At 72.7% G+C, this 57,671-nt stretch carries 45 protein-coding genes and 1 riboswitch (1 of these 46 running past the window's edge); of the genes, 25 read left to right on the forward strand and 20 right to left on the reverse strand.

Annotation, left to right across the window (positions count from 1 at the left end; all coding sequences use genetic code 11):
- Window positions 1-206: 206 nt before the first annotated feature.
- The gene (locus tag ABZ851_RS07955; RefSeq protein WP_361123831.1) at window positions 207-1,310 is read right to left on the reverse strand and encodes a citrate synthase 2; all 1,104 of its coding nucleotides are present in this window, start codon (window positions 1,308-1,310) and stop codon (window positions 207-209) included.
- Window positions 1,311-1,785: 475 nt separating this feature from the next.
- On the opposite strand from ABZ851_RS07955, the gene pdxH reads away from it, so the two are divergent.
- Window positions 1,786-2,409 (forward strand): pyridoxamine 5'-phosphate oxidase, encoded by a 624-nt coding sequence (pdxH, locus tag ABZ851_RS07960; protein WP_361124895.1) that lies wholly within the window; start codon window positions 1,786-1,788, stop codon window positions 2,407-2,409.
- 435 nt (window positions 2,410-2,844) lie between these two features.
- Window positions 2,845-4,368, forward strand: coding sequence for a PAS domain-containing protein (locus ABZ851_RS07965; RefSeq protein ID WP_361123834.1), 1,524 nt, complete (start codon window positions 2,845-2,847; stop codon window positions 4,366-4,368).
- Window positions 4,369-4,394: 26 nt separating this feature from the next.
- On the opposite strand, the gene ABZ851_RS07970 is transcribed toward ABZ851_RS07965, so the two are convergent.
- Window positions 4,395-5,162 carry an SIS domain-containing protein gene (locus tag ABZ851_RS07970; RefSeq protein ID WP_361123837.1) on the reverse strand — a complete coding sequence of 256 codons (768 nt, stop codon included), beginning with the start codon at window positions 5,160-5,162 and terminating at the stop codon, window positions 4,395-4,397.
- Window positions 5,163-5,386: 224 nt separating this feature from the next.
- Here ABZ851_RS07970 and ABZ851_RS07975 point away from each other — a divergent pair, with 224 nt between their 5' ends.
- Entirely contained in the window at window positions 5,387-6,079 is a 693-nt protein-coding gene (locus tag ABZ851_RS07975) for a metal-dependent transcriptional regulator (RefSeq protein ID WP_088799467.1), read from the forward strand.
- 496 nt (window positions 6,080-6,575) lie between these two features.
- Complete coding sequence (locus tag ABZ851_RS07980; RefSeq protein ID WP_336051342.1) at window positions 6,576-7,451, forward strand: alpha/beta hydrolase; 876 nt, start codon at window positions 6,576-6,578, stop codon at window positions 7,449-7,451.
- 241 nt (window positions 7,452-7,692) lie between these two features.
- Here the strand turns inward: ABZ851_RS07980 and ABZ851_RS07985 are convergent, their stop codons facing one another.
- The 3 genes from ABZ851_RS07985 to ABZ851_RS07995 form a co-directional block, all read right to left on the reverse strand.
- Window positions 7,693-9,336 carry a transporter gene (locus tag ABZ851_RS07985; protein ID WP_361123842.1) on the reverse strand — a complete coding sequence of 548 codons (1,644 nt, stop codon included), beginning with the start codon at window positions 9,334-9,336 and terminating at the stop codon, window positions 7,693-7,695.
- Entirely contained in the window at window positions 9,333-10,112 is a 780-nt protein-coding gene (locus ABZ851_RS07990) for an ABC transporter ATP-binding protein (RefSeq protein WP_361124897.1), read from the reverse strand. Before ABZ851_RS07990 ends, ABZ851_RS07985 begins: the two co-directional genes overlap by 4 nt.
- Before the next feature lie 329 nt (window positions 10,113-10,441).
- On the reverse strand, window positions 10,442-11,125 hold the full coding sequence (locus ABZ851_RS07995) for a bifunctional DNA primase/polymerase (protein ID WP_336051340.1): 684 nt from the start codon (window positions 11,123-11,125) through the stop codon (window positions 10,442-10,444).
- A gap of 450 nt (window positions 11,126-11,575) precedes the next feature.
- On the opposite strand from ABZ851_RS07995, the gene ABZ851_RS08000 reads away from it, so the two are divergent.
- Both ABZ851_RS08000 and ABZ851_RS08005 read left to right on the forward strand, forming a co-directional pair.
- Window positions 11,576-12,973, forward strand: a complete 1,398-nt coding sequence (locus tag ABZ851_RS08000; protein WP_361123846.1) for a transcriptional regulator — start codon at window positions 11,576-11,578, stop codon at window positions 12,971-12,973.
- Between the two features lie 348 nt (window positions 12,974-13,321).
- The gene (locus ABZ851_RS08005) at window positions 13,322-15,160 is read left to right on the forward strand and encodes a hypothetical protein (protein ID WP_361123849.1); all 1,839 of its coding nucleotides are present in this window, start codon (window positions 13,322-13,324) and stop codon (window positions 15,158-15,160) included.
- Between the two features lie 26 nt (window positions 15,161-15,186).
- Here ABZ851_RS08005 and ABZ851_RS08010 read toward each other — a convergent pair whose 3' ends face one another.
- Window positions 15,187-16,539 (reverse strand): ABC transporter substrate-binding protein, encoded by a 1,353-nt coding sequence (locus ABZ851_RS08010; protein WP_361123852.1) that lies wholly within the window; start codon window positions 16,537-16,539, stop codon window positions 15,187-15,189.
- Between the two features lie 117 nt (window positions 16,540-16,656).
- On the opposite strand from ABZ851_RS08010, the gene ABZ851_RS08015 reads away from it, so the two are divergent.
- Entirely contained in the window at window positions 16,657-17,169 is a 513-nt protein-coding gene (locus ABZ851_RS08015) for a hypothetical protein (RefSeq protein ID WP_088802282.1), read from the forward strand.
- A gap of 32 nt (window positions 17,170-17,201) precedes the next feature.
- Window positions 17,202-18,092 (forward strand): formyltetrahydrofolate deformylase, encoded by an 891-nt coding sequence (gene purU / locus ABZ851_RS08020; RefSeq protein ID WP_129294640.1) that lies wholly within the window; start codon window positions 17,202-17,204, stop codon window positions 18,090-18,092.
- Between the two features lie 259 nt (window positions 18,093-18,351).
- On the opposite strand, the gene ABZ851_RS08025 is transcribed toward purU, so the two are convergent.
- Window positions 18,352-19,689 carry a zf-HC2 domain-containing protein gene (locus ABZ851_RS08025; RefSeq protein WP_361123856.1) on the reverse strand — a complete coding sequence of 446 codons (1,338 nt, stop codon included), beginning with the start codon at window positions 19,687-19,689 and terminating at the stop codon, window positions 18,352-18,354.
- Window positions 19,686-20,402, reverse strand: a complete 717-nt coding sequence (locus tag ABZ851_RS08030; protein WP_361123859.1) for a sigma-70 family RNA polymerase sigma factor — start codon at window positions 20,400-20,402, stop codon at window positions 19,686-19,688. Before ABZ851_RS08030 ends, ABZ851_RS08025 begins: the two co-directional genes overlap by 4 nt.
- Before the next feature lie 474 nt (window positions 20,403-20,876).
- Here ABZ851_RS08030 and ABZ851_RS08035 point away from each other — a divergent pair, with 474 nt between their 5' ends.
- Window positions 20,877-21,251 carry an STAS domain-containing protein gene (locus ABZ851_RS08035; RefSeq protein WP_030087372.1) on the forward strand — a complete coding sequence of 125 codons (375 nt, stop codon included), beginning with the start codon at window positions 20,877-20,879 and terminating at the stop codon, window positions 21,249-21,251.
- A 129-nt stretch (window positions 21,252-21,380) separates the two neighbouring features.
- Here the strand turns inward: ABZ851_RS08035 and ABZ851_RS08040 are convergent, their stop codons facing one another.
- The 3 genes from ABZ851_RS08040 to ABZ851_RS08050 form a co-directional block, all read right to left on the reverse strand.
- Window positions 21,381-22,712, reverse strand: coding sequence for a histidine kinase (locus ABZ851_RS08040; RefSeq protein WP_361123863.1), 1,332 nt, complete (start codon window positions 22,710-22,712; stop codon window positions 21,381-21,383).
- A gap of 188 nt (window positions 22,713-22,900) precedes the next feature.
- Entirely contained in the window at window positions 22,901-23,563 is a 663-nt protein-coding gene (locus ABZ851_RS08045) for a response regulator transcription factor (protein ID WP_336051334.1), read from the reverse strand.
- Between the two features lie 336 nt (window positions 23,564-23,899).
- The gene (locus ABZ851_RS08050; RefSeq protein ID WP_361123866.1) at window positions 23,900-24,211 is read right to left on the reverse strand and encodes a hypothetical protein; all 312 of its coding nucleotides are present in this window, start codon (window positions 24,209-24,211) and stop codon (window positions 23,900-23,902) included.
- 200 nt (window positions 24,212-24,411) lie between these two features.
- Between ABZ851_RS08050 and ABZ851_RS08055 the strand changes: the two genes are divergently transcribed.
- Together ABZ851_RS08055 and ABZ851_RS08060 are read left to right on the forward strand one after the other, a co-directional pair.
- Complete coding sequence (locus tag ABZ851_RS08055; RefSeq protein ID WP_361123869.1) at window positions 24,412-25,662, forward strand: helix-turn-helix domain-containing protein; 1,251 nt, start codon at window positions 24,412-24,414, stop codon at window positions 25,660-25,662.
- A gap of 127 nt (window positions 25,663-25,789) precedes the next feature.
- Entirely contained in the window at window positions 25,790-26,482 is a 693-nt protein-coding gene (locus ABZ851_RS08060) for an HAD family phosphatase (protein WP_361123872.1), read from the forward strand.
- A gap of 65 nt (window positions 26,483-26,547) precedes the next feature.
- On the opposite strand, the gene ABZ851_RS08065 is transcribed toward ABZ851_RS08060, so the two are convergent.
- The gene (locus ABZ851_RS08065) at window positions 26,548-27,594 is read right to left on the reverse strand and encodes a hypothetical protein (RefSeq protein WP_361123875.1); all 1,047 of its coding nucleotides are present in this window, start codon (window positions 27,592-27,594) and stop codon (window positions 26,548-26,550) included.
- A gap of 290 nt (window positions 27,595-27,884) precedes the next feature.
- Between ABZ851_RS08065 and ABZ851_RS08070 the strand changes: the two genes are divergently transcribed.
- The 3 genes from ABZ851_RS08070 to ABZ851_RS08080 all read left to right on the forward strand — a co-directional run bounded on the left by ABZ851_RS08070 (window position 27,885) and on the right by ABZ851_RS08080 (window position 33,830).
- Window positions 27,885-29,990, forward strand: coding sequence for a serine/threonine-protein kinase (locus tag ABZ851_RS08070; RefSeq protein ID WP_361123878.1), 2,106 nt, complete (start codon window positions 27,885-27,887; stop codon window positions 29,988-29,990).
- Between the two features lie 196 nt (window positions 29,991-30,186).
- Window positions 30,187-31,893 carry a succinic semialdehyde dehydrogenase gene (locus ABZ851_RS08075; RefSeq protein ID WP_361123881.1) on the forward strand — a complete coding sequence of 569 codons (1,707 nt, stop codon included), beginning with the start codon at window positions 30,187-30,189 and terminating at the stop codon, window positions 31,891-31,893.
- 161 nt (window positions 31,894-32,054) lie between these two features.
- The gene (locus tag ABZ851_RS08080; protein ID WP_361124900.1) at window positions 32,055-33,830 is read left to right on the forward strand and encodes a GMC family oxidoreductase; all 1,776 of its coding nucleotides are present in this window, start codon (window positions 32,055-32,057) and stop codon (window positions 33,828-33,830) included.
- 73 nt (window positions 33,831-33,903) lie between these two features.
- Here the strand turns inward: ABZ851_RS08080 and ABZ851_RS08085 are convergent, their stop codons facing one another.
- Together ABZ851_RS08085 and ABZ851_RS08090 are read right to left on the reverse strand one after the other, a co-directional pair.
- The gene (locus ABZ851_RS08085; RefSeq protein ID WP_361123884.1) at window positions 33,904-35,025 is read right to left on the reverse strand and encodes an LAETG motif-containing sortase-dependent surface protein; all 1,122 of its coding nucleotides are present in this window, start codon (window positions 35,023-35,025) and stop codon (window positions 33,904-33,906) included.
- Between the two features lie 1,025 nt (window positions 35,026-36,050).
- Entirely contained in the window at window positions 36,051-36,362 is a 312-nt protein-coding gene (locus tag ABZ851_RS08090) for a chorismate mutase (protein ID WP_361123887.1), read from the reverse strand.
- 252 nt (window positions 36,363-36,614) lie between these two features.
- On the opposite strand from ABZ851_RS08090, the gene guaA reads away from it, so the two are divergent.
- Both guaA and ABZ851_RS08100 read left to right on the forward strand, forming a co-directional pair.
- Window positions 36,615-38,201, forward strand: coding sequence for a glutamine-hydrolyzing GMP synthase (guaA, locus tag ABZ851_RS08095; RefSeq protein WP_361123890.1), 1,587 nt, complete (start codon window positions 36,615-36,617; stop codon window positions 38,199-38,201).
- 185 nt (window positions 38,202-38,386) lie between these two features.
- Window positions 38,387-39,172: a class II aldolase/adducin family protein gene (locus ABZ851_RS08100; protein ID WP_361123893.1), complete on the forward strand. Its 786-nt coding sequence runs from the start codon at window positions 38,387-38,389 to the stop codon at window positions 39,170-39,172.
- 128 nt (window positions 39,173-39,300) lie between these two features.
- Here ABZ851_RS08100 and ABZ851_RS08105 read toward each other — a convergent pair whose 3' ends face one another.
- Window positions 39,301-40,056, reverse strand: a complete 756-nt coding sequence (locus tag ABZ851_RS08105) for a hypothetical protein (RefSeq protein ID WP_361123896.1) — start codon at window positions 40,054-40,056, stop codon at window positions 39,301-39,303.
- On the opposite strand from ABZ851_RS08105, the gene ABZ851_RS08110 reads away from it, so the two are divergent.
- From ABZ851_RS08110 to ABZ851_RS08120, 3 genes are all read left to right on the forward strand, one after another.
- Complete coding sequence (locus ABZ851_RS08110; protein WP_361123899.1) at window positions 40,055-40,213, forward strand: hypothetical protein; 159 nt, start codon at window positions 40,055-40,057, stop codon at window positions 40,211-40,213. The genes ABZ851_RS08105 and ABZ851_RS08110 overlap by 2 nt on opposite strands.
- 1,075 nt (window positions 40,214-41,288) lie before the next feature.
- A complete protein-coding gene (locus tag ABZ851_RS08115) occupies window positions 41,289-42,566 on the forward strand; it encodes a hypothetical protein (RefSeq protein WP_361123902.1) in 1,278 nt (425 codons plus the stop codon).
- 293 nt (window positions 42,567-42,859) lie between these two features.
- On the forward strand, window positions 42,860-43,408 hold the full coding sequence (locus ABZ851_RS08120) for a TQO small subunit DoxD (protein ID WP_361123905.1): 549 nt from the start codon (window positions 42,860-42,862) through the stop codon (window positions 43,406-43,408).
- Between the two features lie 50 nt (window positions 43,409-43,458).
- Here ABZ851_RS08120 and ABZ851_RS08125 read toward each other — a convergent pair whose 3' ends face one another.
- Window positions 43,459-43,686, reverse strand: a complete 228-nt coding sequence (locus tag ABZ851_RS08125; protein ID WP_361123908.1) for a hypothetical protein — start codon at window positions 43,684-43,686, stop codon at window positions 43,459-43,461.
- Window positions 43,683-45,197, reverse strand: a complete 1,515-nt coding sequence (locus tag ABZ851_RS08130; RefSeq protein WP_361123911.1) for a PspC domain-containing protein — start codon at window positions 45,195-45,197, stop codon at window positions 43,683-43,685. The genes ABZ851_RS08125 and ABZ851_RS08130 overlap by 4 nt, the downstream gene beginning before the upstream one ends.
- Window positions 45,198-45,448: 251 nt before the next feature.
- Between ABZ851_RS08130 and ABZ851_RS08135 the strand changes: the two genes are divergently transcribed.
- From ABZ851_RS08135 to ABZ851_RS08150, 4 genes are all read left to right on the forward strand, one after another.
- Entirely contained in the window at window positions 45,449-47,356 is a 1,908-nt protein-coding gene (locus ABZ851_RS08135; RefSeq protein WP_361123914.1) for a protein kinase, read from the forward strand.
- A 157-nt stretch (window positions 47,357-47,513) separates the two neighbouring features.
- A complete protein-coding gene (locus ABZ851_RS08140; RefSeq protein ID WP_336051310.1) occupies window positions 47,514-48,815 on the forward strand; it encodes a PspC domain-containing protein in 1,302 nt (433 codons plus the stop codon).
- Between the two features lie 160 nt (window positions 48,816-48,975).
- Window positions 48,976-49,689, forward strand: a complete 714-nt coding sequence (locus ABZ851_RS08145) for a response regulator transcription factor (RefSeq protein WP_361123918.1) — start codon at window positions 48,976-48,978, stop codon at window positions 49,687-49,689.
- A gap of 183 nt (window positions 49,690-49,872) precedes the next feature.
- Complete coding sequence (locus ABZ851_RS08150) at window positions 49,873-50,997, forward strand: alpha/beta hydrolase-fold protein (RefSeq protein ID WP_088799494.1); 1,125 nt, start codon at window positions 49,873-49,875, stop codon at window positions 50,995-50,997.
- Between the two features lie 133 nt (window positions 50,998-51,130).
- Here the strand turns inward: ABZ851_RS08150 and ABZ851_RS08155 are convergent, their stop codons facing one another.
- Window positions 51,131-52,321, reverse strand: coding sequence for an NlpC/P60 family protein (locus tag ABZ851_RS08155; protein WP_361123922.1), 1,191 nt, complete (start codon window positions 52,319-52,321; stop codon window positions 51,131-51,133).
- A 325-nt stretch (window positions 52,322-52,646) separates the two neighbouring features.
- On the opposite strand from ABZ851_RS08155, the gene ABZ851_RS08160 reads away from it, so the two are divergent.
- Window positions 52,647-53,000, forward strand: a complete 354-nt coding sequence (locus tag ABZ851_RS08160) for a hypothetical protein (protein WP_361123925.1) — start codon at window positions 52,647-52,649, stop codon at window positions 52,998-53,000.
- A 208-nt stretch (window positions 53,001-53,208) separates the two neighbouring features.
- On the opposite strand, the gene ABZ851_RS08165 is transcribed toward ABZ851_RS08160, so the two are convergent.
- Window positions 53,209-54,357: an NlpC/P60 family protein gene (locus tag ABZ851_RS08165; protein WP_361123928.1), complete on the reverse strand. Its 1,149-nt coding sequence runs from the start codon at window positions 54,355-54,357 to the stop codon at window positions 53,209-53,211.
- Between the two features lie 7 nt (window positions 54,358-54,364).
- Window positions 54,365-54,549, reverse strand: a riboswitch (cyclic di-AMP (ydaO/yuaA leader).
- Between the two features lie 290 nt (window positions 54,550-54,839).
- Between ABZ851_RS08165 and pcrA the strand changes: the two genes are divergently transcribed.
- Window positions 54,840-57,323: a DNA helicase PcrA gene (pcrA, locus tag ABZ851_RS08170; RefSeq protein WP_361123931.1), complete on the forward strand. Its 2,484-nt coding sequence runs from the start codon at window positions 54,840-54,842 to the stop codon at window positions 57,321-57,323.
- A gap of 119 nt (window positions 57,324-57,442) precedes the next feature.
- Here pcrA and ABZ851_RS08175 read toward each other — a convergent pair whose 3' ends face one another.
- Window positions 57,443-57,671, reverse strand: partial view of a peptidoglycan DD-metalloendopeptidase family protein gene (locus tag ABZ851_RS08175; protein WP_361123934.1) — the 3' end only. It continues 1,784 nt past the right edge of the window; only the last 229 of its 2,013 coding nucleotides appear in the window; the start codon falls outside the window, past its right edge; the stop codon is at window positions 57,443-57,445.

Below are 57,671 nucleotides of genomic sequence, written 5' to 3' on the forward strand. Positions count from 1 at the left end.
GCCGGAGGGGCCTGGTGTGTGGACGTAAAGCGAAGCAGTCCACACACCAGGCCCCGGAGGCCCGTCACCGCACCCACAGCCCCGCGCAGCGGACCTGGCCCGCCGCAGGCGAAACGGCGGGAAAGCCAAAAACGGGGGGGAGGCAAAACGCAGCGGACCTGGCCCGCCGCAGGCGCAACGGCGGGAAAGCCGAAACGCGGAAAGACCTACCGCGGCGCGATGTCCTCGAACCCCGCGATCTCCCGCGGGCTCCGCGCCGCCGGCCCCACATACCGGGCCGACGGCCGCACCAGTCGGCCCGTCCGCTTCTGCTCCAGGATGTGCGCACTCCAGCCGGCCGTACGGGCGCAGGTGAACATCGAGGTGAACATGTGCGCCGGGACCTCGGCGAAGTCCAGGACGATGGCCGCCCAGAACTCGACGTTGGTGGCCAGCACCCGGTCGGGACGGCGGCTGCGCAGCTCCTCCAGTGCGGCCTTCTCCAGGGCCTCGGCGACCTCGAAGCGCGGGGCGTTCAGGTCCCGGGCGGTGCGCCGCAGCACCCGCGCCCGCGGGTCCTCGGCGCGGTAGACACGGTGGCCGAAGCCCATCAGCCGCTCGCCCGCGTCCAGCGCCCGCCGGACGTACGCGGAGGCGTCGCCGGACCGCTCGATCTCCTCGATCATGCCGAGGACCCGGGACGGCGCGCCGCCGTGCAGCGGGCCGGACATCGCGCCCACCGCGCCGGACAGCGCGGCCGCCACATCCGCGCCCGTGGAGGCGATGGACCGGGCGGTGAAGGTGGAGGGGTTCATGCCGTGCTCGGCGGCCGAGGTCCAGTAGGCGTCGACGGCCTTGACGTGCTGGGGGTCGGGCTCCCCGCGCCAGCGCTTCATGAAGCGCTCCACGATGGTCTCCGCCGTGTCGATCTCCTTCTGCGGCACCATCGGCAGGCCCGGCCCGCGCGCCGACTGGGCCACGTACGACAGGGCCATCACCGCGGCGCGGGCAAGGTTGTCACGGGCCGTCGCCTCGTCGATGTCCAGCAGCGGCTTCAGGCCCCACACGGGCGCGAGCATGGCGAGCGCCGACTGCACATCGACCCGGATGTCACCGGAATGCACGGGAATCGGGAACGGCTCGGCGGGCGGCAGCCCCGGGTTGAAGGCCCCGTCGACCAGCAGCCCCCAGACGTTTCCGAAGGACACCTTCCCGACGAGGTCTTCGATGTCGACCCCGCGGTAGCGGAGCGAGCCGCCTTCCTTATCCGGTTCGGCGATCTCCGTCTCGAACGCGATGATTCCCTCGAGTCCGGGTACGAAGTCGGACATCAGGCAGCTCCTCAAAATGGGGACGGCAAACGGTCCGTGACCGGCTGCCGTGCGGTCGAGTCTCAGGTCTGCGTGCGGTGCCGGTGCGGTTACGCGGCTGCGCCGGGCAGCTCGCGGTCCGTACCGGGCACGCCGGTGATGCCCCGCCAGGGCGCGGGTCACGCGGCGGTGTTGCCCGCAGTGGGTCAAACCGCGGGCGGGCAGGTGCGGTGTGGTGCGTCCCTTCGGGCCGGACGGACACGATAGCTCTCCCCGTCCGGCGGCCACAGTGGGGCGCCCCCTCATTCTGGCGGGTCTCTCCCCTGTCAGCAGGGGTGAGACTCGGCACAACGGTCGATCCGCCGACGGGAGGGTTACGGCAGGTCGACGAGGGGCAGACTTCCGCCCCTCCCGGCTGACCGGGCCGGACCCGATGCTGCAAGATGAGGCCGTGCACCCAGCCGAGCCTCATGCCGAGACCCCCGATCCCTCCTCCATGCGTGCGCACTACCGCGCCGAGGGGCTGGTCGAGTCCGACCTCGCCGCCAGTCCCTACAACCAGTTCGCACGCTGGTTCAAGGACGTGACGGTGGCCGGTCTGCACGAGCCGAACGCCATGGTCGTCTCCACTGCGGACGCCGACGGCCGGCCGAGTTCGCGGACCGTGCTCCTCAAGGCGTTCGACGACCGCGGCTTTGTGTTCTTCACCAACTACAACAGCCGTAAGGGTCGCGAACTGGCCGAAAATCCAGCCATTTCGCTGCTGTTCCCGTGGCACCCGCTTGCCCGCCAGGTCGTGGTGACCGGTACGGCGGAGCGCATCGGCCGGGACGAGACCGCCGCCTACTTCCGCACCCGCCCGCACGGCTCCCAGCTCGGCGCCTGGGCCAGCGACCAGTCCGCCCCCGTCGCCTCGCGCGCGGAACTGGAGCAGGCCTACGAGGAATTGGCGGCCCGCTACCCGGAGGGCGAGCAGGTGCCGGCGCCCCCGCACTGGGGCGGCTACCGGATCGCCGCCGAGACGGTCGAATTCTGGCAGGGCCGGCACAACCGGCTGCACGACCGGCTGCGGTACGTGCGCGAGCACGAGTCCTGGCGGGTGGAGCGCCTGGCGCCCTGACGGCCTGGCGCCCTGACGGCGGGGCGCGGGGGCCGGAGGAGAAGGCGGGGAGCGGGGGAGAGAACGCAGACGACCCGCGGGCTGTTTCCTCCGCGCTCGGTGGCGCAGAGGGCCGGTCGGACGAACCGGCAGCCCGCGGGTCGGGTGACTGCTTGGGATTGGCCGGCTGCGCATCTGCAGTATGCGCTGGTCCGGCGCTGCACTTCGGGTGAAGCGACGGGCCGCTAGCCCGCAGCCACCTCACGCGTCCGGTGCGAAATCATCTGCCGAACCACCTCCCTTCTCGTGTGCTCCACACACTAGGAAGCCGCCCGGCCGCACACAAGGGAATTTCCCGATAGCAACGATTTCCGCAAACCGGCTGTGGGGTGTGTCACGTTCCAGTTGAATGTTCCCAGGTGGAGCACGTGCGGCCGGGTTTCGTAAGGGGTGCCAGTGACTGCTTCGTCAGCTTCTTCTGCCTCGTCGGCGGCGCGCCGGCCCGCCGAGGACGCCGATGACTCGGGTCTGCTCGCCGCACTCCTGGACGGGATGGACGCCGCCCTGGTCGCCTTCGCCGCGGACGGCACGGTCACCCACTGGAACCACGAGGCCGAACGCATCCTGGGGTGGACCACCACCGAAGCCGTCGGCCGTACGGGCCTGGCCGGCTGGGCGGTGCGCAAGGAGGACGCCGACGAGATCGACGCCGCCCTCACGGCCGCCATGCGCTCCCCGGGCCGCCAGGTGCAGGAGTTCGCCCTGCTGACCAAGGACGGCCACCGCGTGCTCGTCCGTACCCAGGCCTCCGCGGTCCGCGGACCCGGCGGCCGGGTCGCGGGGGCGTACTGCGCCTTCAGCGAGGTGCACACCCAGATGGACCTGGAGCGGTCCATCGCGCTCAGCGAGGCGCTGTTCGAGGACGCGTCGTGGGGCGTGGTGCTGATCGACGCCGATCTGCGCCCCGCCGTCGTCAACGCACACGCCGCCCGCGCCCTGGGGGTGGGGCGCACCGCCCTGCTGGGGCGTCCCCTGGGCGACCTGCTGGCACAGGGCGTCGAGGAGCTGGAGTGCGCCCTGCAGCACGTCCTCGCCGAGGGCGCGCCGCCGGCCGTCGCCGAGCTGTGGGTGACGCTGCGCTCCGAGGAGGCCGGGCTGCCGCGCCGGTGCTGGCGCAGCGGCTTCGTCCGGCTGGCCTCCCCGCTGGGGGAGGAGCCGGTGCCGCTGGGCGTGGCCTGGCTCTTCCAGGACGTCACGGCCGCCAAACGCGCCGAACAGGACAGCTCCCTGCTGCGCTTCCGCGCCCATCAGCTCCACCGGGCCGGCCGGGCGGCCGCGGACTGCCCGGACCCGGCCGAGGCCGCCGCGGTCCACCTCGACTTCGCCCTCGCGGGCTTCGCCGACCACGGCCTCGTCGACCTCGCGGCGACGTCCGCACCCGCGCCGTACGGGGCGGTCGCCGAGGACGGTCCGTACGAGGACGCCGCCGATGGCGCGCCCGGTGCCGTGTCCGGCGCTGTGCTCGATGCCGCGTCCGGTGCCGCGCCCGACGAGGAGTCCGGCGCGGAGTCCGCAGCGGATACCGGCCGGCGGCCGCGGCGGTCCGCGCCCCGGCTGGTGCGGACGCTGGCGTCCCCGGCCGGTTCACCCGGTCCCTCGGAGCGGCTGCCGGCGACCGGGATCCCCACGCCGTACGTGCCGGGGCATCCGGCGCTCCAGGCGTACGAACGGGGCGGCTCGGTGCGCAGCAGCGCCGGTCCCGCTTCGGCCGAGGGCTGGGCGGCCGCCCGCAACTGGCCGGACGGCACGGTGCACGGGCTGTGCGCGGTGCTGCGCAGCCGGGGGCGCACGCTCGGTGTCGTGACGTTTCTGCGGACGCCCGCGCGCCGCCCCTTCGACCGCGCCGACGCGGACTACGCGGAGGAGGTCGCGGCCCGGATCGCCGCGGCCCTCGACCTCGCGGGCGCGGCCTCGCTCTGAGCGGACGGCTCCGGGGCGGGCCGCCGCTACTGCCGGTAGAAGATCCGGTCCGCGTACTCGCTCATCACCCGGGCGTTCCAGTCGTGCCCGCCGTCGACGTTCCCCGAGCGCAGCAGCGGCGGTTCGATGCCCCGCTCGGCGAGGGTGCCCGCGGCCGTCGCCACCATGGCCTGCATGATCGCGCTGGTGACGACGGTGGAGGCGGGGGCGAACGGCGCGTCGATGCCCGGCAGCGTCAACTCCGCGTCGCCGACCGGGATCCGGCTGTCGAGCACCAGGTCGCAGTGGTCCTTGAGGAAGCGGCCGGAGGCGTGCCGGGACGTGGTCGCGGCCGCGTACGCCACCGAGGTCACGCCGATGACCTTGATGCCGAGGGCGCGGGCGTTCCGCGCCATCTCGACGGGCAGCGCGTTCCGGCCGGAGAGCGAGATGATCACCAGCACATCGCCCGCCTCCAGCGGACTGGTGTCCAGGACGGCCCCGGCCAGCCCGTCGACCCGCTCCAGGGCGCTGCCGAGCGTCGCGGGCCGTACGTCCACGCCGACCACGCCCGGTACGGACAGCAGATTCATGATCGCCAGGCCGCCCGCGCGGTAGACGGTGTCCTGCGCGGGGAGCGAGGAGTGCCCGGCGCCGAAGGAGAAGACCCGGCCGCCCGCCGCGACGGCGTCCGCGATCAGCCGCCCGGCCGCGGTGATCCGGTCACCCTCGTCGTCGCGGACCTGCCGCAGCAGGTCGATCGCGGCGTCGAAGAAATCCCCGGCCAGCCGGTCGCTCCGGTCGCTCTCAGCCATGGACGCGGGCCCCTCTCGTCGGGTCTCGCCGGGCCGCGCCGTCCGGCGCGGCGCACGGCGCATCTCGTCGTATCTGATCAGTGGCGCGGATCACGTTGCGGTCCGGACCGGTGCCCTGTCAATACGGCCGCGGGGGAGTGGTCCGGCGACGAGGAGGCACCGTTGTCGGCGGGATGCGTCAGAATTGAGTTCAGGGCCACCGCACCACACATCAAGGGGCACGCATGTCCGGACTGATCGACACCACGGAGATGTATCTCCGCACCATCCTCGAACTCGAAGAGGAAGGTGTGGTGCCCATGCGCGCCCGCATCGCGGAGCGGCTGGAACAGAGCGGCCCGACGGTGAGCCAGACGGTCGCGCGCATGGAGCGGGACGGGCTGCTGACGGTCGCGGGTGACCGCCACCTGGAGCTGACGGAGGAGGGCCGGCGGCTCGCCACGCGGGTGATGCGCAAGCACCGCCTCGCCGAGTGCCTGCTCGTCGACGTCATCGGGCTCGAATGGGAGCAGGTGCACGCCGAGGCGTGCCGCTGGGAGCACGTGATGAGCGAGGCGGTCGAGCGCCGCGTCGTGGAGCTGCTGCGGCATCCGACGGAGTCGCCGTACGGCAACCCCATCCCGGGGCTGGAAGAGCTCGGCGAGACGGCCGGGGGCGACCCGTTCCTGGACGCCGGGATGGTGAGCCTGATGGATCTGGACGCCGGGGCCGACGGTAAGACGGCCGTGGTGCGCCGGATCGGCGAGCCGATCCAGGCGGACGCCCAGCTGATGTACACCCTCCGGCGGGCCGGTGTGCAGCCGGGCGCGGTGGTGAGCGTGACGGAGTCCTCTGCCGGGGTGCTGGTCGGCAGCAGCGGCGAGGCCGCCGAGCTGGACTCCGAGATCGCCGCCCATGTGTTTGTCGCCAAGCGCTGAAAGCAGTTTCAGCCTCTTTCTTTTCGGCGCTTCCCGCCGAAGCCTCCCCCGGAGCCCGCTGAACTGCGCCGATGCGCCGCTCAGCGGGCTCAGCAAGTTCTTTCCGGTTGAACGGACTTGTGCGAATCCGTGCGATAGGGCCGGTCTCGTGTCACGCTGACGCATGGCCATGCATCGGCCTGTCCTGGCCGGGGAGGGGGTTCGGATGCATCCACGTATGACGGAGACAGTCAGGGCCCCGGCGCTGCGAGCAGCCGGGGCCCTGCCTCCCCATGTCCCCCACCCAAGACCCGGAGCCCCGAGCTCCCAGGGTCTTCTCCCACGGGCCCCCTTCCCGGTAGGGCCCGCCTCCCGGCAGATGTCTCCCCGTGGCGGGCGCGGCCAATCCTTGAGTGAGGTCACTCGAACGAGGGGTATTGCGCGCCGAAACGGTGCGTTCGAATAGGGGTTCGATAGTGTGGAGCTGCTCAAGGGACGATTGGGGGTGCCAAGGCACATGGTGCAGCGCATCGATGTCACAGGGGCCGGCGGTGTAGGCCTCGCCGCCTGGGAATTCACCGACCCGCCCAAGATCGGCGGCGGGCTGGAGGAGAGCGAGCAACGGCCTGGCGTACTCCTGCTCCATGGCCTGATGGGCCGCGCCTCGCACTGGGCGGCCACCGCGCGCCGCCTGAGCGCGCGCCACCGTCCCGTCGCGCTGGACCAGCGGGGCCACGGCCGCAGCGAGAAGCCCGCCGAGGGGCCGTACGACCGCGAGGCGTACGTCGATGACGCCATCGTGGCCATCGAGCAGCTCGGTCTCGCCCCGGTCGCCCTTGTCGGGCACGCCATGGGCGCCCTGACGGCGTGGCAGTTAGCGGCCCGAAGACCGGATCTGGTCAGTGCGCTGGTCATCTGCGATATGCGGGCCTCGGCGCTCGGGGCGGCCTCGCAGCGCGAGTGGACCGAATGGTTCCGGTCCTGGCCGGTGCCGTTCGCCACCCTCGCGGATGTCCGCAAGTGGTTCGGTGAGGACGATCCGACCCTGGAGCGGCCCAGACCCGCCCGCGGTGAGTTCTTCGCCGAGGTGATGGCCGAGCGCGCCGACGGCTGGCGCCCGGTCTTCTCCCGCCGGCAGATGCTCACCGCCCGCGAGACCTGGGTGCATGACGCCCATTGGGAAGAGCTCGCCCAGGTCCCGTGCCCGACCCTGGTCGTCCGCGGCCTCGATGCCGAACTGGGCCGTGCCGAGGCCATGGAGATGGTCAGGGTGCTGCCGCGCGGCGCCTACGCCGAAATCCCCGACGCCGGCCATCTGCTCCCCTGGGAACAACCCGACGCCTGGTGCGCCGCCATCGAGCCCTTTCTCTCCACGGCCACGATGCCCGGCTGAGCGGCACACGGCATTACGGCACACGGCAAGACGGCACACGGCACATGGCCCGCGCGGTAAGGCATTGCCGCAGGGCAGCGCGGGCGGGCCATGCGCCCGGCGGCGGGGGCGGCCGGACGGGCCCGCCCCGTCCGGCCGCCTGCCGAGTCCGGCCCGGCCCGCCCGCTTCCCGGCCTGATCGCCCGGCCCGGCCCGGCGCGCCCGCCGAACCGGTCCGGCGCGCCCCTCCGGCGCGTGGCCCTCAGGCCTTGCTGACCGCCGCCAGGATCTCCGGCAGCCGCCGCGCCACCCGGGGCGCCGCCACCCGGAGGCCCAGTTCCGCGATGCCCACGCCGTAGACCGCGCCGACCGGCAGCAGCACCCACAGCAGGGCGTGCAGACCGGCGACATGCAGCCAGATGGTCAGGCCCAGCAGCGGCGCGCACAGCATGGCGCCCACCAGCACCCCGCCGAAGAGGCTGAACCAGGCGATCGAGGCCTGCCCCGGCGCGACGTTCTTGTTGCCCTCCGAGGGGATCGAGTAGGGGAAGACCGCCGACGACAGCGCCCCGGTCGCCATCAGCGCACCCAGCACGGCCAGCGAGAGCCCGTACACCTCCACGAAGTCCGACCACGGCCCGATGACGGCGGCGGTGCCGGCGACGACCAGCGTGACGTACGGGACGGCCACCAGCGCCAGCGCGCAGGCGCGCGCCCGCAGTTCCCGGTAGGCGTCCCGCGGGGTGGCGATCGTCGAGGCGACCATCCAGAACGCCGAGGTGTCCTGCCCGAACTGGTTGTACATCTGCGAGCCGAGCAGCGCCGAGGCCGAGAACGACGTATAGATGCTGCCGTTGCCCTGCGCGGCCGAGACGGCCGGCAACAGCAGGCCGACGCCGAGCGCGGTCGCCCACGCCATCTTCGACTTGGGGTCGCGCCAGGCGTAGCGCAGCGTCCGGAGCATGACCGCGCCGGTCCGCCCGTCCGGCAGCAGCCGCCCGAGCCCGCGCTGCTTCGTGCCGGCCCGGCGTGCGCTGTCCTTCTCCACCGCCTGGAGGGTCGAGGAGTCCGGGGAGGTCATCAGGGTGGTCAGAGTCCGCTGCCACCACCACAGCAGCAGGACCAGCGCCAGCGCCGCCAGCGCCAGGCCGGCCAGCGCCCGCCCGTACGCCCCGTGTCCGGCGTCCTCGACGGCGCTGACCGCCGAGGCCGGCGGCACCCAGCGCAGCACCTCGCCCACCGGCTCCAGTACGGACAGGCCGTCCGGCCGGCCCAGCTTCTGGGCGGCGATGTTGATGCCCTGGGCGCCGAGGGCGATGAACAGGCCGCCCAGTACGGCGAGATCACGGCCGCGGCGGCTGGTCAGCAGCCGCACCGCCGCGGTGGCCACGGCCCGTGCCAGCGACACGCACACCAGCACCACCAGGACCACGGCCACCACACCCACGGCAGCGGCAGCCGGGCCGTCCGCGACCGCGATCACCGAGCCGGCCGCCAGCGCGAGGGTGACGACCGGGCCGATGCCGACGAGCGAGGCGACCAGCAGCGACACGGTCAGGGGCCGCGGCCGCAGCGGCAGCATCACCAGCCGGGTCGGGTCCAGCGTCTCGTCGCCCGTCGGGAAGAACAGCGGCATCACCGCCCAGCCCAGGGTGAGGATCCCGGTGAGCAGCACGACCAGCGCGCCGACGTGCGCGGTGCCGCGCAGCGCGACCAGCCCCAGCACGACACCGGCGGTGAACAGCAGACCGACGATGACGGAAGCGATGTACGCCAGCGCGCGCCCGGTGGACTGCCGCAGCCCGTTGCGCAGCAGCGACAGCTTCAGCCGGACGAAGACGCCGGTCAGGGAGGGCGCGGGGGCGGCGGCCGGTCCCGCGGTCGCCACGGGGGATTCGGTGCTCATCGGGCGCCGCCACCGCCCAGCCAGTCGAGGTTGGTTCCCGGACCGCGGTCCCGTGCGCCGACGAGTTCGAGGAACGCGTCCTGCAGCGAGGGCGCCGCGCCCCGTACCTCCGCGAGCGGGCCGTCCGCACGGATCCGCCCGGCGGCGATCACCGCGACCCAGTCGCACAGCGACTCGACCAGCTCCATCACATGGCTGGAGAAGATCACGGTCGCCCCGGAGGCCGTATAGCGCTCCAGCACCCCGCGGATGGTCTGCGCCGACACCGGGTCGACGCCCTCGAAGGGCTCGTCGAGGAAGAGGATTTCGGGGTTGTGCAGCAGCGCCGCCGCCAGCCCGATCTTCTTGCGCATACCGGTGGAGTAGTCCACCACCAGCTTGTTCTGCGCGCCCGACAGATCGAGCACGTCCAGCAGCTGCCCGGCCCGCTTGTCGACCTCGTCGCCCGGCAGTCCGCGCAACCGGCCTATGTAGCCGAGGAGTTCACGTCCGGAGAGCCGTTCGAAGAGCCGCAGCCCCTCGGGCAGCACCCCGATCCGGGACTTGACGGACACCGGGTCCTGCCAGACGTCGTGCCCGCCGATCTCGACCAGTCCGGCGTCCGGTCGCAGCAGGCCGGTCACCATGGACAGCGTGGTGGTCTTGCCGGCGCCGTTGGGGCCGACCAGACCGATGAAGCGCCCGGCCGGCAGCGTCAGATCGATGCCGTTGACGGCGATCTGCTCGCCGAACTTCTTCCACAGACCCTGGACGCGGACGGCGGGCGGGCCGGCCACGACGCCCCCGGGGGACCCGGCCGCCCCGCCCGGAGCGGCGGCCGACGGCGGCGCCGGCTCGGCCGGCCGGTCGAGGCGCGGACCGACGCGCCGGTCGTGGTGCGGATCGAGGTGCTGATCGATGTCTTCCGGCTCGTTCGCCACCGGCCCTGCCCTTCGACGTCCCCGCAGAGGCCGTCCTGGCCCCCGTCAGGGACCCCACGATACGACCGGATATCGGAGGATGCCGGGCGATGAGCGCCCCCGGCGCAGGCGGACCGGTCCGGGGCGGCGCGGTGCCCTCAAGGGGAATCGGCCGGTCCGGGGGAGTGGCCCCGGACCGGCGCGGATCAGCGCCCCCGGGCCGCGACCGCGTCCCGTGCGCAGGCGTACGCGAGCGGGCTGATCAGCTCCTCGGCGTCCGGCAGCCAGCGGTTGGCGGCGGTGGGGCGGCGCGCCCACTGCACCGAGCCGTGCGCGCCCACCCGGGTCGGCGGCGCGGCGATGTACTCGCCCTCGCCGCGGCAGATCAGATCGAGCGCGGCCGGCGCCCAGCCCAGGCTCCGTACCAGCGCCGGGACCTTCACCGAGGCGCCGGGAAGGACGAGGAAGAGCATCCGCCGGCCGGGGGTGCGGGTCACCGGTCCCAGCGGCAGCGCCATCCGTTCCATCCGGGCCAGCGCCAGACAGCCGGCGGTCTCGGGGACATCCAGCGCCTCGAACGCCCGGCCGGTCGGCAGCAGGATCGAGGCGCGCGGCTGCTTGCTCCACATCCGGCGGACGGCGGTGGCGCTGCCGGTGGCCTGTCCGGCCCAGCCGGGGGCGGTCGGGTGCGCGCCGGGCGCCGCGCAGTCACCCGCGTCGCACGAGCAGCGCAGGGTGTCGCCGTCGTGTTCCAGCCATGCGCCGGGGAACACGTCCCAGTGCCGTTCCTCCGCGTAACGCACCGCGGTGTCGAGCAGCTCCTCGCCGCGCTGCGGGCCGCGCTGCCCGGGGATCTGTGAGGTACTTGTGACTCCTATGGTCTCTTCCACGCTGAGGACAACTTCCGGTGTCACCAAGGGTTACGGCCGGACGGCCGGCCCCCCGGCGCATCGTTCTCGCACGTGGGGCGCATGGGTGCACCGGTGGGGGCGCATGTGCGGGCGGGGCCCGGGGAGCGGGTAGCCACCTGCCTGACGGGCGGAGAGGCCGCCCGGCGGCAGGCCGAAGTGCACCCGGGGGGAGCCCGGCACGGCGGCGCCGCGATCTGTGCACGGCACCGCGCGCCCTCCCTACTCGTGAACGAGCGCTGCGCACCGAGGATGCTCCGTACAGGGCCTAAAACGCTCACAACTGAGCATCCGCTGCAAAGTGCGTATCACTCCGATCTCTCCTATCGCGCATATCCCGGATCTCTCGGATATCCGGCATATTCACGGGGAATCGATCACGAGGAACGGCGTTCGCCGGTGAACGCACAGCGGTACTCAGGGGGTACATGCATGGCCGCCAGGCCACTCGTCGCACGCCAGCCCAACGAACGGCTGCAGACGCTGATCCAGGAAGCCGCCTGCTCCAACGCGGGGCTCGCCCGCCGCGTCAACATGTGCGGTGCGGAGCACGGTCTCGACCTCCGCTACGACAAGACCTCCGTGGCCCGGTGGCTGCGCGGGCAGCAGCCGCGGGGCCGGGCTCCGGCCGTCATCGCGGAGGCGCTGGGGCGCAAGCTGGGGCGCACGGTCACCATCGACGAGATCGGGATGGCCGACGGCAAGAACCTCGCCTCCGGGGTGGGGCTGCAGTTCTCGCCGACCGTCCTCGGGGCCATCGAGCAGGTCTGCGAGCTGTGGCGCAGCGACGTCGGGCGGCGCGACTTCCTCAGCGGTTCCACGGTCGCGGCCTCCGCGCTGGTCGAGCCCAGCCGTGACTGGCTGATCACCGGAGCGGACAGCCAGGTCGCCCGGAACGCCGGTGCCCGGGTCGGGATCTCCGACGTCGAGGCGGTACGCGCCATGACCACGGCGCTCAGCGAACTCGACCACCGCTTCGGCGCCGGGCACGTCAGGCCGGTCGTCGTGCACTACCTCAACAGTGTGGTCTCGGGGCTGCTGGCCGGTTCGTACCGCGAGTCCGTCGGACGGGAACTCTTCGCCGCCGTCGCGCGGTTGACCGAACTCGGCGGCTACATGGCCGTCGACACCGGTCAGCCCGGCCTCGCCCAGCGCTACTACATCCAGGCGCTGCGGCTCGCCCAGGCGGCCGGCGACCGCGGCTACGGCGGCTATGTCCTGGCCGCGAGCATGAGCCATCTCGCCGCCTCGCTGGGCAATCCCCGGGAGATCGCCCAGCTCGCACGCGCCGCCCAGGAGGGCGCCCGGGGTCATGTCACCCCGCGCGCGGAGGCGATGTTCTGCGCGGCGGAGGCGCGCGGACACGCCCTGATGGGCGACGGCCGGGCCTTCCAGGTGGTGGCCGGCCGGGCGGTCGCCGCGATGGAGCGCGCCGACGCGTCGGCCGAGGCGGGCGACGACCCGGTCTGGATCGCGCACTTCGACCAGGCGTACCTGGCCGATGAACTCGCCCACTGCCACCGCGACTTGGGGCAGCCGGGGCCCGCCGGACAGCGTGCGCAGGAGGCGCTGGACGGGCACCCGGAGGGCCGGGCGCGGCGGCGGGCCATCGGTCTGCTGCTGCTGGCCGGTGCCCAGGCGCAGCAGCGGGAGGTGGAGCAGGCCTGCCATACGGGCACCCAGGCGATCGAGCTGCTGAGCGGGCTGCGTTCGGACCGCGGTGCGGAGTATCTGGAGGACTTCCAGCTGCGTCTGGAGCCCTTCCGGGACGAACCGGTGGTGCGGGAATTCAGCAGCCGGCTGGAGCTGAGGGCCACGGCGGCGGCGTGAACGGCGCCGCGGGGAGCGCGAACGGTGCCGCGGGGAGCGCGAACGGTGCCGCGGGAAGTGCGAACGGCGCCGCGGAAAGCGTGAACAACGCCTCACCGCGGAAGCGGCGGCCGGCCCGGCGCCGGAGCGGCCGCTTCGTCGTGAGGCTTCCTCGCGCAGCGTCGTTGTACGGCTTTGTTGTACGGCGTCGGGTATGTCGTACGCCGTCGGGCGGGCCGCGCGCCGGGCCCGCCCGGTGCGTGCCGCGGGCGGACGGGCGTGGTGACCAGGCGACGTGGTCGAACGTTGCTGCGACCCGGTAGCGTGCAGCCGACGATTCCGTAGGTCTGCACGTTGGTAGGAGTCACGGTGACGCAGAGCGGACAGGGTCACGACCCGCAGAATTCTGCGGCCGGTCCCGCGCGAGAGGGCATTGTGCTGCCCGCCAACGGTGAGCCGTGGGTGCCCGACCAGCAGGCCGCACCGCCGGCCGGGCAGCCGTGGGGCCAGCCCTGGGGACCCGGCCCGCAGGCCGCGCCCGCCCCGCAGCAGGGGTACGGCGAGGCGCCCGGCCCGTACGGCGAGGCGCCCGCCCCGCAGCAGGCGCAGACGTACGGCCAGGGGTACCAGCAGCCGCAGACGCAGCCTCAGCAGCCGCAGGCGCATGCCCAGGGGCAGCAGGGTTACGGCCAGGGCCCGCAGGGATACGCCCCGGAGCAGGGGCAGCACGCCCAGGCACCCCAGCCCTCTCCTGCCTCCCCGGCGCCCGCGCAGCAGCCGCAGCAGCCGCAGGGCGGCCAGGGCTTTCCGGCGGCGCCCCAGGGGCAGCCTCCGGTACCGCCGTTGCCGCCCTCGATGCCGCAGCAGGCGCCCCAGCCGCCGCAGCAGAGCCAGCAGCCGCAGCAGGCCCAGCAGCCGCAGCAAACCCAGCAGCAGTACGGGCAGCCGCCGCAGGGCCCGTCCGGGGAGCTGGTGCGGGCGACCCCGCAGACCGGTGCGCCGCTGCCGCCCGCCGCGAGCGACGCGGAGGCCACCGCGCTCATCCCGCCTTTCCACGAGCAGTCCGGCTTTGACCAGCAGCCCGGCGGCCCGGGTGCCGCGCCGCTGCCGCCCGAGGCGGGCACCCGGCCCGAGACGCCGGACGAATCCACCACGATGCTGCGCGCCATCAAGCCGAACCAGGCCAGACCCCAGGGCCAGGCCCAGCCGATGCCGCAGTCGCAGCCGATGCCCGGTGCCCAGGGCGCGGGCGACGCCGAGGCCACCCAGCTCATCGCGCCGGTCGGCGCCGCCGCACCGCCCCCGCCGCCCGGCGCGCCGTACGGCGTCCGCCCCGGCGCGCCCGGCGACCGTGCCACCCCGGCCGAGTTCGACGGCCTGTTCCGTGACGGCCCGGGCGCACCCGGCCGGCCCGGTGCCCCGGACTCCACCGCACAGCTGCCGCGCTTCGAGGACCCGGGCCGCCCGCCGTACGGCCGGCAGGGCCACGGGCAGGGCTACCAGGGCCAGCAGTTCCCGCCCAGCGGCGGCTACGACCAGCAGGCCTCGTACGACGACGGCGGCGGCGGCCGCCGCAAGCTCGCCCCCGCCGTGATCGTCGGCATCGTCATCGTGGCGCTCGCGGGGGCCGGCCTCGGCCTCGGCTGGGCGCTGAGCGGGGGAGGAGACGAGCCCACCGCGAAGAAGCAGGACGCCGGACCCGGTACGACGAAGGCGGCCAAGGACTCGGAGCAGCCGAAGCCGTCCGCCGATCCGGCCGAGGCGCAGGCCAAGGGCCTGGACGCACTGCTGGGCGACAGCAACAACAGCCGTTCCTCGGTGATCGGCGCCGTCAACAGCATCAAGACCTGCAGCAACCTCGGCGGCGCGGCCAAGGACCTGCGGGCCGCGGCCGGCCAGCGCAACGACCTGGTGAAGCGGCTGCAGCAGCTGCCCGTCGACAAGATCCCCAACCACGACCGGCTGACCGCCATGCTGACCAAGGCCTGGCAGTCCTCGGCGGCCGCGGACAACCACTACGCGGCCTGGGCCGGCCAGGTCGGCAGCAAGAAGGGCTGCCACAAGGGCAAGGCCCGGCCCAGCAGGCAGGCCGCCCAGGGCAATGTGGCCAGCGGCCAGGCGACCACGGCCAAGAAGCAGGCGGCCCAGATCTGGAACCCGCTCGCCAAGAAGTACGGCCTGACGGAGCGCCGCCCCGAACAGCTCTGAGCAGGGCAGGCGCAGGCGCAGGGACCTCAGCTGTCCGTGCGCCGCCGTTCCAGCGTCTTGGTGACGTTCACGAAGCCGTCCTTGGCGGCGGTCAACTCGCCGTCCCTGACGACCTGGTAGGTCACCATCCCGTTCACGATGCGCGGGAAGTCCTGGACGGCGAGCATGTCCTCGTCCCGCCAGCGCAGCTTCGGGGTGAGGCCGCCGGTGTCGATGGCGTGGTCACCGCGGTCCAGCGTCGTCTGCAGGGCGTGCGGGGTGATGTCGTCCACGCCCGCGTCGTCGAGCTGCCCGATCAGGGCGCGCAGCACGGTGTAGGCGATCCAGGTCGTCTGGACGCCCTGGTCGGCCGGGTCGATGCGGTTGTCGTCGAAGGCGAAGTCGTTGATGACCTTGCGCATCGGCTGCCAGCGCGGATCGTGCGCGACCGGGTACCAGCCGGTGATGTCCGCGTCCTCCAGCGGCCCGGCGCTGCCGCCCGTACGGTTCAGCAGCGACTGGCCGACGCTGCCCAGGACGGAGGCGACCCGCACCTTGGGACGGTCCTCCTGCAGCCGCCGGAACGAGTCGAAGAACGTGTCCGTGTGGTCGCCGAGCGAGGCGGCCACACAGGAGCCGGGCGCCTTGCCGCCGGCCGCCGAGGTGCCGTGGACGGCCGGGTCGGCATCCACGTCGTCCAGGGCGCGGTTCACCTCGGAGGAGTAGTCGGTGCCGTCCTCGGGCGCCTTGATGTCCTTGGCCGGGTGCCGATGGCCGCTCTGGAGGCCGGAGTTGAGCAGGGACGGCATCTGGTCGCCCTGGATGGTGTCCGGCCGGACCAGCGCGACGCGCGAGCAGTCGTCCGCCAGCTGGCGGCCGTTGCCGGCGAGCAGGGAGGCCTGGCCGCCGTTGACCGGGTAGGACAGCGGGCTCTCGAACTCCTCGTCCGAGGCCCCGTAGCCGCCGATGAAGGGGATCCCCTTGACCTCCAGCGGCGACATGAACGAGCGGCCGAACTGGCTGTACGAGCCGACGACGGCGACGGCGCCCTCGGTCACCGCGCGCTGGGCGCAGTGCGCCGCGGTCACCGAGTCGTTCTGCTCGTTGCAGGTCAGCACCTTCAGATGGTGGCCCCGGATACCGCCCCGGGAGTTGACCCAGCGGGCGTAGGCCTGGGCCATGGCCGGCATCCCCGGCATATTGGTCGCCTTGGTGCCCTCGGGGGCCCAGGTCATCACCGTGATGGGCGCCTTGTCCCCGGAATCCTCCGCCGCCCCGGCGGGCGAGCCGCAGCCCGAGAGCAGTGACGCAAGGACCGCCGTACACGCCGCCGCCGAGGCGGTGGTGGCCGCGGGAACCGAGGAGAAGGGGCGGGGGAGGGGGCGTCGCCGTCCGGTCATGGCACAGCAGCCTTCCGTCTTGCCCGGAACGCGCTGGTGACGACGAGGCAATGGCCGGTGACGCAGAGGTGAACTCCAGGGGGCGGCTTGAGATCGTTGGTGAAGAACGTACGATCGATTGCTGTGCAAGGTTCGGAGAAGTCTTCCCGTCGCGGGCGCCGCTCGACCACCATGGGCGGTATGCCACTCAACGACATGCCGTGGTGGCGCTGGCGCAGCAATGTGCGTTCCGCGCTGCACATGCTCTCCGACCCCGCCTTCCAGCAGGAGGCCTGGCTGGCCGGCCTGCCCGGGTACGGAGATGTCACCGACGCCGTCTACCGCCTCGTCGAGGACACCTGGCTGGACAACTGGTCCGCCGAGAAGTACGTCGGCACGATCTTCCGGGACTCCCGGGAGGCGCAGCTCGTCGATGCCGCTGTGCTCCGGGTGCTGCGGATCATGCACCAGGTCGGCGCGGACGCTCCGGTGACCGCGTACCTGGAGCACCAGGGCTGGCCGGAGGCCGTGCACGCGGCCCGGGAGGCCCATGTGCAGCTGGCGACGGCGGACGGCGAGGACCCCGACGCCGCGCCGCGCTCGCTGGAGGTGCTGGCCATCATGACCGGCCAGGCGGACGCCCCGGCCTGACCTGCCCGGCAGGTGTGCGACCCTATGAGGTCATGAGCGAGTCGCAGCCCACCCAGCCCGGTCAGCACGATCGGAACGATCAGTACGTCCTCACCCTGTCCTGCCCGGACAAGCAGGGGATCGTGCACGCCGTGTCCAGCTACCTCTTCATCACCGGCTGCAACATCGAGGACAGTCAGCAGTTCGGTGACCACGACACCGGGCTGTTCTTCATGCGGGTCCACTTCAGCGCGGACTCCTCGGTGAGCGTCGACAAGCTGCGCGCCAGCTTCGCCGCGGTGGGCGACTCCTTCGGCATGGACTGGCAGATCCACCGGGCCGACGAGAAGATGCGGATCGTCCTGATGGTGTCCAAGTTCGGGCACTGCCTCAACGACCTGCTCTTCCGCTCCCGGATCGGCGCGCTGCCGGTCGAGATCGCGGCCGTGGTCTCCAACCACACGGACTTCGCCGAGCTGGTCGGCTCGTACGACATCCCCTTCCACCACATCCCGGTCACCCGCGACACCAAGGCCCAGGCCGAGGCGCAGCTGCTGGAGCTGGTGGAGGCGGAGAACGTCGAGCTGGTGGTGCTCGCGCGCTACATGCAGGTGCTCTCGGACGATCTGTGCAAGGCGCTGTCCGGCCGGATCATCAACATCCACCACTCCTTCCTCCCGAGCTTCAAGGGCGCCAAGCCGTACCACCAGGCGCACGCCCGCGGGGTGAAGCTCATCGGTGCCACCGCGCACTACGTCACCGCCGACCTCGACGAGGGCCCGATCATCGAGCAGGAGGTCGAGCGCGTCGGCCACGACGTCACGCCGGACCAGCTCGTGGCGATCGGCCGGGACGTCGAGTGCCAGGCGCTGGCGCGGGCCGTGAAGTGGCACAGCGAGCGCCGGGTCCTGCTCAACGGCAGCCGGACGGTCGTCTTCGCATAGGCGCGTCGTCCCGCCGCGGCAGAGCGGTTTCCCGTCCTGCCGCGGCGGAGTGGCTTTCGCTGAACGCCTTCCGCTGCTGAACCCTTGCCGCGGCGGAATACCTTCCGCACCCCTCACGTTGTGGCCCCGAGGGGGCGCTCGGACCCCCTACGGGACACGTTCGACCGCCCCCTACTGGCGGCGCCCACCCCTCTGGCGGCGCCACTCCCTCTGGCTGGGCGCCCCCGGGAGCCCAGCCCCGGACCCGGAGGGACACTCCCTAGAGCCGGGACAGCGACGCGGTCGCGAAGAGCACATCGCGGATCGCGTCCCGCTCGCCGTTCTGCCCGGCGGCGGCCTCCTCGGGGGAGATATGGCCCGCGGCCAATTGGCAGAACTCGGCACTGTCCAGGGCGATATGGGCGACGGTGCGCTCCGGGGTGCCGAGCGCGGCCGGTGAGTCCAGGGCTATGTACCAGTGCCCGCCGCCGTTGCCCTCGACCTCCAGATGGAGCGTACGGCCCGGGGCGCCCGCCTCGACCAGCCGCTGCGGTGGCGCGGCCAGCCCGGCCCGACGGCGGTCGGCCAGCGCGCTGGGCAGCAGCCGGGCGGCGAGGTCGACCATCAGGTGGAGGTGCCCGGCGGCCGGGGGCACATACGGATAGTCCACCGCCTCCGCGATGTCCCCGGCGTGCACCCAGCACTCGAAGGCGCGGTCCAGGAACGCGTCGCGCAGCGTGAGCCGGAAGTCCCCGTACGGCACGGCGAGCTCGGCCACCTTGTCGCCGGCGAACGACACCTGCCGTATCAGCGCATGGCTCTGGTCGCGCCAGGGTGCGCGCAGGGCGAGCGGGCTGTGTTCCTCGGCGGGCGTCCGCCAGAACGTTTCCGTACGGATAAGGGGATCCGGGGTGCCCGGCGGGGCGGTCGTGCCGAGCGGGTCGGGCAGCCCGAGAGCCGTCGCGACCAGGCCGTCGACCGCCATCAGATGCCCCATGACGCCGGCGACGGTGGACTCCCGCCCGACCGGGCGCTCCCCCTCGAACCAGCGCAGCCGCACCGGAGCGCGCCACTCCGCCTCGCCCATGTCGCGCAGCAGGGCGTCCAGTTTGGCGGTCTCCGCGTCGTACGGCGTCGCCCACTCGGGCACCGGGATACGGGCCGGACGGCGGCCCAGGCAGCCCTCCAGCACCCGGGAGCGCAGCAGCGGATCGAGGTCGAGGCTGTCGGCGGGGTGCAGCAGCCCGACGGCGTCGCGCAGCCGCAGCGCCTCGTCCGCGCAGGAGGCGCAGTCGGTCAGATGCGCCTCGACCGCGGCCGTCTCCTCGGCGGAGCAGGCCGACAGCGCCCAGGCGCCCAGCAGCGACTTGAGGATCCGGTGCGGCGGGCCGGCCGCCGCGGCCGGGAGGGGCACGGCAGCGGGCAGCTCGGTCACGGGCTCGGCGTCCGGTTCGCGGGGGCCCTCGCCGGTGTCCGGCGCCGGGTCGCGGACGGGGACCGGCAGGCCGTCAGGGAGCGGGCCGCGGTCCTCGGCGGCGGTGCGCGGGGAGGGTATCCGCGGCCGTTCGCCGGGGTTGCCGGGCAGTTCGTGGCCGTCCCATTCGTCCGGGCCGTTCACCGGGACCGTCCGTGTCCCGGGCCGCCGGGCGGTGCGGAGGTCCCGGGGCCGGTGTGCGGGGAGTACGGCGGGCGGGCTCCGCGGGGAGTGCGCGGCGCCTGCGGTCCATGGGACGAGGCGGACGCGGAGCGCGGGGCGGGCGCGGAGCGGTGAGCGGGCGGCAGGGCCTGGTGGTTGTGGGCGGTGGACAGCAGCTGCAGGCCCAGGCGGAGCCGGCGCCGGGCCTCGTCCTCCGTGACGCCGAGGTCGGCGGCGGTCTGGCGGTAGTCGCGGCGCTGGAAGTACGCCAGCTCCAGGGCGGCCCGCAGGGGCGCGGGCATGGACGTGACGATGAAGTCGGCGCGGGCCGCGGTGGAGGCCTCGCGGATCTTCTGCTCTATTTCGGCGGGCGCGGGGGCGTCGGATCCGCAGTCGCGTGCCGAGGCCGCCTCGGCCTGGCGTAGCCGCTGGACGGCCTGATGGCGGGTGACGCCGGCGACCCAGGAGCGCAGCGGGCCCTGCTTGGGGTCGTAGGAATCCGGGTGCTCCCAGATGTAGCCGAACACTTCGCGGGTCACGCGGTCGGCGGCGTCCTCGTCGTCCAGGACGCGGTAGGCGAGGCTGTGCACCAGAGAGGCGAAGCGGTCGTAGAGCTCACCCAGCGCGGCCGCCTCGCCGTGGGCGAGCCGCTGCTGCATCCGCCTGTCCCACCGCGGTGGGGCGTCGTGTCCCATCGGATCCCCATCCCTGCCCGGCGCCTCCGGGCTCACACCTCTGCCGTCACGCCTGCACCCGCATGCACCCGCATGCCCGGACCTGTGTGCACCGTCACAGGGCCCGCCGTGCCCTCGAATGTAATGCGCGGGTCTGACAACGCACGCTCCTTTGCGGCAAACCGAGCCCTCAGGGGTACGGGGATGGTAAAGCCCTGACGGACCGGTGCCCTCGCTTTGTGGCGATAATGCCCGATCGCAGTGGATCGATGCGGATCGTTCGTGCCCGTATGGGGCGATGTGTTATCCGTGTGTGACCGGATCTCGGCGAAGAGCTGCGCTCTTGGGGGCATAGCCTTAGGCGTACTGCCTGTTGTGCCAAGGATTCGGAAGAGTTTCAGGGGAGAGGGGCCGGGCAGTCGAGGCGGGGAAGGATGAGTTCCGGATGCGGTCCGTAATCATCCGGTACGAAAGCGAGCGAAAGGCTTCGAGCGCGTGTCGTTGAAGGTGGCAGAGGACGAAAAGGGCCCCTGGGCCGTACTCCAGGTGTCCGGTGAGATGGACCTGGTCACCTCACCGGCGGTGCGCCAGCATGTGCACGACGCGGTGGCGGACGGGCGGAGATCTCTGGTGCTCGACCTCTCCGAGGTGCGGTTCTGCGATTCCAGCGGTGTCGGCGTGCTGATCGCCGCGCGCCGGTTGATGCGCTCCTGCCAGGGGCGGCTGCGGCTGATCCTGCCCGCCCAGGGGGCCGTGGACGGCTCGCACGTCAACCGGGTGCTGGCCGCGCTGGGCGTGCGCCGGCTCTTCGAGGTCTACCCGGACCTGCGCACCGCCGTCGACGAGGCCGCCGCACCGCTCTCCGCCTGACCTCTCCCGCCTGATGCCTCTCGCCTGACGCGGCCCGTCTGCCGCGCCCCGGGCCGAGGCCGCGGGCCGACGCCTCCGGGACCGGCCCCGGTACCCGGCCGTCGCTCCCGCCCCGTGGCCCGCCCCGCTCTACCTCACTTCGCCCCGCTCCACCTCGCTTCGCCCCGTTCCGTACGGGAATTCCGCCCGTACGACGAAGCCGCCGTCGGAGGTGCGCCGCGCCTCCAGCGTCCCGCCGAGGCTCTGTGCGCGCTCGCGCAGCCCCACCAGGCCGTGTCCGCCCCCGGGAAGCGCGGGGACCGTCGCCGTCCCGTCCGGCGGCCCGTTGCGTATCTCCACCCGCAGCCCGTGCGCCGTACGGGCCCCGCCGTCCGCCGCCGCGCCGTCCGCCGCCGCGCCGTCCGCCGCCCCTGCCCCCTCGGCCGGCTGCGTCCCGTCGGCCGCCCGCGTCCCGTCCGCCACCTCGGCCCCGTCCGTCGCCGGGCCCCGGACCGTGTCCACCGGATCCACCCGCACCCGCACCTGTGCCCCCGGTGCATGCTTGCGGACGTTGGTCAGCGCCTCCTGGACCGTGCGGAAGGCCGCCCGCTCCACCGTCTTCGCGCCGCTCACCCCGCCGGCACCGGCCACCACTCCGCGCTCGTACGTCACATCCAGCGCGCTCATCTCGATCAGCCGCGGCAGCTCCTCCAGGTCCGGCTGGGGAGCCAGATCGCGCGCCTCCGCCGCCTCGCCGCCGTCCGCCCGCAGCACGCCCACCATGTGCCGCAGCTCCTCCAGCGTCCGTACGGACAGCTCCCGGATCGTTCTGGCACCCGCCCGCGCCTCCGCGTCCTCGGTGCTCACCTGCACCGCCCCGGCCTGCAGGCTGATCAGGCTGACCTGATGGGCCACCACGTCATGCATCTCACGGGCGAGCCGGGCACGTTCGGTGGTCTTGACCCGGTCGGCGAGCAGCCGGTCCTCACGGCGCAGGCTGCGGGTCAGGTCCTCGACACGGGAGGCGAGTTCCCGCCGGGTGCGCACCAGCAGGCCCAGGGCGATCGGCGCGGCCGAGGTGACGCTGGCGTCGATCAGCACCAGGGTGTTCTCGCGGTAGTCGGTGAGTTCGAAGTCGGAGATCGGATACGGGAAGAAGTGTGCGGCGATCAGCAGCAGCGCACAGCCGCCGAGCCGCGCCCGGCCGGGCCGGAGGGCGGCCAGGGTATAGAGCGCGATCATCGGGGCGAACCAGATGTAGCCGATGTAGAGCCCGGGAAGGGTGAAGAGGAAGACCAGCAGCGGGAAGCGGCGGCGCACCAGCAGGGCGGCCGCCGCCGCCATCGAGACGCCCACTTCCAGGTCGAGTTCGACGCCGTTGACCAGCATCGCGTCGGCGATCGCCAGCAGCACGGGGACCGCCAGCGGGGCCACCTTGCGCAGCCGCCGCCCGACCGGGCCGCGGGTCAGCGCCCGCGCCACGCGGGTGCCGGGCGCCGGTGCGCCTCGGCCGGACGTTCCTCGGCTGCCGGACGTTCCCCGGCTGACGGGCGCCCCCCGGCTGCCGGGTGTCCCCGGGCCGGACGTCTCCCGGCGGGACGCCACGGAACCGTTCTCTCTGCCGTCCCCGCTGCCTCTGCCGTTCCCCCCGTCGCTCCCGCCCCCGGCTCTCACCACGACCCCCGGGGGGCGCCCGCCACCAGACCCGCCCGGTCGGCCACGATGGCCGCCTGGATGCGGTTGATCCCGCCCAGTTTCCCCAGCAGGGCGCGCACATGGTCCTTGACCGTACTGGGGGCGAGCCCCATCCGGTCGGCTATCTGGGCGTTGGCCAGGCCCTCGCCGAGCAGCGCCAGCACCTCGGACTCCCGCGGGGTCAGCCCGCTCACCGCCCGGTTCGCGGCGGTCTGGTCCTCGGCGGTCAGATAGCCCCCGATCACCGCGCGGGTGACCCCGGGATCGAGCACACTGCCGCCCGCCGCCAGCGTCCTTACGGCCCGTACGAGTTGTTCCGGATCGGAGTCCTTGAGCAGAAACCCGGCCGCGCCTTCGCGCAGCGCCGCCGTCAGGTACTCCTGGGCGTCGAAGGTGGTCAGCATCGCCACCACGGGCGGGTTCGGGGCGGCGCGCAGCCGCCGGAGGACGGTCAGCCCGTCCACGTCCGGCATCCGGATGTCCAGCAACACGACCTCGGCCGCGCACCGCAGCACGGTGTCCACGGCCTCGGCGCCGCTGCAGTCCGCGACCATCTCGATGTCCGGGGCGGTCCCCAGGATCATCCGCAGTCCGGATCTGACCAGCCGCTCGTCGTCCACCACAGCGACACGGATCACCGGCCGCCCCTTTCTCCTCCGCGCCCATTCGAGCTCGCAGAACCGCCCGGCGTCGCGCGATTCCGCTTCCCTGCCGTACGGGACCGCCCCGTGGCGGCCCCGTACCCCCGCCGAGCGGCGGGGGTGAGCCCGCGACCTCTGGAGGATGCCGCGGGGTGGCCCCCGCGGGCAGAGTTGTTCACATGCTGCACCACTGAAGAGGCCTCGGGCCCAAGACGCGTTGCAGTTCACATCGGCGGCCGCCGCGACCCCCACACGCGGCGGCCGCTTCGTGCGTGCGGGGGCGTTCCGGAGGGGGATCTCCCCCGCACGTCCGGCAAGCGCCCTGGCACCTCCTCAAAACCCCAGGCCAGATGGGGTTTCATCGTCGGCAGGCCGGGCGCCGCGGCTCTGCGCGACCCGTAAGGCGTCCCGCAGCGCGGTGCTGAGCTGGGCCGACAAAAACCGCAACTGCCGCGCATCCACCGCCGGGTCGTCGATCAGCGCCCGCGCGTGCTCCAGCAGCCCCGCCCCCATCCTGAGTTGCAGCGCCTCGACCTGATCGGCCCGCCGGGAGAGCGGGCTGTCGTCCCGGTCCGTCAGGAGATAGCAGGGTTTGCCGTCCTGACCGGTCCAGGGGAGCAGCCGGGGGGTGGCGGGTGTGCTCATCGGCCGCCCTCCGCTTGCGCGTTTCGCCGGGGCGTTCGGAGGGGGTTGCGGATGGGGGGAGCGTGGGTCACGTCGACCTGCTTTCGTGGGGTGGCCCGCCCCGGCCGTCAGGGACGGCGGGGCCCGTCGTGTCCGACTCTCGCGCCGACCGCCGTTCTCGCCCATCCCAACTCCCTATAGGGCCGCCCTATATTGGGGACATGGGTGACTTTGATGCCGGCCTGTGGTCGCACCCTCGGCTCGCGGCGGCCCTCCTCGACGAGGACTGGGGCGCCGTCTTCCGCACGTACCGGCGGCTTGCCGGGATCAGCCAGATGAGACTCGGTGAGCTGGTCGGGCTGGTCCAGCCGGACGTCTCCGAGATCGAGCGCGGCCGTCGTCGGGTCACCTCGGTGGAGGTGCGGCAGCGCATCATTGCCGGGCTCGGCATCCCCCGGGAGCGGCTTTCGGTCGCGGCGCCGGGCGTGGGGGCGCTGCCGGTGCCAGGGCTCGCGTTCTCCGGAACCGCCCCCGACGAGGACTTGCTCTCACGCGTCACCAATGCCGTGGACGGCTCCCACCGTGTCGACACCGCGACCCTGGACTGGCTCGACCGTCTTCTGGCCGAACACCGAAGGGCCGAGGATTTCATCGGCTCCCGGCCGCTGGTCGCGGTGATGAGCCAGCAGCTCCGTACCGTGGTGGATCTCTATGCGGGTGCGCGGGGCCCGCTGGCGGAGCGAGTGGTCCGGCTTGCCGCCGAGCATGCCCAGTTCCTCGCATGGATGGCCCAGGACCAGGGGCAGTCGGCCGCCGCACTGGCGTGGTACGACCGCTCCCACGAGTGGGCCCTGGAGGCCGGGGATTCCGACATGGCTGCCACGACGCTCAGCATGAAGGCGCATATGGCCTGGTCCGGAGGCCGGGGGAACCGGTGTGTACGGCTCGCCGAGGCCGCCCGCTGGTCGGCACCGGATACGTCACTGGGCGTGCAGGGCATGGCCGCCCAGATGGAGGCCCGGGGTCATGCGCTCAGCCATGCCCCTGACGAAGCCCACCGTCTGCTGGACGACGCCCAGGACCTGATCGGCCGCGCCGCCCAGCGCCCTGAGGACGAGCCGCCGTGGATGTACTTCTACGACGAGACCTGGTTCACCCTCCAGCGCGGCATGGCCGCCATGCACCTCGGCGACTGGCCGGGAGCTACGCGCCACATCACCACGGGCCTCGACGCCTTGCCGACCGGCTACCGCCGCGACCGGGCCTGGTACCTGTCCTGCCTGGCCCATGCCCACGCGGCAGCGGGCGAGGCCGAACAGGCCCTGGCCGCAGCCTTGCTGAGCGTCCCGGATGCGGCCGACATCGGACGCCCCCATGCGTGGAACGAGCTGCACACCACGGCGTCCGTACTGCTGCGCCGACGGGTCCCGGAGGGGCGACGGCTCACGGATGCACTCAGGGAGCACGACTGACACTCGCCGCGCCGCCCCCGCCGATCCGACCGGTGAGGCGCAAGGTCGGCGACGAACGCCGCCACTCCTGCCCGATCCCGGGCAAAAACGTGGACGTTCCCAGGGTCCCCGCCTAATGTGTTCGCTCATGATCAAGGACATCCGCATGCGCCCGCTCCCCACCGGCGTCGAGGCCGTGGTCTTCGACTGCGACGGCTTGCTGGTCGACACCGAGGCCTGTGCGACCGTGGCGGAAACGGCCATCTTCGCGGCGCACGGCCATCCCTTCGGGCCGGAACAGAAGGCCCTGGTCATCGGCCGCACCGTGGAGGCCGCCGGTGAGGCCATGGCGCAGTACTTCGGACGGCCCGACGCCGGTGCCGAAATCGCCGCCGACCTCCTCCAGAGGGTCCGCAAGGAGCTTTCCCGGGGTGCCGCGGCCCTCCCCGGGGCGGCGGACCTGGTGCGCGCCTGCCGGGCGGCCGTCCCGGTCGCCGTGGCCAGCAACAGCCCCCGCGAACTGCTGGACGCGGCGCTGTGGTCGGCCGGCCTCGCCGACTGCTTCACCCACTCGTTCGCCGCCGACGAGGTGCGTTCCCCCAAGCCCGCACCGGAGCTCTACCTCACGGCGTGCGCAGCCCTCGGTGCGGCCCCGGAGCGTTCCGTCGCCTTCGAGGACTCGGCCACGGGCGTCGCCGCGGCGCGTGCTGCCGGGCTCTATGTCGCGGTCGTACCCTCCCTTCCGGGAGCCGGCCTCGACCACGACTGGCTGGGCGACAGCCTGGCCGACCCCGTATTGCAGGAGTGGGCCAAGGGGCTGGGCCGGGAAGCCGGGGCGTGACACCGGGGCGTGACACACGGCGTAGCGCCGGGGGGTGAGCCGGGGTGTGACGCCGGGGCGTGGCGCTACAGCCCCCCGCCCCGTCCCACCGTCGCCGTCCGCAACCCCTCCGTCCGCACGGCGCCGTACGGGCCGCAGCCGCGGCCGGTGGCCAGGACGACCACCGAGGTCATGGCCGACAGGGCGTACGCGGTCGTGACGAGCGACAGGGCGCCCTGAGGGGTTTCGAAGGAGCGGTTGAAGAAGTCCGTCACGGTCAGCAGGACGACCGTCCGCACGGTGATGTACAGCTCCAGCGCCGCGAACACCAGCAGCGCGCCGCGCACTTCCCGGCGCCCTCGTAAGGCCAGCACCCCGAGGACGAGGAGGGCGCACACCGAGCCGGTGGTGGTGAACGCGCTGGGCGCCGCCAGATCGAGGGTGCCGAGCACCGACCCGTCGACCGCGTCGTGCAGGTAGCGCCCCACGTCCCCCTCGGGGGTCGTCAGATCGCTGACGAGCCAGCCGAGGCGGGCCAGGCACATCACCAGGAACAGCACCCCGCAGATCCGGGACGGACGGCGCCGCCAGGTTTCCGGGCCGTCCGCCGCCGGGGTGGACGGGTGCCCGCCGCGGCGGCGCTCGGTGGCCGGGAACATCGTGCACAGCGCGACCAGCGCCACCACCAGCCCCAGGCCGCGGGTGGCGAGCACCCAGCCGCCCAGCGGGTCGTGGCCGTACAGGTCGCGGTAGGCGGGGTCAAGGAGGCCCACGCCCTCCCGCAGGGAGACGGCGAGCAGCACCCAACCGGACAGCAGCGCCGCGGAGCGCGCCACGCGTCGCCGGGCCAGTGCCAGTCCGGCGATCGCCAGGAACCCGACGGTGAAGGCCCATTCGTACGGGCCGAGGATCTGCGTCGTGGGGGCGGCGCCAGGGTTGAACAGGCCCTCCAGGAAGTCCCAGACGTTGCCGTCCCCTTGGGTGATGCCGTAGGCCGTCCAGGCGAGCAGCACGCCGGAGTAGAGGGCGAGGAACAGGGCGGTCGTACGGTAGGCGCTGCCGTGCTCCGGGGCGGCCCGGCCCGGATCGGGGCCCGGACGGACATCCACCGTTCCACCGTCCTGCATCACCATGACCGACCCCCGATCCGCTTCTCGTGGCCACCGCACCGGATGTTTCCCCTGCGACAGCCTCACTGTGTCAAGGACGGTGGAAGAGCAGGTGGAGGTTCCACCCCGTGTGTCGTGCGGTCCGGGGTTCCCGGGGGGGGGAGCGGCAGCGTCCTCTACGGGGCAAGCGCGCCAACTGCCTTCGCAGGGGCGGTGGATCACGGCGGGCCGGGCCGACGTCACGCAGGGGCGACCTTGGCCGGTCCCGGAGGTGACGCCCTTCCCGTGCGGGGCCGGTGCGGGAAGATGGGCCCATGGGGATCTTCGGGGGTGAGGGCCGGCTGATCGGTGGCCGGTACCGCCTGGGAGCACGGCTCGGCCGCGGCGGCATGGGGACGGTCTGGCGTGCCACCGACGAGCTGTTGGCCCGCCAAGTCGCGGTGAAGGAACTGCACTTGGGTGAGGAAGCCGGTGCGGGGGAAGGTGCGGGGGCGGCCGGGCCCGAGCCGCGGGTGCAGCGTGAGCGGGCGATGCGGGAGGCGCGGACGGTCGCCGGGATCAAGCACCCGAATGTGATTGTCGTGCATGACGTCGTCGAGCAGGGCGGCCGGCCGTGGATCGTGATGGAGCTGGTGGAGGGCCCGTCGCTGGCCGACCGGCTGCGGAGCGGCGGGCCGGTCGCGCCGCGCGAGGCCGCCCGGATCGGTGTCGCGCTGCTGGGCGCGCTGCGGGCCGCGCACACCCGCGGGGTGCTGCACCGCGACCTCAAGCCCGCCAACGTCCTGATGGAGTCGGGCACCGGCCGGGTCGTGCTCACCGACTTCGGGATCGCCCAGGTCCCCGGTGTCCCCACGCTGACCGACACCGGCGGCTTCGTCGGCTCACCCGAATACACCGCGCCGGAACGGATGTCCGGCCTCGGCACGGGGCCCGAGGCCGATCTCTGGTCGCTCGGGGTACTGCTGTGCGCCGCGCTCAGCGGTGCCTCGCCGTTCCACCGCGATTCGCTGGGCGGTGTGCTGCATGCCGTGGTGTACGAGGACATCGAATTGCCGGAGGCCGCACGGGCGTTACGCGCCGTCGTCGAGGGCCTGCTGGAACGCGATCCGGAACGCCGGCTGGGGGTCGCCGAGACGGAGCGGCTGTTGCGCGGCTATCTGCGGTCGGGCCGCTCTCCGGAGCGGGGGACGGGTGATCAGGGGCTCGGACGCGGTCACGGTCACGGTCACGGTCATGGCCGTGGTCACGGGGGTGGCTACGCGGGTGACGTGGGTGACGCGGGCGACGGGGCCGCCGGCCGCCCCGCCGAGGCCGTGGCGGGCGCGAGCGGGCCGCCGGGACCGGCCGGCCCCCGCCCCGGGGGCCCGCACGCCCCGCACCACCCCGGGCCCGATGTCCACGCCTTCCCGCACGACGGCCCCGGCGACGGCCTGCCCGGCGAACACCCGCCCAGCGAGGACCCGTTGGGCGCGGGTCCGCCGCCCGCGCCCCCGCCCGGTCCCGGCCGTGCGCCCACCGGGGGCGGCGACGGCGGCAGGGACAGCGGCAGCGGCGGTGGCAGCGGCGGTGGTGAAGACGAAGACGCCGGGCAACCGGGCGGACACGCGGGCGGGCATGCGATCGGGCGCTCCGGCGGACGCTCCGGCGGCCGGGCCCCGGGTGCGCCGATCCGCGCCTCCCTCGACGACCGCGCGCTGGCGGTGGCCGCCCGGCCGCACACCGGCCGGCTCCGCACCGCTCTGCTGGTGGCCCTCGCGGCGGTGGTGATCGGCGGCGCGGGCGCGGGCCTCGCCGTCCTGCTGGCGCACCCGGACGGGACGCACCCGAACGGGAGCGACGGCAAAACCGGCGCCCGCTCCCCGCAAGCCTCGGAACCGGAAGGGGGACCGGGGCCCGCACGGACCCCCGGCCCCGCCGGCGGGCAGCCCACCGTCACGGTCACCTCGTCGCCCTCCCCGGGGGCCACCGGCACGGTTCCCGCCGGCTACCGCCTCGTCCATGACCCGGCCGGCTTCGTGCTCGCCGTACCGGACGGCTTCACCCGCTCGTACGAGAACGACCGCGTCTACTACTCCTCGCAGGGCAGACGTTTCCGGATCGGCATCCAGCTGCAGAAGCGGGTCCCGGAAGGGCCGCTGGGGGCGATGCGGACGGCGGACGAGGAAGGCCCCTCGCACTACCGCGGCTACCGCCAGGGGCAGGTCACCGAGACCACCCACAACGGTCTCCGGGCCGGGCGCTGGGAGTTCGTCTGGGACGGCGGGGCGCAGGACGGCGGCCCCCGCTGCACCTACGACCTCAGCTGGGACGAGGGCGGCCGGATGATCGACGTGTGGATCTCCTCCCCGGTCGGGGCGCGCACCGAGGCCACGCGGCACTTCGACACCGCGCTCGACGCGTTCCGGCTGACCGGGGTGTGAACCCGGGGCGTGACCGGGGGACGTGACCTGGGGCCGTGATCGCGTGACCCGGGGCCGTGATCGCGTGACCCGGGGCCCCATTCGTCCCAGACCAGCCCCCTTGCGGCCAGCGGCCACTGGCGCGATGGTGCGTACGGCGTGAAAACTCATTACTCCCGGGTACACAAAGCGTCCGGGGAGGAATACGCTCGCCGACATGACGGACTCGCAGGACACCGGAACCGCCTCCCCCGAGGCCCCCGCCGCGGCCCCGGAGGCCCCCGCCGCCGAGGCGCCCGCCGAGACTCCCGCGGCCGACGAGGCCCCCGCCGCCCCCGCCGGCGGCAACCCGGTCGCCGCCACCCCGGCGGGCGCCCGTACCGCGGCGGACGTGGTCACCCCCGAACTCGCCGCCCGGCTCACCCGTGGTGTGGTCGGCGCGGGCCGCACCGCCAACCACACCCCGTTCACCGGCGAGAAGCTGGCCGATCTGCCCGAGTCCACCCCCGAGGACGTCGCCACCGCCTTCGAGCGGGCGCGCGCCGCCCAGGAGCGCTGGGCCAAGGTCCCGGTCAAGCAGCGCGCCGCGGTGCTGCTGCGCTTCCACGACCTGGTGCTGCGCCGCCAGGCCGAAGTGCTCGACCTGATCCAGCTGGAGACCGGCAAGGCGCGGCTGCATGCCCATGAGGAGGTGCAGGCGGTCACCGTCACCGCCCGCCACTACGGCCGCAGGGCCCACGCCTACCTCAAGCCCAAGGCCCGCACCGGCGTCGTACCGGCCCTCACCAAGGTCACCGAACTCCGCCAGCCCCGGGGCGTCGTGGGGCAGATAGCCCCCTGGAACTACCCCCTCGAGCTGTCCGTCGGCGACGCCCTGCCGGCCTTCGTCGCGGGCAACGCCGTCGTCATGAAGCCCGACACGGAGACCGCGCTGACCGCGCTGTGGGCCCGGGAACAGCTCATCGAGGCCGGGCTGCCGGAGGACGTCTGGCAGGTCGTACTCGGCGAGGGCCCGGTCGTCGGCCCCGCCGTCGTCGAGCACGCCGACTACGTCTCCTTCACCGGCTCGACCCGTACGGGCCGCGAGGTCGCCCAGGGCGCCGCCGCCCGGCTGGTCGGCGTCTCGCTCGAACTCGGCGGCAAGAACGCCATGCTGGTGCTGCAGGACGCCGATGTGGAGAAGGCCGCCGCCGGCGCCGTCCGCGGCTGCTTCGCCTCCGCAGGCCAGCTGTGCATCTCCATCGAGCGGCTCTACGTCCACGAGTCCATCGCCGACGACTTCCTCCAGCGGTTCGCCGCCCGGACGAAGGCGATGCGGCTGGGCAACTCCCTCGCCTACGGCGCCGACATGGGCTCGCTGGTCGGTGAGCGGCAGCTGGAGACGGTCACCCGCCATGTCGAGGAGGCCGTCGCCAAGGGCGCCCGGCTGGTCGCCGGCGGCCGCCCCCGCCCCGACATCGGCCCGCTCTTCTACGAGCCGACCATCCTCGACGGCGTCCAGGCCCCGATGGCGGTCTGCGACGAGGAGACCTTCGGCCCGGTGGTCTCCATTTACCGCTTCAGCGACGAGGACGAGGCGGTGGCGCTCGCCAACGCCACCCCGTACGGGCTCAATTCCAGCGTCTGGACCAAGGACGGCCGCCGCGGCCGCGCGGTCGCCGCCCGGCTGCGCACGGGCACGGTCAACGTCAATGAGTCCTACGCCGCCGGATACGCCAGCGTGCAGGCGCCGATGGGCGGCATGGGGGACTCGGGCCTGGGCCGCCGGCACGGCTCCGAGGGCATCCTCAAGTACACCGAGGCGCAGACTGTCGCCCATCAGCGCCTGATGCCGCTGGCGCCGTCCTTCGGGATGACCGACGAGAAGTACGCCCAGTTCATGACCCGCAGCCTGCGCGCGATGAAGGCGCTCCGACTCCGTTAACAGCCCCTCAGCAGGGAGAGCCAGTGCCCCAGGAGAACTCTGCCCGGAATCAGGACCCGAGCGGCGGCCGGGACGCCCAGGACGGCCCTGGGAACCCTGCCGCCCCCGACGCCCGTGCCGACGGCCCCGCCGCCCCTGACGGCCACGCCTACGACTACGACGTGCTCGTCGTCGGCTCGGGCTTCGGCGGCTCGGTCTCCGCGCTCCGGCTGACCGAGAAGGGCTATCGCGTCGGCGTCCTGGAAGCCGGCCGCCGCTTCACCCGGCAGACGCTGCCGAAGAACTCCTGGGACCTGCGCAACTACCTGTGGGCCCCGGCCCTCGGCTGCTACGGCATCCAGCGGGTACATCTGCTCGGCAACGTGATGGTGCTCGCCGGCGCCGGGGTCGGCGGCGGCTCGCTGAACTACGCCAACACCCTCTACGTCCCGCCGAAGCCGTTCTTCGAGGACCAGCAGTGGGGCCACATCACCGACTGGCACGCGGAGTTGGCGCCGTACTACGACCAGGCCAAGCGCATGCTCGGGGTGCGCCTCAACCCGACGATGACGCCCTCCGACGTCCACCTCAAGGAGACCGCCGAGAAGATGGGCGTCGGCGACACCTTCCACTTCGCTCCGGTGGGCGTCTTCTTCGGCGACGGACGGGACGCCGTTCGCGGCGAGGGCGAGAACGGGGCATCGAAAACCGCGCCGGGCACGGAGGTGCCCGACCCGTACTTCGGCGGAAAGGGCCCGTCGCGTAAGGCCTGTACGGAGTGCGGGGAGTGCATGACCGGGTGCCGGCACGGTGCCAAGAACACCCTCAACGAGAACTACCTCCACCTCGCCGAGCAGGCGGGCGCCGTCATCCATCCCATGACCTCGGTCGTCACCGTCACCGAGGACTCCCGCGGCGGCTATGCCGTCGCCACCCTGCCCACCGACAACAAGCGCACGGGCCGGGGCCGCACCTTCACCGCCCGCCGGGTCGTCCTCGCGGCCGGTACGTACGGCACCCAGACCCTGCTGCACAAGATGAAGGACAGCGGACTGCTCCCCGGCCTCTCCGCCCGGCTCGGCGAGCTGACCCGTACCAACTCCGAGGCGCTGGTGGGCGCCCAGACCGACAACCGCCGCTACCGCAAGCGGCACGGCGCGGCGAAGGCCGACTTCACCAAGGGCGTGGCGATCACGTCGTCGATCCACCCCGACGAGAACACCCACATCGAACCGGTGCGCTACGGCAAGGGCTCCAACGCGATGGGCGGCATGACGATCCTCCAGGTCCCCTACCGGCCCGCCGGTCGCGTCGCGGGCTGGTTGGGCAACGTGGCCCGCCATCCCTGGCTGGCGCTCCGCTCGCTCTCCAACCGACGCTGGTCGGAGCGGACCATCATCGGCCTGGTCATGCAGTCCCTCGACAACTCCCTGACGACGTACCGGAAGCCGAAGGGGCTGGGCAAGGGCCTGCTCACCGCACGCCAGGGGCACGGGGCCCCGAACCCGAACCAGATCCCCGAGGCCACCCGGGCGGCGACGCTGCTGTCCGAGGAGATCAACGGCTTCGCGGGCTCCAACATCGGCGAGCTGATGGGCACCCCGCTCACCGCGCACTTCCTGGGCGGCTGCCCGATCGGCGAGGACGCGGACCACGGCGTCATCGACCCGTACCACCGCCTCTACGGCCACCCGGGGATCTCGGTCGTCGACGGCTCCGCGGTCTCCGCCAACCTCGGCGTCAACCCGTCCCTGACGATCACCGCGCAGGCCGAGCGCGCGATGTCGCTGTGGCCCAACAAGGGCGAGCCGGACCCGCGCCCCGCCCCGGGCCGGGCCTACCGGCGGCTGGCCCCGGTCGAACCGGTCCGCCCCGCCGTCCCCGAGAAGGCGTTCGGCGCACTGAACCTGCCCTTCCTGGCCGTCCCGCCGGTCCCGCCGAGGAAGTCGCTCTCCTAGCACGTCAGTTGCGCCCGTACGACGGAGGGCCGCACCCCGGACCGGGTGCGGCCCTCCTGCACTGCGCCTGCCGTTACGCGGCGGCGCCGTCCGTCTTACGGCGGCGGACGACGAAGATCGCGCCCGCGCCCACGACCACGGCGACCCCGCCCACGAGGCCGAGGGCCGGCAGCGCGGAGGAGGCACCGGTCTCGGCCAGGTTGCCGGTCACCGGCAGCTTGTCCATACCGTCCTTCGGCTTACCGGTGTTGACCGGCTTCCCGCCGCCCTGCGTACCGGGCTTGTTGCCGGGCTTACCGGGCTTGGCCGGCGGGATCTCGCCCGGGTTGCTGCCGGCCGACAGGATGGTGAAGTCGTACCACTGCTCCTCGGACCAGCCGCAGGAGCCGTCCTGGTTCTGGTAGTCGCCCGCCACCAGCGCGAAGCCGTCACCGGCCGTGGCGCCCTTGTCGGCACGGATCCGCATCTTCAGCTCGGCGGTCTGGTGCGCGTCGAGCTGGAACCAGCCGAAGTACTCCCCGTCGGTCCACTCGTCGAACGAGGTCCACTTGCCGGTGTCCGGGTTCTGGTACTGCAGGTCGAGCTGCGACTTGGGGTGGTCGATGTCGCCGGTCGGCACGGCGTAGATGACCGGGTAGACCTCGTCCAGCGTCCGGTCCGTGGTGTTGGCCAGCTGCACGCTGAAGCCCTTCCAGCCGCCGCCCGCGACGAGCTTGGAGGGCAGGTTGGCGACGGTCACCTTGATGGCGGCGTCATCGACCCTGCACTCGTCCTCGTCACCGGGCTCGCCCGGCTCGGTGGGCTTGGCCGAGGTGGAGGGCTTGGGCGAGGCACCCGGCTTGGAGTCGCCGCCGGGGGTGGCCGGGGTGGTCGGCTGGGTGCCGTCACCGGCTCCGGTCTCCTCGCCGGGCTTGGTGCCGTCGCCCGGGGCGGTGTCACCCGGCGTGGTGCCGTCCGTCGTGGTGCCGTCCGTCGTGGTGCCGTCCGTCGTGTTCTCGTCACCGGCGTCCGGGGTCTCGGGCTGCGTGGTGGGCGCGTCGGTCTGCTCCGAGGCAGGGGTGCCCGGCGTGGGCTCGGCGCTCGCGGCGGCCTCGGTCTCGGGGCCGGTCGCGTACGCGGCAGGGGCCGCCAGCAGGGCGGCGGGGGCTATGAAAGCCGTCGCGGCGGCAGCCGTCAGGGCACGGCGAAGCTTCATCGAGAAGACCTCTCGGGGTCCAAAGTGCCGATTTCCGGCACAAGTGGGTTGCGGGCCGTCGCGGTGGGGCGCGGGATGGCCGTGCGATTGCAGGTACATGACCGGCCATGGCCGAAAATGGTTGTCCACTCAACTGGAAACGCTGCCGTGATGCCGATCACACCCGTCACAGCAGCCTCACAGGCTTCTCAAAGGCAGCGCACAGCAGTCGCTGGCCGGCGGGCGTGCGCCGTCCGCACCCCGGGCACAGCGAAGGGCCCCGGATACCGTCCGCGAGGGGGGTGCGGACGGCCACGGGGCCCTTTGCTTTCGGTGCCGGCGTCAGGGCAGCGCCGGCACCGAGGGGCGGCGCTGGGGGGGGGGGGGGAGCGCCGCTGGCTTATGGGGTGGTGCGCGATGGTGCGAATGCTGCGGTGACCGGACCAATGGCAGTGCAAAAGTCCGTACCGGATACGGCAGGTCGTTCGTCAAGCATCGTCCTGGATGCGCCTCACCTGGCGCAACCTTTTCGACCGGATGCGGTCGGTCCCGGGCGTCCCCAGGACCGACCACCCCATCGGATGTGACCGGGCTGCTGTCCCCTGCTGACCGGTCACGGCTCCGGAGCGAGGTCCCACGACGCGGGCCGCGGCTGGCGACCGGCGTCTCATCGCTCCGGCTTTCCGCCCGTGAGGCGGCGTCTACGCGTAGTCCTGCAGGCCGCGCCTGGCTGGCGTGGCACCGGGAACAACGAAGCCTCGCGGCGGCCGGTCACGCGCCGTACGGGTGAGTCGGCAACCGAACGCAGATCCGGCAGCTGCGCCGGGGCGCGTGGGCTTCATCACGCGCCCTGGTGGGCCCCGAAACCGACCGCATGCCGTCCAGAATCAGCCACTGCCGCCTCTGGTCCCGATGCCGGAACCCCGGAATACCGGCCGGATCCGGCCATCCCCCCCGGCAGGCGGCCGGTCACCCCGGGCAGTGGGCCCCCGGGGCAGTCGGCCGGCTACCCCGGCAGCCGACCGGGCCCCCGCCTCCCGCCCGCCTCAGATCTGGCCCCGGGACAGCTCCAGCAGGGTCATCGCGAGCGCGGTGCCCGGCTTGCCGAGCTGGTCGCGGTAGTGGGCAAGGATCTCCATCTCGCGGGAGAGGTTCACCCGGCGTCCGCCGGAGGTGAGGCGTTCGCGCTGGATGACGGCCGAGACGGCCATCCGTTCCTGGACGAGGCCGATGATCCGGCCGTCTAGATCATCGATCCGCTGCCGTGCGTCCTGGATGATCCCGGCCGCCTCCGCCGTGTGGGCGCCGGTGTCGGTGCCGGGGGCCGGGGCGGGGGAGGTGGTGGTGTGCGGGCTCATGTCCGTCTCTCCTGGGGTGAGTGGCCCCGGAGCCGATGATCGGTCCTGACGGACGCAGAACGCCCCGGACCATTTCGGCCCGGGGCGCCTGGGAAGTTGCTTGTCAGTGGATCAAGCAGCACGACCATGGCAGCCGGACGGGCCGGTGCCATAGGTAAAGACGAAGGTCAGCTGCTTGGACATGGGGCCAAGTATGAGCCCGTTAGAATCGAAAGTCCAACCCCTGCTCCACACCGCCGGAAGGCCGCCGAAGTGCCATCAGCGCCCCCTGCCGCTGCCCCGGACGTCGTCCTCGTAGTCGACTTCGGCGCGCAGTATGCCCAGCTCATCGCCCGACGGGTCCGTGAGGCCCGGGTCTACAGCGAGATCGTGCCGTCCACCATGCCGGTGGCGGAGATGCTTGCGAAGAACCCGAAGGCGATCATCCTCTCCGGCGGTCCCTCGTCGGTCTACGCCGAAGGCGCCCCCAGTCTGGACCGCTCGCTGTTCGAGGCCGGTGTTCCGGTCTTCGGCATGTGCTACGGCTTCCAGCTCATGGCGATCGCCCTCGGCGGCACCGTCGACAACACCGGCGCCCGCGAGTACGGCCGTACCCCGCTGAGCGTTTCCCGCCCCGGATCCACCCTCTTCGAGGGCACCCCCACCGAGCAGTCGGTGTGGATGTCCCACGGCGACGCCTGCTCGGCCGCGCCCGAGGGCTTCACGGTCACCGCGTCCACGGACGTGGTGCCGGTCGCCGCCTTCGAGAACGACGAGAAGAAGCTCTACGGCGTCCAGTACCACCCCGAGGTCATGCACTCCACGCACGGCCAGCAGGTCCTGGAGCACTTCCTCTACCGGGGCGCCGGCCTGGAGCCGAACTGGACCACCACCAGCGTGGTCGACGAGCAGGTCGCCGCGATCCGCGCCCAGGTCGGCACCAAGCGCGCGATCTGCGGGCTGTCCGGCGGCGTGGACTCCTCGGTGGCCGCCGCCATCGTGCAGAAGGCCATCGGTGACCAGCTGACCTGCGTCTACGTCGACCACGGCCTCCAGCGCAAGGGCGAGTCCGAGCAGGTCGAGAAGGACTTCGTGGCCGCCACCGGCGTCCAGCTGAAGGTCGTCGACGCCGAGGAGCGCTTCCTGACCGCGCTGGCCGGGGTCAGCGACCCCGAGCAGAAGCGGAAGATCATCGGGCGCGAGTTCATCCGCGTCTTCGAGCAGGCCCAGGCCGAGCTGGTCGCCGAGGCCGGCGCCGAGGGCGAGGAAGTCGCCTTCCTGGTCCAGGGCACGCTCTACCCGGACATCGTCGAGTCCGGCGGCGGCACGGGCACCGCCAACATCAAGTCGCACCACAACGTCGGCGGGCTCCCCGACGACATCGAGTTCCAGCTCGTCGAGCCGCTGCGCCAGCTGTTCAAGGACGAGGTCCGGATGGTCGGCTCGGAGCTCGGCCTGCCGGACGAGATCGTCCACCGCCAGCCGTTCCCCGGCCCCGGCCTGGGCATCCGCATCGTCGGCGAGGTCACCAAGGAGCGCCTGGACCTGCTGCGCGAGGCCGACGCCATCGCCCGCGAGGAGCTGACCGCGGCAGGTCTGGACCGCGAGATCTGGCAGTGCCCGGTGGTCCTGCTCGCCGACGTCCGCTCGGTCGGCGTCCAGGGCGACGGCCGGACGTACGGCCACCCGATCGTGCTGCGCCCGGTGTCCTCCGAGGACGCGATGACCGCGGACTGGACCCGGATGCCGTACGACGTGCTGGCGCGGATCTCGACCCGCATCACCAACGAGGTCGCCGAGGTCAACCGGGTCGTCCTCGACGTCACCAGCAAGCCCCCGGGCACCATCGAGTGGGAGTGATCCCGCCGACCGCCTGACGATGCCGCCGCTCGGACCGACCGAGCGGCGGCATCGTCGTGTCGGCGGCCGGCGGAATTCTGCGGGCCGGGGCATTCCCACCGGCCCGGACCCTGGTTACCTGCGGTAGTGGAAGGTAGCTTCCGCATCGAGCATCAAGTGCCGTACGTGTCAGGAGGAGAGCCGCGATGCCCGAGCCGACCCCGATACCCACCGAGCAGCTGCGGTTCGCGATGCCGCCGACGCACCAGACCGTCGAGGACGAACGGCGCCACCGCCAGGAACGCCTGGTCGTGGCGCTGCGCCTGTTCGGGCACTACGGCTTCGAGGAGGGCGTCGCGGGCCACATCACCGTGCGCGACCCGGAGTTCCCCCACTGCTTCTGGGTCAATCCCTTCGGCATGTCCTTCCGGCACCTCACGGTCAGTGATCTGCTGCTGGTGAACGAGGAGGGCAAGGTCGTCCAGGGCCGCCACCACGTCAACCAGGCGGCGTTCGCCATCCACGCCCAGGTCCACCGGGCCAGGCCCGACGTCGTCGCGGCCGCCCACAGCCACTCCACGTACGGCCGGGCACTGTCCGCGCTGGGGGAGCTGCTGGACCCGATCACCCAGGACGTCTGTGCGTTCTACGAGGACCATGCGCTCTTCGACGACTACACGGGCGTGGTGGTGGACGAGGCGGAAGGCCGGCGGATCGCGGCCGCCCTCGGGCCGCACAAGGCGGTGATCCTGCGCAACCACGGCCTGCTGACGGTCGGCGACTCGGTGGACGCGGCGGCGTGGTGGTTCGTCACGATGGAACGCTCCTGCCAGGTCCAGCTGACCGCCAAGGCCGCCGGCAAACCGGTCCTGATCGACCACCACGACGCCGTCCGCACCCGCGAACAGCTGGGGAACGACCTGGTGGCCTGGATCAACTACCAGCCGCTGTACCAGCAGATCGTGCGCAGCGAGCCGGAGCTTTTCGGCTAGGGGAGACACCCCCTAGGGGAGACACCCCTAGGACGGGTTCGGTGGCGGTCCCCTGCGGGGCTCTTCCCGATCGCCCTCCGGCCGGGCCCTGCGGGACGGCCGGCCGTCCCGCAGGGCCCGGCGCCGTCTCATGGGTGCGGGAACAGATCGAAGAACGGAGCGGCGGCGGCGAGTCCCCGGCTGAAGGGGGCGTCGAAGTCCCAGACGAGGAACAGCAGGAAGGCGATCAACGCACTGAAGAGTCCGGCCATCAGCAACTCCCGTCCCGAGCGCCGGATCTGCAGGGTGAACATGACGCCGATCGAAATGGCGCCGCCGATGATCAGCCCGAACCACACCACGCCCGGCAGCGTCGAACCGGCCGCGTCCCCACGGGCCGCGCGGGCGCCGTCGGCCACCGCGACCTGGTCGACGAGGGGCTGGTAGGACTGCCCCTCGAAGTCGTTGCGCGGGTGGTAGTCGGTGACGTCCGCCCGGACCTTCGTCAGCAGTGCGGTGCCGCGGTCGGTCAGTTCGCCCTTCTCGGACATGACCGGCCATTCCTTGTGCACGACGTACGACACATAGGCGCCGACGTCCGAGCGGATGCGGTCCCGGACCGGCGCGGGGTAGGCCCGGGCCCGCGCGCTGACCTCGTGCAGCGCCTGCGCCTCGGTCCGTACGGTGTCCTCGGCCGCGCTCCTGGCCTCCCAGACCCCGGCGATGGCCAGGCCCAGCACGATCGCGTAGACCACCCCCACCATCATCGTCAGATACTCGATCACATCGGGTGTTTCGGTCGGGTCGTCGTCCTCACTGATCCGGCGTTCCTTGAGGACGGTGATGGTCAGGACGACACCACAGGCGGCGACCATGGCGAGGGTCAGCACCAGCCATTGCGACATGGAGACCTCCTATGAGGAACGGCGCCCGGCGGAACCGGACGAGGAGCTCGAACGGGGACGGAGGGCGGCTGCGGCCAGTACGGCCGGGGCGGTGATCAGCAGGGTGGTGGTCACCACGGAGCGCCCGGCGTGCGGTTTGTGGAACACCGGCGCATAGCTGCGGGGCAGGACGGGCCGAGGTGACGCCGGCCGGCTGACCACCGGCGTGGGCTTGGGCGTGGGCGTGGGCTTGGGTTCCGGCTCGGGTGGCGGGGCCGCTGGGCGGGCGCGGGGAGTGGGGGGCGGAGGTGGTGGAGGCGGCGGGGGCGGTGGTGTCGGCCGGGGTCTGGGCGCGGGCGGCGGTGGGGGCGTGGGCTTCGGGCTCGGTGGACGGGGTGCCGGCTTGTGGGAGGCCGGTGGCGGGGGCTTGGTGGCGGTGCAGGGGAAGTGCCAGTGGTGGGGCATGGGGAAGCCGGTCGGTACGTCCACGGGGGGTGCGGTACCGGCATAGGCGCAGTTGTCTCCGGGGAGCCGGCGGTGTTGATGGCGGTTGTGGGCCATTGCCGTAGGCGCGTTGGCGAGTAGCGCGGCGGCGCCGGTCAGGAGCAGGAAGGCGGCGGTCAGGAGTACGGCTCCCAGGCGCCGGAGACCGCCGCCGAGTTCGACGCGTTCGCTGGGTTCTCTGCGTTCTCTGCGTTCTCTGCGTTCTCTGCGTTCTCTGCGTTCTCTGCGTTCTCTGCGTTTGCCGGATCCGTGAGGTGCGTGGGGGCCGTTCGGTTCCGTCGGGTTGCCCCGGGCAGGCGGTCTGTCTCTGTCCAGGTCAACGCCGCGAAGTGACCCATGAGGTTGGTGTATTTGGCACACGGCGAGAGCTTGCACAGCGCGTGGACCGCTCAGCCGTCGCCGAGCCCCGGTTCGCCCGAATAGGGGACGCGCCGGGGGCGCGTGGTCGGCCGCCGGTCAGGTGTGCGGAAAGTCCATGAAAGGCGGTGAAGCGCGGTGCAGGTGGGTGAAGAGGGGCGAAGGAGGGGCCAAGCCTGCGGACGCCGGTAGGGATCTCGCCGGGGCGCGTGCGACGGCACGGGGGCCGCCTCCTCTCGTACGTCAACGCGCCGATGCGCCTGCCACCCGCCACCAACTGCACGTTTGATATCCGCCCTGGCCACCTGGGGCACAATTCGCCTTCGGAGACAACAAGTTGGCGGCGAGCGGCGGCGGGCGGTACGGACGTGTCGGTTGAGGCGGCGGGCAGGATGGCCGGATCGGGCGAGCCGGGGGACGGCGCGGAGCGTGCCACCGGTGGCGAGTGCCAGTGCGGGCGGTGCCCGCACGGCGCCCGTACGGGGCACCGGCAGGCGGTCGCCGCGTTCATCGCGCTGCGCGAGGACTTCGCCGCCGGGCACGGGGTGCCGGCCGGGCTCGCCCGCTCCGCCGGCGCCGCCCGGCAGTGGGTCTCCGACGAACTGACGCTGTCCGCACGGGAGGTGGCCAAGCGCGGCGCCGCCGAAGGAGCCACCTGGCTGGCGTCCGTACGGTGGCGCACCCTGCTCATCGTCTGGGGCGCGGTGGTCGCACTGCTGCTCGGGCAGGCACTGACCGCCATCGGCGGGGGCTGGACGATGTCCCGTACGTCGGGCCTGCTCGCGGCCGTCGTCCTCGCGCTGATGCTGACGGCGGCGGCCTGGTGGCACCGTGCGCACGGCGGGGCGCTGGCGCCGCTGATCGGCGAGGACGGGCGGCTGTCCACCTCGCGGACGGTGGCGGCGGGCTGGGCGGTCGCGGTGCTGTACGCCGTGCTGACCACAGCCGTGCAGCTGGCGACGGCCGCCGGGCCGGGGGAGCGGCACGCGCTGCTCCAGGGCCTGGAACTCGCCCGGTCCGGCGCCCTGTTGACGACGCTCGCCATCGGGTGCGGGGTGGCCGTGCTGGCGTACGGGCTGGTGGCCGCGCGGGTGCGGTCGGGGCGGTTGCAGAAGGTACCCGCCCAGCGGCCGCGGGCCGCCGACCTGCTGGCGGACGACGCGGGCCGGGGCAGCCTCCTGGATGTGCAGTACGTCCTGGTGAACGCGGCCGTGCTGGTGTGCGCCCTGGTGCGGTGGGCCGGGCAGCCGGGGCAGCTGCCGCAGCTTCCCTGGGGGCTGGTGGTGCTCCTCGCGCTTTCCGGTGCGACCTATCTGTGGGGGAAGGCGGTGGCGGGCGGGCGCCCGGTGATCCTCTCCGTCGTCCGCTCCCGTGAGCTGGGTGATCTTGCCGCACCGGTCCGTACCGGCGACGACATCGAGATCCGCGGCGCCGGCTTCGTCCCGCCGGGCGCCGGGACGCCCGACCGGCTCGCCCGGACCGTCGTGCGGATCGGCGATGTCCACGTCCCGGTTCCCCTGGTGCCGGTGGCCGGCGGCTTCGCCAATCCGACGGACGGGGTGCTGACCGTCCCGGTGCCGGTCGACGTCGAGCCGGGCCGGGTGACGGTCCGGGTGATCACGGCGGCGGGTGTGGAGTCGAACGGCTACCCCGTCGACGTGCTGGACTGAGGAGGCCCATGGCGCGGCGAGGGGGCCGAGGCGCGGCGGGGCGGGGCCAGGACGCCGGGGCGCCGGGGCGCCGGAGGGTGGCGGGTCCGGGGGAAGGCAGATGGCCCCCCGGGGGGGCGGTCGGGGTGGTGCGGCGCCGTTCGGGCCGCCGTTGCGTGATGATTTCGTGTGCCGCAACCGCCCGAAGCGCGTCGGTCCGTTGAACCTCTCGCGTACGTGCGTACGTATCTCCCCACGAGGCGTGGGCGGGGGCACAATCGTCTGCGCCCGGAGGCAACGGAGAGGCGGACGTCATGGTTCACGCGAATCGCACGATCGGTGCCGAATTGGGGGGAGTGGCCGTTGAGGGCTCCGGCGCCGCCGGGCTGCGGGGACGGCTGGCGCGCCATGCGCTGCTGCCGTTGCGGCTGTTTCTGGGGGCGACCTTCCTCTACGCGGGCATCGACAAACTGCTGGATCATGCGTTCCTGGCGGCCAGTGGTGCGGGGTCGATCGGCGAAACGCTGCGCCAGGTCCATGACGCGGCGGCGCTGCCGCAGCTCGTGGACCTCGCACAGCAGAATCCGGTGGGCTTCGGCTATGCCATCGCGGCGGGCGAACTCGCGGTGGGACTCGGGACCCTCGTGGGCCTGCTGGGGCGGCTGGCGGCGCTGGGCGGTGCGCTGATCTCGCTGTCCCTGTGGCTCACCGTGAGCTGGGCGACCACTCCGTACTACTACGGCAACGACCTCGCCTATCTGATGGCCTGGGTCCCGTTCGTACTGGCCGGCACACCGAGGTTCTCCCTGGACGCGGCCTGGGCGCACCGCCGCAAGCGGCACGGGACGCAGTTGTTCGGCTAGCGGGGCGGTCAGGTGCGGCGTCACGGTGGTCAGGTGCGGCGTCACGGTGGTCAGGTGTGCGGCAGGGGTGGCGGGTCGGTCGGCGGGGTGTCGCGGCTGGCGGTGGCCCGGACGGCGGCGGTGATGCCGGAGAGGACCAGGCCGGCGGGCAGGGCGAGGAAGAGCCAGAGGCCGGGGGCCTGCCAGAGGCCGAGGGCGTCGAGTCCGTAGCCCGAGCCGATGGCGAGGGCGGTGAGGCCCGCGATCAGCCGAGCCGGTTCGAAGCGATGGCGTTTCACTCGGGGGCTCCCTCGGGGGTGGGGGCGGTCGACGGTGCGGGGGCGGACGGAGAGGGCGCTGCCCGTGAGGGTGCTGATGGTGAGGAGGCCGAGGGAGTGGGTGCCGACGCGGCAGCGGCCCGCGTCGCGTGCTCGATGGTGACCTGGCCCGCGCCGAGTTCGAGGTCGAGATCCAGCGTGCCGCGGGGTTTCTCGCCCTTCTTGAGGCCGTCGGCGGGCAGTGTGAGGGTCCGCTGCTCGCCTCCCGCCGAGAGGTCCACGTGGTGCGGCGATGCACCGGGCAACTGGATGCTGCCGAGGCCGAGGGAGACATGGAGGCGGGTGGTGACACCGTGCGGCAGCGTCACCTGGAGGCCGCCGAAGCCCACCTGCGCGCTGGTGCGGACCGTACGGCCGTCCTTGAGGGGCAGGGCACCGAGGTCCAGCTTCCCTTCCCCCGTGCCGACCTCGTAGTGCGGCCGGACGGCGCCGAGGGTGACAGGGGCCCAGGTGCGCCTCTGCCAGTCGGTGGTGAGGTTGTCGGGCAGCGCGGTCGCGGCCGCCAGCAGCACGGCCGTGCACACCACCATGAAGACCGTGCCGCCGCCCGTCCGCCCGCACCAGGCGCTGAGGACGAGTCCCAGGCCGAAGACGACCAACGCAGCTGCCAGCCCTGCCTGGAGGGCGGGTGCGAAGCCGTCCTGGCGGGAGACGGCGAGGGCCGTCGCGCCTCCGGCGAGCAGCGCGAGCAGGAACGTCCAGCCGCCGATCGGCCGCCCGCTGGGGCGAGTTCGGCGCGGGGCGGGGGCGGGCGGTGCGCCGTACGGTGACGGGCCGGGCGGACCGTCGGCGTCGGGCCGGGGGCGGGGTCGGTCAGCAGCCGCAGCGCCCGCGCCGTGCTGGGGGCGGTAGGTGATGTCCAGCGGGAGCGGGGTGTTGTCGGGCCCCCACAGATAGCCCGCACCGCCCGCCTCCCCGGCGCGCTGGTTGCGCCACCAGGACGGACCGGTCGGCACCGGGGGCGCCGTGGTCTCGGGCGGGGCGTCGGCGACGGCCTGGGCGGTGGCGGCGTCCACCGACTCCGGGTCCTTGGCCGCCATCTCCCGGCGCCGCCGGGACCAATAGGCGGAACCTGCCGCCGCCAGCGTCAGCATGATGGCGAACGACATCATGCTGCCCTTGGCGAGTGTCGTCAGGAAGAGTCCGCAGCCCACCAGCGCGAAGAGCAGGGCCGTCAGCGCGGAGCCCTCGACCCGGCCGGAGAGCAGCCTGCGGCCCTCGTTCTCGTCCTCCCCGTCGAGGGGGATGAGCAGCCAGGCGAAGCCGTAGGCGATGAGGCCGAGACCACCGACGGCGAGCACGGCGAGCACGATCCGGAAGATGACCGGGTCGAGATCCCACTGGCGGCCCAGCCCGCCGCACACCCCGCCGATCACCTTGTGCCGCCGGCTGCGGCGCAGCGGGGCCTGCGGCGGGGTGGGGCCGACGGGGCCGGAGGGCGCCGACGCGTCGACGGGGGCTGCATCGTTCATGGACCCATGGTCGCAAGCGCGGCGCGCTCCGGGCATCAGTGGAAACCCTGGCAGATCCCTGAGATCCCCTGACGGCCTCCCCGGTATGCCCCCGGGGGGTCCCGAAACCCCTCGTGCGCTCGCATATGACCCTCCGCTTCGGCATCGGACCGGAACACGCGTGCGGACGGGCGGTGGGCGAAGCTCTTTCCGCCTGCATGGGCGACTATCGTTGCCCCCTGGATACGTACGGGTTTCCGGAGGGGCGTGCGGTGACGGAGGCGGCGTCGGTGGACGAGGGGCGACTGGTCGCCGGGCGGTATCGCCTGGTTGAGCGGATAGGCCAGGGCGGTATGGGAACCGTCTGGCGGGCCCGCGATGAGGTCCTTGGGCGTCAGGTCGCGGTCAAGCGTCTGCACGTGGCGCCGTATCTCGAAGCGGACGAACTGGCGATGCGCTATGAGCGCACCACCCGCGAGGCGCAGGCCGCCGCGCGCATCAACCACCCCAATGTGGTGGGGGTGCACGACGTCGTGGACGACGCCGGAATGCCCTGCATCGTCATGGAGTACGTCCCCTCGACGACCCTCGGCGATGTCATCAAGGAAGCCGCGCGGCAGGACAGTTCGGTCACGCCGCGCGAGGCCGCCCGTATCGGACGCGGCATGGTGGCGGCACTGCGGGCCGCACACTCCGCCGGTGTGCTGCACCGTGACGTCAAGCCGGGCAACGTGCTGCTCGGTGAGGACGGCCGGGTCGTGCTCACCGACTTCGGTATCGCGGTCGCCAGTGGTACGTCCACGCTCACCAAGACGGGCGAGCTGGTGGGCTCCATCGACTACTTGGCGCCCGAGCGGGTCAGAAGCGGCAGTCCGGGGCCCGCCTCCGACCTGTGGGCGCTGGGCGCGACGCTCTATCAAGCGGTCGAGGGACGGCCCCCGTTCCGCAAGGACACCGCGGTCGAGACGGCGTACGCGATCGCCATGGATCCGCTCGAGGCGCCGCGCAGCGCCGGGTCGCTGAGCCCGCTGATCGAGGCGCTGCTCGCCAAGGAGCCGTCCGACCGCCCGACGGCCGAGGTCGTGGAGCAGGCGCTGCGGGCCGTCGAGGCCGAGGCGGAGACGGCGCTGCACGGCTGGCCGACGCTGGCGCTGGGCACGGTCGGACGCGGTACGGCACAACCGGCCGCGTCCGGCGAGGAGTCGGAGGCACCGACGCGTCAGGTGCCGCACACGGGCGCGACGGGAGACACGGCGGGCCGCACCGGAACCGGGACGGGCACTGCTACCGGGGTGGGCGCCGGCTCCGCGACCGGCGTCGGCACGGCCACGGGCCTGCGCTCCGACACGGGCTCGGGCTCGCGTACGGACACGGGCTCGGACACCGGCACGGGCTCGGGTACCGGCGCCGGCGCCGGCACGTCGGGTACGGACCTCGGCGCAGGCCCGGTGACCGGCCCCATGGCGTTCCCGGACGGGATCGGCGGCGGACGGGCCGACGGCAACCGTACGGAAGCACTGTCCGGTGGCAAGGCCTCCCGCAAGCGGCGTGCCGCCCGGGTCGTGGTCTGGAGCGTCGTCGGGGTGCTGCTCGCCGGGGGCGGTGCGGGCACGGCCTGGTACCTGATGCACGGGGACGACTCCGGTGTGGCCCAAAGCGCCCCCGACAAGGGCACATCGGCTGTTCCCAAGGCCCCGGACAACAGCATCGGACCGCCGCCGGCCCTTCCTGACGGCTACCGGCAGCAAAAGGAGCCCGCGCTCGGCGTGACCTTCCCGTTGCCCCATGGGTGGACGCGCGACCCCCAGGACGGTGGCCGGCAGATCGTCTACTCCTCGAAGGCCGAGCGCGCCCAGCTGACCGTGAGCGTGCTGGACTTCTCCTCGCCCGATCAGGTGGAGCACTTCAAGGCCGTCGAGGCCTTCTTCAAGAAAAAGTACCCCGTCTACACCCAGCTGCGGATGCAGCCCACCACCTTCCAGGGCGATCCCGCCGCGATCTGGGAGTGCACCTTCGGAGGCCGGGCCCGCACCTTCCGGGGGATCGACCTCGGGTTCGGTCGCGAGGGCGGCAAGGAATACGCGATCTACGTCTCCGCGCCGGAGGCCGACTGGACCAAGTTCGAGAAGGTCTTCTCGGTGGTGAAGGACGGCTTCCGCCGGACCGATCCGAAGGCCTGAGGCGAAGAGCTGAACCGGCGGGCTGGGCAAGGGACGGGAGCGGCGCGGGGGAAAAACCTCAGGGACGGGTTCAGGGACGGGTTCAGGGGCGGGTTCAGGGACGGGTTCAGGGTCGTCCCTGATGTCCCGGGCCCCGGCGTCGTGTGACGATCGGGGCATGACCACCGCTCCGCCCCGCGCCGCGACGAGCTACGCCCCGGCACCGGACCCCGACGAACCGCCCGTGCGCAAGCTGTACCGCAGCGCCGACGGCCGGCTGCTCGGTGGTGTCGCGCGCGGTCTGGCGGGGCATCTCGGGCTGCCGGTCTCCTGGGTGCGGATCGTGTTCGTGGCCCTGTTCCTGGCCGACGGCATGGGCGCCGTGCTCTATGCCGCGTTCTGGTTCTTCGTCCCGCTGGGCGTCGGCGGCGTGGACCGCCGGCACCCCGCGGCGACGGCCGGCGGGAAACGGGCGCTGCGGCGGCACAAGCCCGACAAGGGCCAGGTCTTCGCGCTGATCGCGCTGCTCATCGGCAGCGCCGTGGTCGCTTCCAGATTCCAGCTGGGCCAGGCCAAGGGCTATGTCTGGCCGGTGCTGCTGATCGGCGCCGGTGTCGCCCTGGTGTGGCGCCAGGCGGACAACTCCCGCCGGGCGCAATGGCTCGAGCTCGGCCGCCGCAAGGGCGTGCTGCCGGTAGTGCGCGGCGCGGCCGGGGTGCTGCTGGTCGGCGTCGGGGTGACCGGCATCGTCGTGCTGCAGGGCTCGGTGCGCCATCTCGGCTCGGTGCTGCAGGCCTCGCTCGCCGTCGTCGTCGGCATCGCGCTGCTGGCGGGGCCGTATCTCGTGCGGATCACCCAGGACCTCTCCGAGGAGCGGCTGATGCGCATCCGCGCCCAGGAACGCGCCGAAGTGGCCGCCCATGTCCATGACTCCGTCCTGCACACCCTCACCTTGATCCAGCGCAACGCCGAGGACCCCCGCGAGGTGGCGCGGCTGGCCCGCGCCCAGGAGCGGGAGTTGCGTGCGTGGCTCTACAAACCCGAGGGCCGCGGCAAGGAGGAGGACGAGGAACCGGCCACCCTGGCGGAGGCGGTCCGCGCCTCCGCCGCCGAGGTGGAGGACGACCACGGCGTCCCCATCGAAGTCGTGATCGTCGGCGACTGTCCGCTGGACGACATGCTCGGCGCCCAGATACAGGCCGCACGCGAGGCGATGGTCAACGCCGCCAAGTACGGTGGCGAGGGCGGTGCGGTGCAGGTGTTCGCCGAGGTCGAGGGCCGTACGGTCTTCGTCTCGGTGCGCGACCGCGGACCCGGATTCGACCTGGACGCGGTCCCCGGGGACCGGATGGGCGTACGGGAGTCCATCATCGGCCGTATGGAGCGCAACGGCGGTACGGCCCGGCTGCGTTCCGCCCCCGAGGGCGGCACGGTCGTCGAGCTGGAGATGGAGCGCCCGGCGACGGAGGGCGGCACATGACCGGCCGGGCGCGCGGCAGCCGGTGCGGCACATGACCGGGCCGGGCGGGCGGCAGCCGGTGCGGCACCTGACCGGGCCGGGCGAACGGCGGCCGGTGGCGGCACCGCGGGACGGAGCACGGGATGATGGCGGCGCAGACATCGAGGGACGGGCGGAAGAGATGAGCAGCGAGGACGCACAGCAGGGCGAGGCCGGCGGCGGGGCGGCCGAGGGCCGGACCGTACGGGTCGTGCTGGTCGACGACCACCGGATGTTCCGTACGGGCGTCCAGGCCGAGATCGGCGAAACCGGGCGCACCGGCGTCGAGGTGGTCGGCGAGGCGGCCGACGTCGACCAGGCGGTCACGGTCATCACGGCCACCCGCCCCGAGGTCGTCCTGCTGGACGTCCATCTCCCCGGGGGCGGCGGTGTCGAGGTGCTGCGCCGTAGCGCCGCGATGATGGCCGATGCCGAGCGCCCGGTCCGCTTCCTCGCGCTCTCCGTCTCCGACGCGGCCGAGGACGTCATCGGTGTCATCCGCGGCGGCGCCCGCGGCTATGTCACCAAGACCATCACCGGCACGGACCTGGTCAGCGCGGTCTTCCGGGTCTCCGACGGCGACGCGGTGTTCTCCCCGCGGCTGGCCGGCTTCGTCCTGGACGCCTTCGCCTCCACGGACGCCCCGCCGGTCGACGAGGACCTGGACCGCCTCACCCAGCGCGAGCGCGAGGTGCTGCGGCTGATCGCCCGCGGCTATGCGTACAAGGAGATCGCCAAGCAGCTCTTCATCTCCGTGAAGACCGTGGAATCCCATGTCTCGGCGGTGCTGCGCAAGCTCCAGCTCTCCAACCGCCATGAGCTGACCCGCTGGGCGGCGGCCCGGCGGCTGATCTGACCTGCACCGCCGCCGCGCGCCCGGTAACGGGCCACCGGCCGGCGGCGTCGTAAAGAACGGCCAAAGACGGGCAACCAGGACCACGCGGATCACCATCTAAGGGCGCGGAGAGGCTCACTGCCGAAGGCGGGGCCGGAACCATCCCCACGTCCTTCGCGTAGTTGTCCTGGAAACGAGATCCCGATGAGCCTGACGGGCACGCCCTTCTTCCTCACCTCGATCCTGCTGTTGATCGTCGCCTTCGTGCTGCCGTTCGCCCTGTGGGGCCGAATAGCCGGTCCGCCCCTGCTGCGCAGCCTCGCCCGGCTGCTGATGCTGCTGTTCGCCCAGGTCACGGCCATCACCGTGGTCTTCGTCATGGTCAACAACGCCAACAATCTCTATGACACCTGGGGCGATCTGCTCGGTACCGGCAGCCATATCGAGGAGGCCCGGAACCTCGGCCCCGACGGCATGGGCGGCCGGCAGATCAAGAACGAGCCCAAGCAGCTCCAGCGGTTCCGCCCCGCCGACGACCCCAAGGTGGGTCCGGGCGTGCAGATGACCGACCTCAAGGGCCGGATCTCCGGCGTGCAGGGCGAGGTGTACGTATGGCTGCCGCCGCAGTACAACGACCCGGCCTACCGGAACCGGAAGTTCCCCGTGGTCGAGCTGCTGCCCGGCTACCCGGGCTCGGCGAAGACCTGGCTGGGCTCCCTGCGGGTCGCCGACCAGGTCCGGCCGTTGATGCAGAGCGGCCAGGTCAAGCCGTTCATCCTGGTGTCCCCGCGGACCGACGTCTTCCCCGGCGCGGACACCGGCTGCGTCAACATCCCCGGGAAGGTCAACGCCGACAGCTGGCTGACCGTCGATGTCCGCAAGATGATCGTGGACAACTTCCGGGCCGGCGACACCGCGGACTCCTGGGCCCTGGCCGGCTACTCGGCGGGCGCGCACTGCGCCGCCAAGCTCGCCCTCTCCCACCCGGACCGCTACCGCGCCGCGGTCGCCATGTCCGGCTACAACGACCCGGCGCTCGAACGTGACTCGCTGGCCGGCAAGGACCCCAAGCTGCGCATCGAGTCCAACCCGCTGCACATCCTGAAGTCCGCCAACGCCGCGGGGAGGCCGCCGCGTACGGCCCTGTATGTGTCGGGCGCGGCGGGCGACGGCTACCAAGCGGGCCTCGGTCTGCGGCAGTTCGCGAGGTTCCCGACGACGGTGAACGTCCAGCAGATCTCGTCGGGTGCCGGCGGCCACACCATGAAGGTGTGGGAGCACCAGGTGCCGCAGATCTTCCGCTGGCTGGGGACGCAGCTCAGGGGGTGAGCGCGCGGCGCGCCCGGCCGAGGGAGCCGCGCGGCAGGCGGAACCGTGAAGACCGGCCGTCCGCCGGCACACCGGCCCTCCGCCGGCAGACCGGCGCTATGCCCGCAGACCGGCGCTATGCCGCAGACCGGCCCTATGCCGGCCGGGTCGCCGCCGCGAACGGCATCTGGTCGATCGGCGCGATCCGCACCGGCGCCCCCGGATGCGGGGCGTGGATCATCTTGCCGTCCCCGATGTAGAGCCCCACATGGCTGATGCCGGAGTAGAAGAACACCAGGTCACCGGGGGCGAGTTGGGACCTGTCGATACGCGGTCCGGAGCTGATCTGGGTGTAGGTCGTACGGGGCAGCGACACCCCGCCCGACTTCCAGGCGGCCTGGGTCAGCCCCGAGCAGTCGAAGCCGGAGGGGCCCGTCGCACCCCAGACGTACGGCTTGCCGAGGGCGGCGTAGGCGTAGGCGACGGCCCGTGCGGCCCGGGGGTCGGGGGCCTGCGCCGCAGCCTGCGCCGCGGCCGCGGCGGCTCCCGGACCGGCGGGAAGCTTTCCGGGAAGACCGTCCCCGCGCCCCGTCCCGCGCCCCGCCCGGCCCTGCCCGGCGCCGCCGTGCGCGCCGCCGTGGCCCGCCATCCGCTGCCGTTGCTCGGCCGTGAGGTGGTTCAGCAACTGCTCGGCGGCGCCCAGCTTGTGGACGACCGTGACCCGGTGCTTCTTCAGCGCCGACTCGGTGTCCGCCAGCCGTTGCGCGGTGTCCTCGGCCCGCCGCTGGATCTGCCGTACGCTGCCGAGCCGGCGCGCGTAACCGGCCACCGCGGTGGCCTGGTGGCTGCCCGCCCGCTCCAGCACCGCGGCGCCGTCCAGGTAGCGCTGCGGGTCAGCGGACAGCAGCAGCCGTACGGTCGGGTCGACGCCGCCGGAGCGGTACTGGCTGGCGGCCACGGTGCCCAGCTCGCCGCGGGCGGCGTTCAGTTCCGCCGTCCTGCGGGCGGCCTCGTCCTGCAGCCTGCTCAGCTCCTCGCGTGCGGCACCGGCGGCTTCCTTCGCGCCGTTGTAGCTCTGCGTGGCCACCTCTGCCTCCTGGTACAGCGCGTTGACCCGGTCCTTGACCCGGTCGGGGGTGAGCCGGTGCGCGGCCTGGCCGGCGCCGTCGGCCACGGCGGCGACGGGGGCACCCTCCGCCGCCGGAGCGAAGCCCGTGGCGGTGGCGGCGCCGGCCAGTGCCAGGGTGGCGGCCGTGCGGGCGGTGCGTGCGCTGCGTGCGCCGCCGGTGAGCGCGGCGAGCGGATGCTGCCGCGGCTTGCGGTGCGAGGCCACGGTGGCCCTCACTTCCTTCCCTTGGAGCCCGTGGGCCCGGCGGCGGTCCGCAACGAGGGAACGGACCGCCGCCGCACCTCACGGCGGGGCGGCCGACAGGACGCCGGTGGGAGGCCGGCGAGGGCGGGGAGTCGACCGCCTGGAGGAGGACGCTAAGCCGGGGTGTTGCGGTGATGAGTCCGCTTGCCCGGGATTGTTCGCTTTCGACCGGTGCCGGTGCGCAGGTGACCGTGGCGCCACGGCCGCACGGCCGGGAGCGGGCCCGGCCTGACCGAAGCGGCGATTGTGGGCGCCCTGCCTGAAGAGCCGTGCTATGCGGCGGCTACGATCCAGCACTATGGACGTAGTAATCAATCTCTTCGTCGGCCTGCACATCATCGGCATCGCCTCCCTGCTGGGCGGCTTCCTGACCCAGATGAAGGCGATGGGTGCGGGCACCGCCCGCTTCGTGCCGGCGATGCTGCACGGCGCGCTGACGATGCTGGTCACCGGCATCGTGCTGGTCGGCCTCAACCAGGCCGAGGGCCACAGCCTCAACACCCTCAAGCTCGGCATCAAGATGGCCGTTCTGGTGGTCATCCTGGGGCTGGTCTACGTCAAGCGGGACGACGAGAAGATCGCCCCGCCGCTCTTCGGCGCGGTCGGCGCGCTGACGGTGGCCAACATCTTCATCGCCGTGCTCTGGACCTGAGCGGACCGGCGGGCGCCCCGGGAGCCGGGCTCGGGGCGCGGGCCGGAGCGGCGGGCGCCCCGGAACCGGGCTCCGGGCGCCGGCGCAGGGGTTCCCCGAACGGCACACCGCGCGGTCATCGCACTCCTCATCCGGAGGCGACGGCCGCGCGGTGGCGTGTGGGGGGTTGCCGTGGGGGGTGGCCTGAAGGGGGAGCGGGGGCCGGGCCTCAGCCCGGGCGGACGCTCCCGTAGATCGGCATGTAGTAGATCGACTCCTCCCGGACGTTGGCGCCCGGGTGCGGGGCGTGGATCATCTTGCCGTCGCCTATGTACATGCCCACATGGCTGATGTCGTCAAAGAAGAAGACCAGGTCACCGGGCTTGAGGTCCTTGGTGGCGACCCGCTGGCCGGCCTTGACCTGGTCCCAGGTGGTCCGCGGCAGGCTGACGCCGGCCGCCTTCCACGCCGCCTGGGTCAGCCCCGAGCAGTCGTAGGAGCTGGGTCCGGTCGCACCCCACACATACGGCTTGCCGATCTGGGAGCGGGCGAACGCGAGCGCCTTCTCGGCCTGGGTGGAGGACGAACCCCCGGTCGAGCCGCCGTTGTCGGCGCCGCCACCGGTCTGGCCGCCGGACGTGCCGCCCCCGTCGTGCTGCTGGCGCTCCCGTTCCTGCTGCTTGCGGGCCTCCTCCTGGGCCTTGCGCTTGGCCGCCGCCTCCTTCTGGCGCTCCAGCTCCGCCAGCCGCGCCTTCTCCTGGGCGGTGAGCTGGGACAGCAGCTGCCGGGCCTCGGCCAGCTTCTGCTGGACGGACTGCTTGGACTCCTTGAGCGAGGCCTGCGAGGACTGCAGCCGCTCCAGGTCGCGGGTCGCCTCCGCCCGCTGCCGGGCGGCCGCGGCCTGCTGCTCCTGGTATTCGGAGACGGCCTCCTTCTGCCGTCCGGTCAGCCGCTCCATGAGGTGGCTGCGGTCGAAGAACTGCTGCGGGTCCTTGGCGAGCATCAGCTGCGCCGTCGGGTTCATGCCGCCGGTGCGGTACTGCGCCGACGCGAAGGTGCCCAGCCGGCGCCGGGCGTCGTTCATCTTCTCGGCGCGCTTGGCGGCGGCGTCGAGCAGTCCGTCGACACGGTCACGCTGGTCGTCGGTGTGCTCCTTGGCGGCGTTGTACTTCTGGGTGGCCACCTCGGCCTGGTGGTAGAGGTCGTCGACCTTCTGCTTGACCTCTTCGACGGTGGGCTTGGGCGCCCGGGGGGCCGCGTCGGCGGACTGCGAGAGCAGCGTGGCCGAGGCGAGGGCGGCGGTGGTGAGCCCGACCGCCGTACGCCGTCCTCCGGGCGAGGTGAGAATGCTGGTGCGCGGCTTGCGATGCGACGCCAAGGCCGGCGACTCCTTCCGTGGACCGCCTACCGGGTTAGCTGTCGGGTTCGGGCGGTGTCGCTGACGGAAGGCTTGCCCTACGGTCCGGATGTCCGCCGACGGCGGCTGTCCGGTCCGATTCACCCCGGTGGTGCTGGTGGGTCCCCGGCTCCGGGTGCCCAAAGGCAGGGCCGGACTCGGCGTGGGCGGCCCGTGCGGACGCTGTCGTCCACGGGGAGGCGGGCTGCCTGAGCGAGGACGTTAGCCAACTCGTGTGGCTCCTGTGAAGGCTGATGTTCGATATGCCCGAAACCTTTTTGTGACCTGAACGCGATGCGGGTGTTGGCGTGGCAGATGTCGGATTCGGGTAGACGGGCCGCCGACCGGTTCCATCCGGCCCCGGACGTCTGACCTGCCGCGCTGCCACGGCCCGCGGCGGAAGCGGGCCGCAATCGGCTACTGGGCCGCGGACTGTCAGTGCGGCGGCCTAGACTCGGTGGGCGATGAGCAGCCTCTTTGACGACAGCTTCCTGGCGGACCTCGGCCCCAAGGGCGAGGAGCACCCCCCGCCCCCCGAGGACGAGCACGGCCCGGCCCCGGAGGAGATCCCCGCCGACCTCTTCGGCGGGAGGTTCGACGCGCCCGTGCCCAGAGAGGCGTACTACCGCGACGGCGCCGCCCGTCCGGTCCTCGACCCGGCGACGCTGCTGGAAGGGCTCAACGACGAGCAGAAGGCCGCCGTGGTGCACACGGGCGGCCCGCTGCTGATCGTCGCCGGCGCCGGCTCCGGCAAGACCCGGGTGCTCACCCACCGCATCGCTCATCTGCTCGCCGAGCGCCATGTCCACCCCGGCCAGATCCTCGCGATCACGTTCACGAACAAGGCCGCCGGCGAGATGAAGGAGCGCGTCGAGGAGCTGGTCGGCCCGCGCGCCAACGCCATGTGGGTCTCCACGTTCCACAGCGCCTGCGTCCGCATCCTGCGCCGCGAGTCCAAGAAGCTGGGCTTCACCTCCTCCTTCTCCATCTACGACGCCGCCGACTCCAAGCGCCTGATGGCGCTGGTCTGCCGCGATCTGGACCTGGACCCCAAGCGCTACCCGCCCAAGTCCTTCAGCGCGAAGATCTCCAACCTCAAGAACGAGCTCATCGACGAGGAGACCTTCGCCGGGACGGCCGCTGGGGGCACCTCCCAGACGGAGTCTGGGGGAGGTTTCGAGAAGACGCTCGCCGAGGCGTACGCGATGTACCAGGCGCGGCTGCGCGAGGCCAACGCCCTGGACTTCGACGACATCATCATGACCACGGTCAACCTGCTCCAGGCCTTCCCGGATGTCGCCGAGCACTACCGCCGCCGCTTCCGCCACGTCCTCGTCGACGAGTACCAGGACACCAACCACGCCCAGTACACCCTCGTCCGCGAGCTGGTCGGCCCCGCCGAGACCGCCGCCGAGCTGTGCGTCGTCGGTGACGCCGACCAGTCGATCTACGCCTTCCGCGGCGCCACGATCCGCAACATCCTCCAGTTCGAGGAGGACTACCCGGACGCGACCACGATCCTGCTGGAGCAGAACTACCGCTCCTCGCAGACGATCCTCTCCGCCGCCAACGCCGTCATCGAGCGCAACGAGAACCGCCGCCCCAAGAACCTCTGGACGGACGCCGGAGCCGGCCCCAAGATCACCGGCTATGTCGCCGACACCGAGCACGACGAGGCGCAGTTCGTCGCCGACGAGATCGACCGGCTGACCGACGCCGGTGACGCCAAGGCCGGCGATGTCGCGGTCTTCTACCGCACCAACGCCCAGTCCCGGGTCTTCGAAGAGATCTTCATCCGGGTCGGACTGCCCTACAAGGTCGTCGGCGGGGTGCGCTTCTACGAGCGCAAGGAGGTCCGCGATGTCCTCGCCTATCTGCGGGTGCTCAGCAACCCCGAGGACACCGTCCCGCTCCGCCGCATCCTGAACGTCCCCAAGCGCGGCATCGGCGACCGCGCCGAGGCGATGATCGACGCCCTGTCGCTGCGCGAGAAGATCACCTTCCCGCAGGCACTGCGCCGGGTCGACGAGGCGTACGGCATGGCGGCCCGCTCCGCCAACGCCGTCAAGCGCTTCAACGTCCTCATGGAGGAGCTGCGCACCATCGTCGAGTCCGGCGCCGGCCCTGCCACGATCCTGGAAGCGGTCCTGGAGCGCACGGGCTACCTCGCCGAACTCCAGGCCTCCACCGACCCCCAGGACGAGACCCGGATCGAAAACCTCCAGGAACTCGCCGCCGTGGCCCTGGAATTCGAGCAGGACCGCGGTGAGGAGAATCCCGGCACGCTCTCCGACTTCCTGGAGCAGGTCGCGCTGGTCGCCGACTCCGACCAGATCCCGGACGAGGACGAGGAGGGCAGCGGCGTGATCACGCTGATGACGCTGCACACCGCCAAGGGCCTGGAGTTCCCGACCGTCTTCCTGACCGGCCTGGAGGACGGCGTCTTCCCGCACATGCGCTCGCTGGGCCAGACCAAGGAGCTGGAGGAGGAGCGCCGGCTCGCCTATGTCGGCATCACCCGCGCCCGCCAGCGGCTCTACGTCACCCGCTCGACGATGCGCAGCGCCTGGGGCCAGCCCTCCTACAACCCGCCCTCCCGGTTCCTGGAGGAGATCCCGGCCGACCACGTGGAGTGGAAGCGCACGGGTCCGGCGACGCCGTCCGCGTCCATGGGCGGCATGTCGGCAGGCGGCAGCGGCGGAGGCGGCTTCGGCTCCGCGCTCTCGTCGTCGCGCGCCAAGGGCCCGAGCGGCTTCGCGACCCGCCGCGCCGGCGACCGTCAGGTCGTCTCACTGACCATCGGCGACCGGGTCACCCACGACAGCTTCGGGCTCGGCACGGTCGTCGGCGTCAAGGGCAGCGGCGACAACGCCGAGGCGACGATCGACTTCGGCGGCGAGAAGCCGAAGCGGCTGCTGCTGCGGTATGCGCCGGTGGAGAAGCTGTAACGGGAGCCGCGCGGGCCGGGCGACGGGGATCGTCACCCGGCGGACGGCGGACGGCGGCATGGCGGAACCCGTGGAACGGCGGCACGCGGAACGACGGCGGTGCGGGTGGAGGCCGTGGCTCAGTTCGGGTTGAGGCCGTGATCGCGCAGCCACGGCTGCGGGTCGACCGCCGCGCCACCACCGGGGCGCACCTCGAAGTGCAGATGCGGCCCCGTGGAGTTGCCGGAGTTGCCCGAATAGGCAATCTGGTCACCGGCCTTGACCGACCCGGACCGGATCTTGGTGCTGCTCAGATGGCAGTACCACGTCTCGGTGCCGTCGGGCGCGGTCACGATCGCCATGTTCCCG

Origin of the sequence: Streptomyces sp. NPDC047049, from assembly GCF_040643995.1 — a bacterium.
GTDB classification, from domain to species: Bacteria; Actinomycetota; Actinomycetes; order Streptomycetales; family Streptomycetaceae; genus Streptomyces; species Streptomyces mooreae.

Excerpts from the sequence above, each read along its gene's own strand:
- ABZ851_RS07955 (WP_361123831.1), bottom strand. The coding sequence starts at position 1,310 with ATGTCCGACTTCGTACCCGGACTCGAGGGAATCATCGCGTTCGAGACG.
- pdxH (WP_361124895.1), top strand. The coding sequence starts at position 1,786 with ATGCGTGCGCACTACCGCGCCGAGGGGCTGGTCGAGTCCGACCTCGCC.
- ABZ851_RS07970 (WP_361123837.1), bottom strand. The coding sequence starts at position 5,162 with ATGGCTGAGAGCGACCGGAGCGACCGGCTGGCCGGGGATTTCTTCGAC.
- ABZ851_RS07975 (WP_088799467.1), top strand. The coding sequence starts at position 5,387 with ATGTCCGGACTGATCGACACCACGGAGATGTATCTCCGCACCATCCTC.
- ABZ851_RS07980 (WP_336051342.1), top strand. The coding sequence starts at position 6,576 with ATGGTGCAGCGCATCGATGTCACAGGGGCCGGCGGTGTAGGCCTCGCC.
- ABZ851_RS07985 (WP_361123842.1), bottom strand. The coding sequence starts at position 9,336 with ATGAGCACCGAATCCCCCGTGGCGACCGCGGGACCGGCCGCCGCCCCC.
- ABZ851_RS08000 (WP_361123846.1), top strand. The coding sequence starts at position 11,576 with ATGGCCGCCAGGCCACTCGTCGCACGCCAGCCCAACGAACGGCTGCAG.
- ABZ851_RS08010 (WP_361123852.1), bottom strand. The coding sequence starts at position 16,539 with ATGACCGGACGGCGACGCCCCCTCCCCCGCCCCTTCTCCTCGGTTCCC.
- purU (WP_129294640.1), top strand. The coding sequence starts at position 17,202 with ATGAGCGAGTCGCAGCCCACCCAGCCCGGTCAGCACGATCGGAACGAT.
- ABZ851_RS08030 (WP_361123859.1), bottom strand. The coding sequence starts at position 20,402 with ATGGGACACGACGCCCCACCGCGGTGGGACAGGCGGATGCAGCAGCGG.
- ABZ851_RS08050 (WP_361123866.1), bottom strand. The coding sequence starts at position 24,211 with ATGAGCACACCCGCCACCCCCCGGCTGCTCCCCTGGACCGGTCAGGAC.
- ABZ851_RS08055 (WP_361123869.1), top strand. The coding sequence starts at position 24,412 with ATGGGTGACTTTGATGCCGGCCTGTGGTCGCACCCTCGGCTCGCGGCG.
- ABZ851_RS08060 (WP_361123872.1), top strand. The coding sequence starts at position 25,790 with ATGATCAAGGACATCCGCATGCGCCCGCTCCCCACCGGCGTCGAGGCC.
- ABZ851_RS08065 (WP_361123875.1), bottom strand. The coding sequence starts at position 27,594 with ATGGTGATGCAGGACGGTGGAACGGTGGATGTCCGTCCGGGCCCCGAT.
- ABZ851_RS08070 (WP_361123878.1), top strand. The coding sequence starts at position 27,885 with ATGGGGATCTTCGGGGGTGAGGGCCGGCTGATCGGTGGCCGGTACCGC.
- ABZ851_RS08075 (WP_361123881.1), top strand. The coding sequence starts at position 30,187 with ATGACGGACTCGCAGGACACCGGAACCGCCTCCCCCGAGGCCCCCGCC.
- ABZ851_RS08085 (WP_361123884.1), bottom strand. The coding sequence starts at position 35,025 with ATGAAGCTTCGCCGTGCCCTGACGGCTGCCGCCGCGACGGCTTTCATA.
- ABZ851_RS08090 (WP_361123887.1), bottom strand. The coding sequence starts at position 36,362 with ATGAGCCCGCACACCACCACCTCCCCCGCCCCGGCCCCCGGCACCGAC.
- ABZ851_RS08100 (WP_361123893.1), top strand. The coding sequence starts at position 38,387 with ATGCCCGAGCCGACCCCGATACCCACCGAGCAGCTGCGGTTCGCGATG.
- ABZ851_RS08110 (WP_361123899.1), top strand. The coding sequence starts at position 40,055 with ATGGAGACCTCCTATGAGGAACGGCGCCCGGCGGAACCGGACGAGGAG.
- ABZ851_RS08105 (WP_361123896.1), bottom strand. The coding sequence starts at position 40,056 with ATGTCGCAATGGCTGGTGCTGACCCTCGCCATGGTCGCCGCCTGTGGT.
- ABZ851_RS08115 (WP_361123902.1), top strand. The coding sequence starts at position 41,289 with ATGGCCGGATCGGGCGAGCCGGGGGACGGCGCGGAGCGTGCCACCGGT.
- ABZ851_RS08120 (WP_361123905.1), top strand. The coding sequence starts at position 42,860 with ATGGTTCACGCGAATCGCACGATCGGTGCCGAATTGGGGGGAGTGGCC.
- ABZ851_RS08130 (WP_361123911.1), bottom strand. The coding sequence starts at position 45,197 with ATGAACGATGCAGCCCCCGTCGACGCGTCGGCGCCCTCCGGCCCCGTC.
- ABZ851_RS08140 (WP_336051310.1), top strand. The coding sequence starts at position 47,514 with ATGACCACCGCTCCGCCCCGCGCCGCGACGAGCTACGCCCCGGCACCG.
- ABZ851_RS08145 (WP_361123918.1), top strand. The coding sequence starts at position 48,976 with ATGAGCAGCGAGGACGCACAGCAGGGCGAGGCCGGCGGCGGGGCGGCC.
- ABZ851_RS08150 (WP_088799494.1), top strand. The coding sequence starts at position 49,873 with ATGAGCCTGACGGGCACGCCCTTCTTCCTCACCTCGATCCTGCTGTTG.
- ABZ851_RS08160 (WP_361123925.1), top strand. The coding sequence starts at position 52,647 with ATGGACGTAGTAATCAATCTCTTCGTCGGCCTGCACATCATCGGCATC.
- pcrA (WP_361123931.1), top strand. The coding sequence starts at position 54,840 with ATGAGCAGCCTCTTTGACGACAGCTTCCTGGCGGACCTCGGCCCCAAG.